Source organism: Amycolatopsis sp. NPDC004378 (assembly GCF_053602455.1).
The window spans coordinates 1-57,671 of the sequence record NZ_JBSGDR010000016.1 but is presented as its reverse complement, the minus strand read 5'-3'; the positions used below and the strand labels follow the sequence as shown (position 1 = coordinate 57,671).

The window sequence follows — 57,671 nt, the reverse complement described above, 5'->3', positions numbered from 1 at the left end:
GATCAAGCTGGGCAGCGACCAGGTCAAGAGCTACTTCGGCATGCGCTCCACCGGCATCACGAACGTCAACGGCGTCCCCAAGCTGACGCTCAACGGCAAGCCGTTCTTCTCCCTCATGCAGCTGGACCAGGGCTTCTACCCGGACGGCCTCAACACCGCGCCGAGCGACGACGCCCTCGTCTTCGATCTGAAGGCGCAGAAGGACCTCGGCTTCAACGCCGTCCGCAAGCACATCAAGGTCGAGCCGGCCCGCTGGTACTACCACGCAGACCAGCTGGGCCTGCTGGTGTGGCAGGACTTCGTGTCCGTCGACGACGGCACCAACCCCGCGGCGCAGCAGGCGTGGCTCAGCCAGGGCCTCGAAGAGATGCACCAGCTGCAGAACAACCCGTCCGTCTACGCCTGGATCGTGTTCAACGAGGGCTGGGGCGAGTGGGACAGGGCCGCCACCGGCCGGATCACCGACCAGGTCAAGGCCGCGGACCCGAGCCGGATCGTCAACGCCCACAGCGGGGTGAACTGCTGCGCGTCCAAGGGTGACTCGGGCGCGGGCGACGTCATCGACCACCACGACTACAACAACACCGACCCCGCCCACTCCGACGGCAAGCGCGTCGCGATGGACGGCGAGCACGGCGGCTTCACGCTCCGCACGCCGGGTCACCAGTGGCCGGGTGCGCCGATCGCGATCTACAGCGGCGTGGCGGACAAGGCGGCGCTGACGGCGAAGTACGTCGACAACACCCGCACGTTCTACCTCGGGCAGGCCAGGGCCGAGCTGTCCGCGTCGGTCTACACGCAGGTCACCGACCTGGAAGGCGAGCTCAACGGGCTCTGGACGTACGACCGCAAGCGCATCAAGGTCGATCCCGGCCCGGTCCGCGAGATCAACCGGCGCGTGATCGAGGCCGGCGCCGACGCGGGCAAGCCCTACCCGTACGCGGGCAAGGGCGACTGGACCCTCGACGAGCGCGGGGGAACGACCGCGAAGGACTCGAGCGGCGGCAACAACCCGCTGACGCTCACCCCGGCCGGCGCGACCTTCAAGGACGGCGCGCTGCAGTTCTCCGGTGGCTCGGCCGACACCTACGGCCCGGTCGTCGACACCACCGGCGACTACACGGTGTCCGCGAAGGTGCGGCTCGACCAGCTGCCCGGCAACTACGCGACCGCGGTGAGCCAGGACGGCCGCGCCCAGGAAAGCCCGTTCTACCTGCAGTACGGGCAGGGCGCGTTCGCGTTCAGCACCCCGGGCGGCAACCGGGCCCGCTACGAGGTCGTGCCGGAGATCGGCCGCTGGTACCGGCTGACGGGTGTCCGAGCGGGCAACGAAATCCGGCTCTACGTGGACGGCGTGAAGGTCGCGACGGCCCCGGCCGGCCCGGCGCTGATCAGCACGGGCGCGTTCACGGTCGGCCGCGCCAAGTACGACGGCCGCAACGTCGACTTCTGGAGCGGCGCGATCGACGACGTCCACGTCGCCGGGAAGGCCCTGACGGACGCGGAGGTGGCCCAGCTTCCTTGATCCCGGCGACGGCGGCGGGGCGTGGATGCTCTCCACGCCCCGCCGCCGGGCTATTCGGCGAGCGCCCGATAGACCGGCCGCAGCACCTCGGCGACGTCGTCGCCGCCCACCGTGATCGCGAACGGCGGGGCCTGGTCCAGCACCGAGTCGACCGGCGTTCCCGGGCTGTGCAACGGTGGCGCGCCACCCAGACCGGGGGCCGCACCGGAATCGAAGAAGGTGTCCATCACGTCGGCCAGGGCCGCGGACCCGTCGTCGGCGTCGAGCGGCTCGGCGGAGATGAGCCGGTTCTTCAGCTCCTCGAGCAACGCTTCCCGGCTCCGGCCGCGCAATGCGAGGACGGTGAACGGGTCCTCGGCGACCCGCGCCACGAGCGCGGAGAACACGGCGTTCAGGTGCCCGCACGGCACCTCGGCGTCCGGGCACGTGCAGTCCAGCGACACCTCCCGCGCCGACGACGGGAACAAGGGCAGCCGGACCGCTTTGCAGGTCTGTTCCACGTCGCGGGGCAACTCTCCCCCGAGCAGCTGCACCGTCAGCGACGCCTTCGCGGCGAGGGCGTGCGTGATCACGGCCCAGTCCGTCTTCCCGAACGCCGTCAGCCCGATCCGCACCTCGTGCGGCCGGCCGTCCCGCACCACGGCGTCGACACGCCCGGCGCCGACCGCCAGGGACTCGACGCGCCCTCGGCCTTGCGCGGGCAGCAGGACGCCGATCGCCGTCGACGCCCGGATGAACCGGGTCGCCCACCAAGGGAGTGGCTCAGTCATCGATCGCGTCCTCCCCCAGCGTGAAGACGCCGCGCAGCGCGTCCGTGGACAGTTCGGTGAGCCAGCTTTCGCCTTCGCCCACCACCATGCCCGCGAGCGCGCGTTTCCTGGTGATCAGGGTGTCGATGCGGTCCTCGATGGTGCCCGGGCACCGGAACTTCCGGACCTGGACGGTGCGGCCCTGCCCGATCCGGAACGCCCGGTCGGTGGCCTGGTTCTCCACGGCCGGGTTCCACCAGCGGTCCAGGTGCAGGACGTGGCCGGCGGCGGTCAGCGTGAGCCCCGAACCGCCGGCTTTGAGCGACAGCACCAGAATCCGCGGCCCGGCACCGGACTGGAAGCGCTCCACGAGGGCGTCTCGTGCCCCCTTCGCCAGTCCACCGTGCAGGAACGCGACTTCGGCACCGAGCCGGTCCGACAGGTGGGGTACGAGCAGGTGCCCGAATTCGGTGTACTGCGTGAAGCACAGCGCCCGATCGCCCGAGGCCAGGATTTCCGCCAGGATCTCTTCGAGGCGGCTGACCTTGCCGGAGCGGCGCCCGATCGGGGACCCGTCGTGCAGCAGGTGCGCGGGGTGGTTGCAGACCTGCTTGAGCTTCGTGATGGCGGCGAGGATGTGGCCGCGGCGCTTGATGCCCTGGCTGTCCTCGATCTTCTTCATCATCTCGTCGACGATCGCGCTGTAGAGCGTGCCCTGTTCGCGGGTGAGCCGGTACTCCTGCGTGATTTCGAGCTTTTCCGGGAGCTCGGGGACGATCGCGGGGTCCGTCTTGACGCGCCGCAGCAGGTACGGCTGCGTGAGCCGGCGCAGCGCGGCGGCCGTGGCGGTGTCGCCGCCGCGCTCGATCGGGGCCGCGAACCGGTGCCGGAACTCGTACCGGCTGCCGAGCAGCCCGGGGTTGAGCACGTCCAGCACCGACCACAGGTCCGCCAGCCGGTTCTCGACCGGGGTGCCGGTCAGCGCGAGCCGGTGCCCGGCCGGGAACCGGCGCACCGCCTTGGCCGTCGCGGTGTCGGCGTTCTTGATCGCGTGCGCTTCGTCGAGCACGAGGCGTCGCCACGCGAACTTCTCGAGTTCGTCGGCGTCGCGGGTGGCGGTGGCGTAGGTCGTGACGACGAGGTCGGCCGCGGCGACCCGCTCGGCGAGCGCGTCCCCGTGCGCGCGGGCGCCGCCGTGGTGGGCGTGGACACGCAGGCCGGGCGCGAAGTTCGCCGCCTCCCGCTGCCACATGCCGACCAGGGACATCGGGCACAGCACCAACGTCGGACGGCGTTCACCGCCGGCCCGCTCGACGGCCTCGAGCGCCAGCGTCTGGACGGTCTTGCCGAGTCCCATGTCGTCGGCCAGGCACGCACCCAGCCCCAGCGCCGACATGAACGCCAGCCACGCGACACCCCGCTGCTGGTAGGGCCGCAGCGTGGCCCGGAACGACGGCGGCAGCTCGACCCGTTGCAGCGTCTGCTGGACGCGCCCGGCCAGGACGTCGCCGACCCAGCCGTCGGCGCTGACGTCGGTGACGGGAAGCGGTGTCTCCTGCCCACCGCGGACGAGTTCCAGCAGCTCGGCCGCCGTCGGCCGGCGGTTCCGCCGGTGCGGGTCGCGGCGCAGGAACTCGAGTCCGGCGCGGAGGCGGTCGGCGTCGACGCTGACCCACCTCCCCCGCAGCCGCACCAGCGGTGACTTCGCGGCGACGAGCCTGGCCAGCTCCTCCTCGCCGATCTCGGCGTCGCCCACGGCGATCGACCAGCGGAAGGCGGCCAGCTCGTCCCGGCCCACCCGGCTGCGGGCCACGACCTGCTCGGACGGCGTGCTGCGGACGGAAAGCCGCAGCGCGAGCCGTCGCCTGCCGTCCCAGGTGGCCGGGAGCTGCACTTCGAACCCGGCCTCGACCAGCCGGGTCGCGCCCTCCGTGAGAAACCGCTCGGCTTCCTCGACGGTCAGGTCGTACTCGGACGGCCGGGTCCGCCGCAACGCCGGCGCCAGCATCGGTTCCACGAGCGCCGCCCGCCCCAGCTCGGCGACGAGCAGCCCCTTCGGGTCCCGGACCAGCCCGTGCGCCTCGCCCGCCCAGATCTGCCCGGCGTCCAGCAGCAGGCTCGGATCGGCCGTCGAGCGCAGGAGGAACCGCAGCTGCCACTTGGTGCCGTCGCCGGTCTGGTCGTCGGGATCGTCCTCGTCGGCCCCGCGCAGCGTGGCGGTTTCGGCCAGCCGGAAACACGCTCGGCCGTCGACGACGTCGGTATCGGCGACCTCGTCCCACTTCGCGACGGCGTCAGCCACCACGCGAAGCTCGTCCAGCGGCAGCTCGACCCGGGCCGCACCACCCTGCAACGCGGCCAGCCACACCCCCGCCGCCCCCTGCCCCCGACCCAGGTCGACGGGCGGCTCCGCCCGCGCCAGCCGGTCCCGGACGGCCGCGTCGACCAGGACGTGGAGGGCATCGGTGACGAGCGCGCGCGACGAGGCCCCGGCGACCTGCTCAGCCCGCCCCACCGGCGGCATGGCCGCCACCAGCGCGTCGAAGGCGACGAAGTCCACGCCCTGGAGCACCGGACGCCACCGGGCCTCCGCGACGTCTCCCCGCCGGACCAGGGTCGGCAGCACCCGCCCCCGCCGCACCAGATCCGCGGCCAACCGGCTGACGGCCCGCAGGTAGGCGACGGAGGCCCCGTACGAGGCCGCGTCGTCGAGGTCCTCCAGCTCGGCGGCGTCCACCACCAAGGCGGGCACCGACCACGCCCGCAGGGACGGCGCCGAGCCACGCCGCCGGGCACCCGCCGTCGCCTCGGCGGAAGCAAGCGGCCGGTTCGCACGCGACGGCAGCAGCAAGGTCACGGATGTGGGCTTGCCGGGATGCAGCGCGGTCAGCTCGGCACTGGAAACGGCGAACGGATGCGACAACGCGACCATCGCCGACCGGCTCGAGGTACCCACCGGCCGGCGATCGCGCTCCGCCCAAAGCACCACTCCCCGCCCCGGCGACCACAACGCGTGCACCAAGGGCAAGGTCCAAGGCTCCTTCGTCGGATCGGGGTTCCCCCAGATCGTCGCACGGCGGCGGACGCCGTCGCCGAGGGAACCCACCGCGCGCCGGCTACGCCGTTATACGGTGCCCGAGAGGTATCAGGCCGTGGCCCGCTTGCTCTGCGGGAGGTGTTCACGGAAATCCTGCCGGTCCTCGGCGAGCAGCGCCGCGATGGCCGGCGACGTGCGGACCCTGGCCAGGCACCGGGCCCTCGTCGGCCCGATCGAGCCGACCGGGATACCGAGCGTCGCGCTGATTTCCTGGTAGGACTTCGGCGGGTCGCCGAACAGCAGCGCGAGCAGCCGCCGGTCCCGCCGCGGCAGCAGGGCGCACGCCCGGCGCGCGGCGACCAGGCGCTCGGCTCCGATCACCACCGCGTCGGGCGCGGGATCGGCCGACTCGGCGAACAGCCCGGCGTCGGCCGGGACGAGCCGGTTCCGGTGCCGCAGCAACCGCAGGCACTCGTGCCGGGTGGTCGTCTGCAGCCACCCGGGCAGCGCCTCCGGTTCGCGGATCCGCGCCAGGTTCGACACGAGGTGCAGCCACACCGCACCGCTGATGTCTTCGGTGTCCGCGTCGCCGATCCGGAACTGCCGGCACACCGAGTGGATCAGCGAAGAATAGCGCGCGACCAGGTCGCGCCAGGCCCATTCGGCACCCCGCGCGGCATTTTCCAGCAATGGTGCGATCGAGTCGTCCTGCATGGTCCCTCCCCGGACTCCCGTGTTCTCGGGTTCACGATTCCGCCACGCCCTGATCGCCGACCTTGCAGAGACCTTGCGGTGCGGGCAGCATCGACGAAGCCGGTTCGGACGGGTCGAGCACGAGGAGTCCGCCGCATGGAGGTTCTGCTGTCCGGGGAGGTGCAGATCCGCGTCGCGGATCAGCCCCTGGACGCCGGAACCCCACGTCAGCAGGCGATTCTCGCGGCGTTGGCCGTCGACGCCGGGCGCCCGGTTCCGGTCGGGACGCTCATCGACCGCGTTTGGGGTGACGAACCGCCCGGGGAAGCGCGCAATGTGGTGTATTCCCACCTGAGCCGAATACGGCGGCTCCTCGAGCGGGTCACCGAGCTCGATGGCACCACGGCCGGCGTCATCCGGAAAAGCGCGGGTTACGTGCTGGAAATCGATCCCGGCTCGGTCGATCTGCACCGGTTCGCACAATTGGTCGAAGCCGGGAACGACCTCCGCGCCGCCGACGCCGACCGCGCCGTGGCGCTCGACGAGGCCCTGCGCGCCTGGCGGGGTGTGCCGCTGGCCGGCATCCCCGGCGACTGGGCCGAACGGGTCCGCACCGCGTGGCACCGGCGCCGCCTCGACGCGGCCGTGCGCTGGGGCCAGCTGGAACTGCGGCTCGGCAGGGCCGGCTCAGTCATCGCCGCGATGCCCGAGCTGGCCGCGGAGTACCCGCTCGCGGAACCCCTCGAAGCGCTGCTCATGCGCGCGCTGCACGCCGCCGGACGCGACGCGGAGGCCGTCGACCGCTACGCCGCGGTCCGGCAGCGGCTGGCCGACGCGCTCGGCACCGATCCGGGCCCCGAGCTGCGGGCGCTGCACGGCGCGCTCCTGCGGGGCGAGCTGCCGTCCACGCCGGACCCGCCGCCGCCCGCCGCCCCGGCCCAGCTGCCGCCCGACACCCCGGGTTTCGCCGGCCGCGAGAGCGCGCTGCGCCGCCTCGGCGAAATCAGGGGCGAGCCCTCGCGCGCCGCGCGGATCGTCGTGCTGTCGGGCACGGCCGGGGTGGGCAAGACCGCGCTCGCCGTCCACTGGGCCCACGCGGTCGCCGGCGAGTTCCCCGGCGGCCAGCTGTACGTGAACCTGCGCGGCTTCGATCCGACCGGTTCGCCCATGCCCCCGGCCGAGGCGGTCCGCGGCTTCCTCGAGGCGCTCGATGTCCCGGGGGACCGGATTCCCCGTGCCCTGGAAGCGCAGGTCGGCCTGTACCGGACCCTGCTGGCGAACCGGCGCGTCCTGGTCGTGCTGGACAACGCCCGCGACGCCGAACAGGCGCGGCCGCTGCTGCCCGGGGCGCCGGGCAGCGTGGTGCTCGTGACCAGCCGTGACCAGCTCGCCGGCCTGGTCACGGCCGGGGCGCACCCCATCGCCGTCGACCTCCTCGCCACCGCCGAGGCGCGCACGCTGCTCCGCCGCCGGATCGGCACGGACCGGATGGCCGCCGAACCCGCCGCGGCCGACGAGATCATCGGCCTGTGCGCGCGTCTCCCGCTGGCGCTGGCCGTGGTGGCGGCCCGCGCGGCGATCCACCCCGGGTTCGACCTGGCCTCGCTGGCCGGGCAGCTGCGGGACGCGCGGGGCCTGGACGAGTTCGCGGCCGCCGACCCGGCGACCGACCCCCGGGCCGTGTTCTCCTGGTCGTACCTCCGGCTGGACCCCGCGGCGGCCCGGCTGTTCCGGCTCTTCGGCCTGCACCCGGGCCCGGACGTCGGCACCCGCGCCGCGGCGAGCCTGGCCGGCCTGCCCGCCGGGCGCACGCGCGCGCTCCTGACCGAGCTCGCCCGCGCGCACCTGATCGCCGAGCACTCCCCCGGCCGCTACACGTTGCACGACCTGCTGCGCGCCTACGCCGCCGAACTGGCCGGCGAGGCGGAGTCCCCCGCCGAGCGGACCGCCGCCGTCCACCGCATGCTCGGCCACTACGCCCACAGCGCCTACCACGCCGACGGCTTCATCGACCCCCGGCTCGAGGTGCCGCCCACGCTGACCCCGTTGCCCGCGGGCGCCGAACCGGAACGGATCGTCGACGCCCGGCAGGCACTGGCGTGGTTCGAGGCCGAGCACCGGGTGCTGCTGCGGGCCGTCCACACCGGCGCCGAGTACGACGCGAGGGTCTGGGAACTCGCCTGGTCGATGCAGCGGTTCCTGGCGATGCGCGGGCAGTGGCACGACGAGAGCGAAGTGCTCACGGCGGCCCTGGCCGCCGCGCACCGCCTCGGTGACCAGCGCAAGCAAGCCTTCGCGCACCTCCACCTGGGCGGCACGCACGTCCGCTTCGGCAGGCACACCGAAGCCGCCGCCGATTACGAAGCCGCGCTCGCCTTGTCCAGGGCGAGCGCCGACGTCGTCGGCCAGGCTTACGCGCACCGCCAGTTCGCCTGGCTGCTCGACCGGCAGGGCGCCGTCGCGGACGCGCTCGCCCACGCCGAACAGGCCCTGGACCTGTTCCGCGCGGCCGGGCACCAGGCAGGCCAGGCGACGGCGCTCAACGCCGTGGGCTGGTTCCACACCCTGCTCGGCGAGCACGACCTCGCCATCGAGTACTGCCGGCAGGCCCTCGACCTCCAGACCGCGCTCGGCGATCACCTGGGCGCCACCCAGAGCTGGCACAGCATCGGCCACGCCCACCAGCAGCTCGGCAACCACGCACGGGCGATCGTCTGCTACGAGAAGGCACTGGAACTCGTGCACCGCAACGGGAACCCGGTGATCGAGGCGCGGATGCTCATCGATCTCGCGAACCTCCGCCGCGACCTGGGCGACGTCGAGTCCGCCCGCGCCGGGTGGCAGCAGGCCTCCGACCTGCTCGCGCACCTCGCCCACCCGGAAGCCGACGAGGTGCGGACCAGGCTGGCCAAAGTACACAGTGGATAGTCACCGAACAGGAGGGGTTCCATGTCCGACGGCAAAGCTGCGGAGTTCGTCCACCTCTGGCAGAAGGTCAAGGCAGCCGAGATCGGCCTGACCGAGAAAGAAAAAGGCCTGGTGCTGGCCTGCCTCAAGAACGCCTGGGCCTCCATCGTGGAAGAGGAAGACCTCGAGAAGGGCTTTCAGGGGTCGTTCACGCCGGAACAGGCGGACCTGATCCTGCACTACGCTTCCGCGAGTGCATCGATCCGCTCGCTGACGCACCTCTACCCCGCCCACTCCATCCGGTCGTTCCACGCGAACTCCATCAGGTCGTGACCGCCGTTCTGGTGTCCATGCCGTTCCTGGAATCCGACCGGCCGTCCATCCAGCTCGGGCTGCTCAAGGCGATCGCGGACCAGCACGGGCTGCCGGTGCGGACGCTGCACCTGAACCTCGACTTCGCCGTGCGGATCGGCATGGACCGCTATCGGGCGCTCGCCGGGCACCGCGGACGGCAGCTGGGCGACTGGCTGTTCTCCGTCGAGGCGTTCCGGGACGCGGCGCCGGACCCGGACGGGAAGCTGCTCGCGGAACTCGGCACCGAACTGTCCTATTTGGATGACTCGATGCCGGCGCGGGACTGGCTGACGACCGTGCGGGAGCGGGACGTTCCCGCGTTCCTCGACACCGTGGCCGAGGAACTCGCCGGCACCCGCGTGGTCTGCTTCAGCTCGACGTTCCAGCAGAACACGGCGTCGTTCGCGCTCGCCCGCCTGCTCAAGGAGCGCGACGCGAACGTCGTCACCGTGTTCGGCGGGGCCAACTTCGAGGGCGAGATGGGCCTGGAGCTGGTCCGGTCGGTCGCGTGCGTCGACTTCGCCGTGCTGGGCGAGGGTGACGTCGCCTTCCCCCGCCTGCTGGCCGCGCTGGCGAACGGCGGCAACCCGGGAGCGATCCCCGGCGTCGCCCGGCGGGTCGGCGGCGAGGTCGTCGCGACGCCGTCGGAAGCGCCGCACGACCGGCTCGACGACCTCCCGGTCCCGGACTACGACGAGTACTTCGAGCGGGCGGCGGGGCTCGGGCTGCCGACCGGGCACGTCGCGCTCCCCTTCGAGTCGGCGCGCGGGTGCTGGTGGGGCGCCAAGCACCACTGCACGTTCTGCGGGCTCAACGGAACCACCATGCGGTTCCGCGCGAAGTCGCCGTCCCGGGTGCTCGGCGAGCTGGACCACCAGGCGCGGCGGTACCGCACCTTCCGCTTCGACGCCGTCGACAACATCCTGGAGCCGGGCTACCTCAAGACGCTGGTGCCGGCGCTGGCCGAGGCCGGCCGGGAGTACCGGATCTTCTACGAGGTCAAGGCGAACCTGACCCGCGCCCAGCTGAGGCTCCTGGCCCAGGCGGGCGTCACCCAGCTGCAGCCGGGTCTGGAGTCGCTCAGCTCCGAGGTGCTCCGGCTGATGGACAAGGGGGTCCGGGCCGCGCAGAACGTCAACTTCCTGCGCTGGGCGCGTTACTACGGGATCGCGGTCGCCTGGAACATCCTGTTCGGTTTTCCCGGTGAGCCGGCCGGGGAGTACGCCGCGCAGGCGACCGTCATCCCGCACCTGGTCCACCTCCAGCCGCCGTCCGGCGCGAACCGGCTGTGGCTGGAGCGGTTCAGCCCGCTGTTCACCCAGCCCGGCCGGTTCCCGCTGCACAGCAGGAGTCCCGAGCCAAGCTACCGGCACGTCTATCCCGCCACAGTGGACATCGACCGCATGGCCTACTTCTTCGGCTACGAGCCGGAAGGAGAACTGCCCCCGGCGGTCTACGCCCCGCTGGAGGACGCGGTTTCGGCGTGGTCGGCCGCCTGGGAGGCCGAGCCGCCCGTGCTGGTGTACCGCAGCGCCCCGGGATTCCTGCAGATCTACGACGGCAGGCACGCCGAGACCCGCGGCACCCACACGTTCCACGACACCCTCGCCGAGATCTACCTGGCCTGTGCGGACCGTCCCCGCACGGCCGCGGCGGTGCACCGCGAACTCGGCCTCACAGTCGGAGTTCCGGCGGTCGAAGGCGCGTTCCGGCGGTTCGGCGAACGCGGGCTGATGTTCCTCGACGGCACCCTGGCCCTCTCCCTCGCCCTGCCCGCGACTCCCGGCCGGTGACCCGTATCAAGCCGGTCTTCCGCACCCTCTGTTCGTCAGGAAGAGCGGAAGGGCGCGGGACATGGACCCGTCGGTCATCGTGCAGGCGCCGAGCGCCTCGGCGGAGCGGCTCACCGGCTGGACGCCGTGGAAGTTCACCTGGGGGACGATCCGGAAGGGCGGCTGCACGATGCTGGCGGGCGCCCGGTGGACCCTGTTCCCGGACGGAACGGCGACCTTCGACGGAACCGTGACCAGCCACGAGGACGACGACGTCTGGGTGCTGCGGCACGTCGACCTGCACGGCGCCACGGGCGCGATCCTGGGCTCGCTCACCGCCGAGCACCCGGTCGACGGGGACTGGCGCAAGTTCGTGCTGCCCCTGCCGAGCAGGGCGGAACCCTACCGGTTCCGTGCTCGGGCGACGTTCGACGTCGCTCTGTGGGGGCGGATCGCGCACCTGAAGATGTATTCGAGCTGCTGAGCGCAGGGACCGGACGAGCCTCTTCTCGCAAGCGCCCCGTGTCCGGTTTTGGCCACTGACCGGAGCCCTGAACCGGCAACCCGGCTTCCAGCAGACTGTTACGTTGCCGACGGGGCCTGTCACTCGGGCGGCGAAGAGGGAGTTCCGGTGGGTTTCGAGGTCGACGTCGCGGACATCAACGCCGCGGCGGCCAAGCTCAGCGCGGGAACGTCGCCGACGTTGTCCATCGGCGGATCGCCGAACGTCGGGAGCACGGCGCGCGCAGCCGCCTTCGCCGGGGACTACGACGTCTGGCTGGCGACGCGCACCGACGACTTGGAAGCCGCGCAGCAGCAGGTCGACAACCTGGTCGAAAGCATCCAGACGGCCGCGAAGAGCTATCACAGCAACGATTCCGGGGCCCGCGAAGCCTTCCTGAAAGCGCTGGACAGCAGCTTCGAAAGGATCGATCGGTGACGTCGGTGTTCGACAAGATCCACGCGCTGGCCGACCAGGTGGAGAAGGGCAGCACCACCGAGCTGGACGACCGCGCCCGGGCCTGCCGGGCCACCAAGGAAACCATCGCCGACACCAAGGCCCTGCTGGAGAGCGTGCGCGTCCAGCTGAGCGAGGCCTGGCAAGGCGGGGCCGGCGAAGCAGCGCTCGCGTCGCTGGAAGCGTTCAAGAAGAACCGCGACGACCAGGCCGAAGACCTCGAAGAGTCGGCCAAGTCGTTCGAGACGATCCGAGACGCGCTGGCGAAGGCCCAGCAGGAGGCCCGGAACAAGCGCGCGGACGCCCAGAGCCTCCAGAAGAAGCTCGATGACGGCTGGCACGGCTTCGGGATCCGCCAGGTGGACCTCGCCGTCGCGTGGGCGCAGGACAAGGCCGTGAAGGCCCAGGCCCTCGTCCTGCTGGCCGATCTGAAGCGGGTGACCACCACCTACGACGCGACCCTGCTCGTCGAGGGCCGGAAACTCCGGTTCAAGACGGGTCAGGTGTGGGAGCTGGCCGGCTCCGAGAAACGGAATCTCGCCGAGATCGGCGCGCTCCTGCTCCGTGAGATACCCGGACTCCTCGCGCTGCTGAAGAAGTACCCCGAACTACGGGAGGCCCTGCTCCACCAGGACTGGAACAAGATCATGCAGAATCCCGAGGTCGCGCAGAAGATCTACGACTACCTCGGCTTCCGGTACGACGAGGAAGGCGGCTTCTACACCACCGGCGAGCATTCGGTGCAGAGCTACCTGGGCTGGAAAGACCTCTACGACAAGGTCGGAGAGGCTTTCGGGATGAGGCTCGACGAAACCGGCGACGACGGCGACAACATGGAGTTCACCGACCCCGAGACCGGGAAGACGTACCGGCTGGAGTTGTGGAAGGGCAAGTACGCGAACCACGCGTTCGGCGGAGAAGTCGGGTTCTACACCAGCGACTCGCCGAACAACGGGCACTTCGACGCCGCCCAGGGTGACGACCAGATCAAGGTGACCCAGACGATCTATGACAAGGACACCGGCCAGGTCTACTTCACCAACGACGGCCAGGGCGCCGACGGCACGGACAAGAAGCACTTCTGGAACCTGGCGATCCGCACCGACCCGGACGTGAAAGCCGGCGAGCTGCACCTGGCCCAGCGCGCCACGATCGAGGTGCGGGACGTCGGCATGCGCGACCGCATGTACGACGAGATGGTCCGGTACGCCGCCGCGCACCCCAAGGACCAGCTCACCGTCACGAAGGGAACCGACCAGCCGCCCACACTGAGCTACGACTGGCGGAAGTAACCCCTACAACGACCCCACCGGCTTGAACTCGTACGGCTCGTCATCGTCCGCCCGACGAGCGGCGACCGGCTCGTTCAGGCCGGCGAACACACCGTCCACATCGACCAGTCCGGCGACCTCGTCGGCGACGTGCTGGCCGTACCGGTCTTCGACGTCTTCCAGCCCCTTGCGCAGCGCCAGCGTGGCGGCGCTCCTGGCCTGGTCCCGCACCGCGATCGCCAATTCCTCCGGCGTCTCACCGGAACCCCGCCCCGAGTCGGTCATACCCCCAGTTTAGGTGGCCGGGCTCGAAGACGAGGGCACTACCGTCCTATCGGCACTCACGGAATACGCGGACCCGACTCCGGCCTTTCGATTCCGCAATGTCCGTTTCCTGTCACTGGAACACCTTTGCCACGCATCACCCGGAATGCGCGTCCGCATCCCTTCGACGACCCCGATAAGCGGCGAATGTCCGAGTCCCATGTTAAGTCGCCCTTAAGTATCGAATCGTTGCCACCACAGCGGTTTGGTTCGGCGCACGCGTGCGCCATAGTGCTCCGGAACGCCACCGGAGGATTTCCCGGATTTCGCAGACAGGAGTGTGCATGGCTACCTCGCGAACCGTCGTGACCTCGAACGACGGCAGCGGTCAGCTGAAACGAGCGGTCGGCTTCTACGGGTTGACGTTCATCTCCCTCGGCTCGATCATCGGCTCGGGCTGGCTGCTCGGTGCGCTCAAGGCGGCCAAGGTCGCCGGCCCGGCGTCGATCATCTCGTGGCTGCTCGCCGCCGCGATGCTCGCCGTGCTGGCGCTGATCCACGCCGAACTCGGTGCGGCCTACCCGGTCGCCGGCGGCACGGCGCGGTTCCCGCTGTTCGCCTACGGCACGGTCACCGGGTTCGTCGCCGGCTGGTCCGCGTGGCTGCAGGCCGTGGCCATCGCGCCGATCGAGGTCGAAGCGAGTCTGGAGTACCTGAACAACATCGCGTGGGTCAAGGACAACCTGAACCTCCTGCACCCCGACGACGGCACGCTCACCGCGAGCGGGTTCGGCTGGGCCAGCCTCCTGATGGTGGTCTTCACCCTGATCAACATCGTCGGGGTGAAGCTGATGTCGGAGAGCAACTCCTACGCGGTGTTGTGGAAGACCGCGGTCCCGCTGGTCACCGTGTTCGTGCTGATCCCGACGAGCTTCCACGCCGGCAACTTCACGGCGGGCGGCGGTTTCGCGCCGTACGGGGCGCACGGAATCTTCGCGGCGTTGCCGGTCGGTGTCGTGTTCGCCCTGCAGGGCTTCGAACAAGCCATCCAGCTCGGCGGCGAGGCGCGGAACCCGAAACGCGACCTCTCCCGCGCGGTGCTGACCGCGATGGCGGTCGGCGCGCTGGTCTACATCCTGCTGGAAATCGCTTTCATCGGCAGCATCGACCCGCACAACCTGATCCAGGGCTGGGCCAACCCGATCGAAAAGGGCGACTTCGGTCCGTACGCGACGCTCGCCTTCGCCGCCGGCGCCGGCTGGCTCGCCTACGTCCTGTACGCCGACGCGTTCGTCTCCCCCGCCGGCACCGGCCTGGTCTACGTGGCGACGTCGGCCCGCCTGACCTACGCGCTCGGCCGCGACCGGCTGCTGCCCGGCATCCTCGGCAAGGTCAACGTCCGCGGCATCCCCCTGTGGTCGATCATCCTCGCCTTCGTCGTCGGCGAGTTTTCCTTCCTGCCCTTCCCGAGCTGGCAGGAACTGGTCAACGTGGTCACCTCGGCGACGGCGGTGATGTACGCGTTCGCCCCGGTCTCCCTGGCCGCGCTCCGCAAGCGCGACCTCGGCCGCCCGCGCCCCTACCGCACGCCCTACGCGAAGGTGCTGGCCCCGATCGGGTTCGTCAGCGCCAACCTGATCATCTACTGGGGCGGCTACGACACGACGTGGAAGATCCTCGCCGCCATCGTCGTCGGCCTCCTGATCTTCGCGATCAGCTACGCCACCGCCCCGGCCGAGAAGCGGCGCCCGCTGGAGCTCAAGGCCGCCGTCTGGGTCATCCCCTGGCTCGTCGGTTCCGGGATCATCGGCTTCCTGGGGCGGTACGCGCAGAACGTGACCCCGCGCAACATCCTCCCGGAATGGTGGGACCTCGCCACGGTCGTCGTCTTCGCGCTCGTCATCTTCTACTGGGCGGTCAATTCGGCGCTCGCCCCGGAGAAGGTGCAGGCCACGGTCGCCGCAGAGGAAGCGGAGCTCCTGACGGCGGAGATCGAAGGGACCGCACCGGCAGTCTGAAGCCGGCCAAGGCCTGGCCGCCACCGGCGATCCGGTGCCCGCACACTCAGCCGACAGGGTTCGGTCAGGGTGCGCAGAGGGACGAACGATCGACGGATCGCCTCGTGCAGGCCGAGGTTCTCCGTGCCGTCCACCCAGCGCTGGAACGCGACCTGGCCGCCGAGCCGACCTCGGCGGCCAGGTCGCCCTCGTCGTCACGGACACCTCGTGCCGCCGCCTGGCGTGGTTCGAGAGGTCACGTCGGCCCGGTCAGTGATGTCAGTCGATGACATTGCCGTGGTACGGTGATGTCATCGACTGACATCAGAACCACGTCGTCACCGCCGCTCGCTCCTCGACGAAGGGAAGGCCATGTCACCAGCCCCGAACCCGCCCGCGCCGCAGACGTTCATGGTGGTCGCGTTCCTCCGCGACGACACCGACCTCGAGGAATTCGCCGCGTTGAGAGAGGCCGAGCACGAGCAGCTCGAAGTGCTGCGCTCGGCCGGGAAGGTCGGCGCCCACTACGTTTCCCCCGCCCGGCGGGCCACGTTCGTCGAGGTCGTCGCCGACAACGAGGACCAAGTCGCGGAAACGCTGGCCACGCTGCCGTTCGCCCGGTTCTTCGAAGCCGACGTCTACCCGACCCTTCCCCCGGACGCGGCAGAAGCCGCCCACCGCACCCGCCTGGCGGCCGCCCTTCCCTGACGCCATCCCCAGTTCCGCTGGTCTGGCCATGGCCGCGCGACTGATGCCGTCACAGACACCGCAAGTCCCCGAATCCACTCTTTCCGGCGAAACCGGGCGAAAGATACCCAACTTCCCGTATGATCTTCGCGACGGTGTAGCCAGCCATGGCCGCAAGGGGAGTCCCGGGCTTTGTATTCGTTGAGTCGCGTGTCCGCGAGAGCAACTTCGACCGGGGCAGTGAGAATCGTGGTCGGCGCTCGACGCCGGTTGCCCGACATCACCAGCCGGCTCAGGTGGACAGCTCGGCCGTGAACGCACCACTCCCCCAGGGTTTCTCCCGGCATCACGGCGGAGGTCGGCCACCGAAACGACGCCTCGCGACCGGCTGGATCATGGCGCTCGTGGCCGTCGGCATCGTGGTCGTGGTCGGAGTCGCCGTCGGCGTGTTCGCCGCGCTACGCGGCGGCAGCAGGTACGACGAGGTCGCCGGCAAGTACGGGACCACACGGTTGGCGAGCTGCGACGACGTCGCCGGGCGGGCGGGAAACCTGCCGCCGAAGACCTCCGACACGCGGCTGCAAGGCAGCGCGGGCTGGCTGTGCACGTTCACGAATCCGGCGGACGCGGCGACGGTTCACCTCGACCTCGAGGTGAACAACGTGCGGCGGCAGCGCACCGGGTTCGACGTCTACACCTCCTCCGGCGGCTACGTGCTCGACCCGACGGTGCACTTGGGCGAGCGCGCGGCATGGGGACCCGCCCCGCGGGGCACGATGTGCGACCTGGTCGTCCTGGACAGCAATGCGACGTTCAAGATCGGCGTCTCCGACGGGAAACTGCCCGCGGACGACAGGCAAGCCTGCAAGGACAAAGCGAAGACCATCGCCCAGGCGTTCTACGACGTCACGCAGCCGCACTGATCCCGTTCTGCGCGACGGCCTTCGACGAGCACCGTGGCGCGACAGGCAGCCGCCCTGCTCGGCATCCGTACGGGACGGTACCGCGAACCGATCCGGCTCTACGGGACTATTCGGGCAACACCGTGGATCGGGCCCGCGCCGGCGACCCCCGCTGCTAGCGTGCCGACGTGAGCAACCCCTTGATCGCGCAGACCCAGGACTCGACGAAGGCCTACTCCGGCATCTCGCTCCTGGAATCCGCCAACGACCTCTCGACCGCCATCAAGAGCGGCGACTGGGCCTCGGTGGCGATGGGCGCGGTCGGCACGGCCCTCGATGCCCTGTCGGTGGCCATGGACCCGTTCGGTGCCATCCTCGCCGCCGGTGTCAGCTGGTTGATGGAGCACGTCGGCCCGCTCAAGGACGCGCTCAACGCCCTCACCGGCAACGCCGACGAGATCCAGGCCCAGTCCGAGACCTGGGCCAACGTCGCCAAGGAACTCGGCAGCGTCTCCTCGGACCTGACCGACGCCATCAAAGCCGACCTCCAGTCGTGGTCCGGACCGGCCTCGGACACCTACCGCCAGCGCGGACAGGACGTGTCCACCACCCTGCAAGCGGCGCAGAAGGGCTGCGAAGGTGCCTCCAGCGGTGTCAAGACCGCCGGTGAGGTCGTGGCCGCGGTCCGCACGCTGGTGCGCGACATCATCTCCGAACTCGTCGGCCACCTGATCAGCTGGGCGCTGCAGGTCCTGTTCACCCTCGGCATCGGCCTCACCTGGGTCGTCCCCCAGGTCGTCGCCGCCGTCGCGAAAACCGCCTCGAAGATCACCGACCTGGTCACCAAGCTCGTCAAGGCGCTCAAGGCCCTGGTGCCACTGCTGAAGCGGGCAGGAACGCTTTTCGAGGACGCGGGCAAGGCGCTCAAGAACCTCAAGGCCGGCAAGGCCGCCCCGCCGCCCAAGGTCGGCGACATCGGCGGCACCCCCAAGGCGCCACCGGTGAAAACCCCCGGTGGCGGACACGAGGGCGCCCCGCCCCCGGGCAAGCCGGGCGGCAACGACAGCACGTCGACGTCGGGGTACCAAGGCCCGCCGAAGGACACCACTCCGCCGCCCGGCAAGACCGGGGGTGGCGACTCCGCGACCCCCTCGGGCGACCACAGCACCCCGCCACCCGCCCACGGCGGATCGCCGGGCAACGGCTCGCCCGGCGGTGGCGGTACCAGGGGACCGGCGCCCTCGCCCAAGCCGGACAACCCGCGCGACACCGCGGTCGGCAAGGACAACCTGGTCTGCAAGTCCGACCCGGTCGACGTGGTGCGCGGCGCCGTCGTGCTGGAGCAGGAGGACCTGCGCCTGCCCGACCCGCTCGTGCTGGAGCGGCTGCACCTCTCGACCTACCGCGCGGGGCGGTGGTTCGGTCCTACTTGGACGTCCACTGTGGACCAACGGCTCGAACTCGACGCGCGCAACGCGACCTTCTACTGCGCCGACGGCACGATCCTCGTCTACCCGCTCCCCGCGGCCGGTTCCCCGGTACAGCCGGCGGAGGGTCCGCGCCGGCCGCTGAGCGTCGGCGAGGACGGCACGTACTCGATCACGGACCCCCTGCGGGGCACGGAGTTGCTGTTCAGGCCGCTGCCAGGCCGGGGCGGCGAGCACCTTCCGGTGTCGGCGCTGATCGGCGCCGGACGCGACCGGGTCGACGTCGAGTACGACCGGTTCGGCGCGCCGAAGCTCCTGAGGCACACGAGTGGCTACCTGGTCGAGCTCGACTCGGCCGCCGGGCGGATCACGGCGATCCGCGTGGTCGACCCGAAGAAGAACCTCACCGTGCTCGCCCGCACCTTCGGCTACGACGAGCTCGGCCGCTTGACCCGGGTGATCAACTCCTCGGGCCTGGCCGAGACCTACGACTACGACGTGGACGGCCGGATCACCGGCTGGCAGGACCGCAACGGCGTCTGGTACCGCTACGTCTACGACGCCGAAGGCCGCTGCGTGCGGACCGTCGGCGACCGCGGGTTCTACGACGGCCAGTTCGCCTACGACCGCGGAAACCGCGTCACCACCTACACCGACTCGCTCGGCCACCGCACCGAATTCCACGTCAACGAGGCCGACCAGGTCGTGCGCGAGGTCGGGCCGCTCGGCGGGACGACGGTGTCCACTTGGGACCGCTACGACCGCCTCCTGTCCCGCACCGACCCGCTGGGCCGCACCACGGCGTTCGAGTACACCGCGGAAGGTCTGCTCACGGCGATCGTGCGCCCGGACGGAACGCGCGCCGACGTGGAGTCCGGAGTGGACGGTTCACTGACGCTCACGGTCGCCGACGGCGCCCGGACCTACCGGCGGGTGTACCCGGCCGGGACCGCACCCGGTCTGCTCGCGGTGCGCTCCGCGGCGGACGTCGAGTTCCGGCAGGACCGGCAGTGGGGCGCGGAGGTCGCGCCAGCCCCGGTCGCGGACCCGGTGGAGCGGGACCTGTTCGGCCGTCCGCGCGTGGTCACTGACGCCTCCGGGGCCCGGACCCGGCTCGACTGGACCGTCGAGGGCCGCCGCGCCCTCCGGATCGGGCCGACGGGCCGCCAGGACAGGTGGCGCTACGACCCCGAGGGCAACGTCGTCGAGCACGGCGGCGACCGCTACGAGTACGGTCCGTTCGACCTCACCGTCGCGACGATCGACGCCACCGGAGCCCGGACCGCCTACGAGTACGACACCGAGCTGCGCCTGACGCGCGTGACGAACCCCGCGGGCCTGAGCTGGTCCTACACCTACGACGCCGCCGGGCGCACGGTCTCCGAGACCGACTTCGACGGCCGCGTCCTGCACTTCGAATACGACAGCGCCGGCCAGCTCGTGAAGTCGGTCGACGGCCTCGGCGCGGCCACGACGTTCACCTACGACGTCCTCGGCAACGTGGTCGAGCGCCACACCGGCGCGGGCGTGACCACTTACACCTACGATCCGGTCGGTTTTCTCGTGCGCGCCTCCGAAGGCGACAGCGTGGCGGAGATCGAGCGTGACGAGTTCGGCCGCGTCGTGCGGGAAACCGTCGACGGCCGGGAGATCGCCTACTCCTACGACGGGACGAGCGTCCGGCGCCGCACTCCGTCCGGAGTGGACAGTGCGTGGACCTGCGACGCCGGCGGAACACCGGTGTCGTTGCTCGTCGCCGGGCAGGTGGTCTCGTTCCGCCACGACGAAGCCGGCCGGGAGATCGAGCGCACCACCGCCGGCGCCACGCTGACCCAGGCGTTCGACGCCGGGCACCAGCTGACCCAGCAGGCCGTGACCACGCGCGACACCGCCCGCGTGACCCAGCAGCGCGGCTACCTCTACCAGTCCGACGGCCGCCTCGCCGGCGTCGACGACGCCCTCTCCGGGCCGGCTCGGTTCCGGCTCGACCCGGCCGGTCGCGTCACCGACGTCGCCGCGCGCAGCGGTACCGAGAGCTACCGCTACGACGCGGCCGGAAACATCGTCGACGCGCAGGAGCTCGGACCGCGCCACTACACCGGCAACACGCTGGTCGCCGCGGGCGCGGTCCGGTTCGGCTACGACGCGCAGGGCCGCCTGACCACCCGCAGCGACCCGGGCGGCACCTGGACGTACCGCTGGGGTCCGCTCGACCGCCTCGTCGGCGTCCGGACGCCCCAGGGCGCCGAGTGGCGCTACCGCTACGACCCGCTCGGCCGTCGCACCGCGAAGCAGCGCCTGGCACCGGACGGCGGCGTGGCCGAGGAAGTCACGTTCGCCTGGAGCGGCCAGCTGCTCGTGGAGCAGGTGCACCGCGACGCCCACGGCCGCGAGCTCGTGCTCACCTGGGACCACTACCCCGCCAGCACGCGCCCGGTCACGCAGACCGAGCACCTCGGCACCGGGGTGCGGTTCTTTTCGTTCGTCACCGACCAGATCGGCACGCCGGTCGACCTGATCGACGCCCACGGGGTCGTGGCCTGGCACGCCACCACGTCGCTGTGGGGCCGCGTGACGCCCGGCCGCCCGGGCAGCGTGTCGACGCCGTTGCGGTTCCCCGGCCAGTACGCCGACGACGAGACCGGCCTGCACTACAACGTCTTCCGCTACTACGACCCGGGTACCGGCCGCTACCTCAGCCAGGACCCGCTGGGGCTCACGCCGGCGCCGAACCCGATCACCTACGTGCCCAACCCGTTGCTCGAGGCCGACCCGCTCGGCCTCGGCTGCACCAGCAGCAAGCTGGCCGACGACACCGACACGCCCGCGCCGCAACCGCACCCGGCGCCACCGGCCCGGGCCAACGCCGGCAACGACGCCACCCACGTCCAAAGCTCCAACCCGTCCTCGCAGCCCGCACCGCCGCCGCCTCCCCCGCCGCCCCCAGGGCACGGCCAAACCAGCGCACCGCCGCCACCGCCTCCCCCACCGGGCCACGGCACCACCGGCGCACCACCTCCACCGCCGCCCCCGCCGGGCCACAGCGCACCGCCGCCACCGCCTCCGCCCCCGGGCCACAGCGCGCCACCGCCACCGCCTCCCCCGCCGGGCCACGGCACGGGTACGCCCGGCGGCGCCCACACCGGCTCCGGCGGCGGTCAATCGCACGCCGGCGGCAGCCGGAACGACCACACGCCCATCGACTACCAGCCCGCAGGCCCCGACCACCCCGGGCACAACCGGCCGCCGAACGACAGCCGGCCGTTCGACCAGAAGTACGACGGCTACAAGAACGAGCTGGGTATCGACGGGCCGCAGAAGACCCTGAAGATCCCGGACGACCCGAACGTCAAGCTGAACACCAAGATCGAAGACCTGCCGCCCGGCGTGGCCCACGGCTTCGGCCCGGCCGACCACGGCAAGACGGTCGGCCACTACATGGGCTACGACGCGGACACCGTCGCCGGGGAGTTCGGGCACAACAAGGCCCACGACGCTCTCGACCTCCAGGGCGGCGGCGGGTACAACCACCACTCCGGCACGATCAACCTCGGTGCCGGCCAGCCCGACAAGACGCTGTACCACGAGATGGGCCACATCAAGCAGGACCAGCTCGGCTACAACGGGTCCAACACCAACCAGTCGGTCATCGAGTACCACAACGTGCTGCACCACGAAAACAAGTTCAACCTCAACGATCCGCCGCGGACCTCGTACACCCTCGACGACATCCCCGGCAGGGCGAACAAGACGAAGCACACCTGGGAGGACTTCCAGAACGACCTCGACAACCTGCCGCCCGAAAAGAAAACGCAGACCCAGAACGCGGTCAAGGACATCGAGAACGTCCTGAACACCGACCCGCGTTACGCCGGGCTCTCCGACCAGATCAAGAAGAACCTGGCCAACGAGTACTTCTGGGGCAAGAAGCAAGGGCGGTTCTGAGCGGCACGGCAGCCGAACGCGCCGGGCCCCGTTCCTCGGGCCCGGTGCACCATCCCGATCGAGTTCGACAGACTACCCGGTGATCCGGACGATGACCTGCTCGTTGGCGTAGGAGTATCCCTCGTAGGCGACGGACACGCCGGTCCGCTCGGCGTACTCCCGCAACGCCCGGTACTCGTGCTCTTGCCAGCCCGGGAAGTTGAAGAACTCGTCGAACACCAGCACGGCGCCCGGCCGCAGCCGGGGGCCGACCAGGTCCAGCACAGTCTTCGCGGAGCTGTACAGATCCGCGTCGATGTGGACGAAGTCGACCGGTTCCGGATGGCGGGCGAGGAAGCCGGGCAGGGTGTCGGCGAACCAGCCGACGACCAGCTCGGCTCCGGCGACCTCGGGCCGGCCGTCGACGCTGAACCTGCCCGCGGGGAAGTCGATGCGCCAGTCTTCGGGCAGGCCCTGAAAAGAGTCGAAGCCGTAGACGCCACCGAGGGGCCGCGCCGCGGCGATGATCTTCAACGTCGTGCCGGTGTAGACCCCGAATTCGAGCGCCATGCCACCCGTGGGGGCGAGCGAGAGCGCGTGTTCGAGAGTCCGGTGCGGATCGTCGAAGCGCGGCGCCGCGGGCATGTGGTCGCGGACGAATTCGGCCGATTCGAGGGTGGCTTGCCGATCGGCGGCGTAGACGATGTCGCGGCGCGTCCGGATTTCGAACTCGATGAGCCGATCGTAGATCCGCTTGTTCTCCGCCCGCAGTTCGGCGAGCTGCTGCTCCTGCCGCGCCAGCAGCGGAGCGACGGCGTCCGTCACCGTGTTGGCCAGCCGGACCTGGATCGGTCGGAGCAGCCGGTTCCGCCAGGACGCGCGCATCGCGGGTGGTTCCTCTCTTCATGGAGGGAGGCAGTGTAAACCGTGCCTCGGGCCGCACGGCCGTGATCGGCCAACGAGATTCTCGTTCGCTCTCAGGCTCCTCTCAGGACAGACAATTCCCCCATGACGGGCCCATTCCCGGCTCGGCGACCGCCTTCGCCGGGCATCAGTATTCTGTTCGCAAACGGAGGGAAGGAACCGGCAAGCATGGTCTGGGCTCGCGTGTCGGCGATGTTCGCGTTGCTCGCCACGGTTTCCTTCACTGCCACGGCGTCGGTGGCCTGCAACGAGACAGAGGACGCGGTCGCGGTGGCGCCGCTGACTCCCGGATACGACCGGCCGAGCCCCAGGACTTCCGCTCCGGCCCCGGAACGAGTCGCCACGGCGATCCTGACCTCGCCGCCGGCCACCACCGGGCCTCCCCCGTCGTCGCCGGCCGACACACCCCGTCGCTCCGAGGCACCGGCCCCGTCGGCCGACACCGGAGGCGCCCGCGCGCACGCGGTGGACGCCGGCAGCCGGCTCGCCGTAGGTGCGTTGTTCTCCGGCGACGGTCACTACTGTTCGGCCAGTGTCGTGGACAGCCCGCGCGGGAACCTCGTCTTGACCGCGGCGCACTGCGTCCACGAAGGCGCAGGGGGCGGGCCCTACCCGAACGTGCTGTTCGAACCCGGATACCACGACGGGATCGCGCCGTTCGGCGCGTGGGCCGTCACGGACATCTTCGTCGCTCCCGGCTGGGAAGCCACGTCCGACCCCGACCTCGACTTCGCCTTTCTCTTCGTTCACCAGGACGGCAACCCCGCCACGCTGCAAAGCCTCACCGGAGCCGACCGGCTGGGCACCGATCGTGGCTACGCCACCACGGTCGAGCTCACGGGATACCCCGACTCCGCCGAGCAACCGGTGACCTGCCAGAACGTCACGACCCGGCAAGGCGCGCACCAGATGCAGATCTCCTGCCCCGGATTTCCGCAAGGAACCAGCGGCGCCCCGTGGGTTCTCGACCCCGACCCGGCGACGAACCTCGGCACGGTCATCGGAGTCATCGGCGGTTTCGAGTCCGGCGGAGACGATGACGTGTCCTACAGCAGCTATTTCGACTCCGACATCGAGACTCTTTACCGGACCAGCGTCTCGGGCTAGGGCATCGGGGCGCGTCTCGTCGAAACGGGCGCGTCGCCGGGGGTTGACCCTGACCGTGCGTCAGGGTTGGAACCTGGTGGCATGACGAACAGCACCGTCCTCGTTCCGCCGGTCGGCGAGTTCCGGAAGATTCGCGGGCGCCGCGTTTTCGTGCACCGGTCGGGTGAGGGCGGGCCGGCCGTCGTCGTCCTGGCGGGCGCCGGCATGGTCGGCCTGGACTACTTCCTCGTCCAGCGGCAAGTAGCGCGGTTCACCGCCGCCGTGGTGTACGACCGGGGCGGGACCGGCTACAGCGACCCGGTGCCGCTGCCGCGTACCGCCGCCGCGGTCGCCGCGGAACTGCACGAGGTGCTGCACGGCCAGGGCATCGACGGCCCGTATGTTTTGGTCGCGCACTCCCTCGGCGGCGCCTATGCGCATCGGTTCGCACAGCTGTACCCGCCGGAAGTGGCCGGCCTGGTGTGGCTGGACGCCTTCCACCGGGACTGGGACGAGTTCATGCCCGCGGAGGCGGGCCTGCCCGCGGGCGAGCGGATGGCACCCGACCTGGCGCACGTCCGGCGCCCGGACCTCCGCCGGATGTACGCCGAACTCCTGGTCCAGTACCCGGAACACGTGCGGCAGTCGCTGATCGACGCCCATGTGAGCGATCACGGGCTCCGGAGCGGCTTCGCCGAGCGAAGCAACCTGGTCGCTCTCGCCGACGAGTTGCGGGCCGGGCCGGATCTTCCCGACGTCCCGCTGATCGCCCTCACCACGGAGGGGGTCGACCCGGCCCAGCAGGCGCTGACGTCGGAGCAGGCGCAGCAGGGCATCTCGGAGCGGACTCTACGCGCGATCGCGGAAGGCCGGAGGAAGATGGTCGCGGCGGTGGTGAGCGCGGTCTCGCACGGGGAGCGGCGGGTCGTACCCGGCGTCGGCCACAGCCAGCTGTGCTTCGAGCGGCCCGACGTCGTGGTCGAAGCGATCCGCGCCGTCGTGGAGCGGGTGGGTCGCACCTAGACTCGACGCGGCCACGCCTTTCCGAGGAGCGGAGGTAGCCGGTGCTCACGATCGGCCAGCTCGCGGCGACCGCCGGCGTGACCGTGCGCACCGTCCGCCACTACCACCACGTCGGCCTGTTGCCCGAGCCCGAACGCGACGCCTCCGGCTACCGCCGCTACCGCGCCCAGGCGGCGGTCGACCTGATCCGGATCCGGGCCCTCGCCGACGCCGGGGTGCCGCTGGCCCGCATCGACGCGGTGCTGCACGCCCAGCCGGCCGAGTTCGCGGCGGCCATCGCCGAGATCGACGCCGAACTGCGGCGCAAGGTCGACCAGCTCACCGAGCACCGGCGCCGGATCGCCGCGCTGGCCGGCGGCGAAGGGCTGGTGCTGCCGCCGGAGGTGGTCGCGATCCTGGACCGGATGCGCGCGCTCGGGGTCAGCGAGCGGACGGTACGCCTCGAGCGCGACACGTGGATCCTGATGCAGGCACTGGACCCGTGCGCCATGCCGCAGTGGATCGAGGACCGGAACGCCAGGTTCGACGACCCGGCGAAGACGCACCAGTACCTCCTCTGCGACCAGTCGATCGACTGGGACCCGCGCGATCCGCGCGTGGACCGGCTCATCGACGAGCTGGATGCCTGGCAGATCGAGCAGGAAGGCGAGGGCGACGGGCCGGGGAGCATGACGCTGGTGTCCGTCCGGGTCGCCGAGGCGTCCCCGGCGTGGCGGCGGATCCTCGACGTGCTCACCGACCGGGCCCGGCAGCGCGCCCACCCGCCGAAACGGGCCGGCCGGACGTCCCGGGTCCGGCCGGCCTGATGCTCCGGCCGAAGATCGTGCTCACCGAGGGGAAGGTCAGGCCCGGGACGCTCCCAGGAACCGCAGCACTGCCAGGACGCGGCGGTGGTCCGCGTCGACCACGGGCAGGTCAAGCTTGGCGAAGATGTTGTTGATGTGCTTCGCCACGGCGCTCTCGCTGACGACCAGCGCCTGCGCGATGCCGGCATTGGAGCGCCCTTCGGCCATCAGGCCGAGCACCTCCCGTTCGCGAGGGGTCAGCCGCGCGAGCGGGTCGCTGTCGCGCCGCAGCAGCAACTGGGCGACGACCTGCGGGTCCAGGGCCGTACCCCCGTCCGCCACCCGCCGGACCGCGGCCACGAAGTCGGCGACGTCGGCAACCCGCTGCTTGAGCAGGTAGCCCACACCGCTGGTGTTCGCCGAGAGCAGGTCAGCCGCGTACCGCTCCTCCACGTACTGCGAAAGCAGCACCACCGGCGTCCCCGGCCAGCGCCGGCGGATCTCCATCGCCGCCCGCACCCCCTCGTCGGTGAAGCCGGGCGGCATCCGGACGTCGATCAAGGCGAGTTCGGGCCGGTGCTCCGCCACGGCCGCCAACAGCCCCTCCGCGTCGCCGGCTTCCGCGGCGACCTGGAACCCGCCCGTCTCCAGCACCTTGGTCAGGCCGACCCGCAACAAGACCGAATCCTCGGCGATCACCGCGCGCACGGCAGCTCCGCGGTGATGGTGGTGGGCCCGCCGGCGGGGCTGCTGACGTGGAAGGCCCCGTCGAGGGAGCCGACCCGCTTGGCCAGCCCGGTCAGCCCGGTGCCGGCGGCGGCGTCGGCACCGCCCAGCCCGTTGTCGGTCACGCGCACGCGCAGCACTTGGCCGACCTGGCGGACGATCACCTCTGCACGCATCGCGTTGGCGTGCTTCGTGGCATTGGTCAGCGCCTCGGAGATCACGAAGTACGCGACCGACTCCACGGTGGGCGCCACCCGCTCTTCCAGATCGACCCGCAGCCGCACCGGCAGGGGTGTGCGGGCAGCCAGCCCGGACAACGCCGCGTCCAGACCTCGGTCTTCGAGCACGGCCGGGTGCAGCCCCCGCACCAGGTCGTCGAGTTCGGCGATCGCCTCCTTCGCCTCCGAGTGCGCTTTCGCGATCACCTCGCGGGCAGCACCCGGCAGGTCCGGGCGGGTGGCCATGGCCAGCCCCAGGTTGACCGCGAGGGACACCAGCCGCTGCTGGGTTCCGTCGTGCAGGTCGCGCTCGATCCGGCGGCGCTCCGCGTCGACGGCCTCGATCAAGTCGGTCCGGCTCACGGCCAGCTGATCGACCCGCTCCTGAAGTCGCTGTGCCCGGCTGGGCCCGAGCAGGCCCGACGCCAGCCGCGCCTCGGCCGAGGCCACCGCCCGCGCGGTCCAGGGCAGGGCGCACAGGAGGAGGAGTCCAGCCGCGGTGTAGACCGGCAGCTGGGTCAGGGAGCCGAACCAGTCCTGGCGGATGCCGGCCGGCAGCGCCCATGACCAGGCGTAGGCGGTGACGCCCGCCAGGCATGCCGCCGCCACCGCGAGCACCAGCAGCTCCAGCAGCGCGAGCGGCGGGCCCAGCAGGAGGTGGTAGCCGATCTTGCGCCAAGGCCGCGTCGCCGCGACCCTCCGGGCGGTCGAGGCCCACGTCCCTCGTTCCGGCGCGGCGCGGGTGAGCCGGGGGACGTCCACACCGATGAGCACGCGGTAGCGAGCCCGCTGAACGGCCGTCAGCACCGGGGTGCCGAGCAGGACCAGCGCGGCCGACACGGAAACCGTGAGGAGCCAGTCCCCCGTCCGGGCTGTGGTCGCCGCGGCCCAGGCCCACACGGGCACCAGCCCCAGGTGCGGCAGCACACCGGCGGCGAGGAAGCCGGTGTCCCGCCGTACCCGGAGGACCGTGCGTCTCAGTCCGGCTGGAATCGTCATGACACGACGCTAGGGCACGGCACGAGGGCCGTGCCATGAAGCCTGTACCCGCCCTCGTGGTGAACCTGGTACCAGCTCTGCCTCCGCGCCTACGGGTGATCGACAGGCCCTTCCGCGTTGCGCAGGGCAAGCCACGTACACAGCCCGGCCAAGGCCAGCTCCGGGACGGCACAGGCAAGGGCCTGGGCAAATTCCGCACCGGCCTGGGCGGTGAGGACGTCGAACCAGGCGTCCATCACCATGAGCGCCGCGACCGCCGACGCCGACAACCGGGCGCGGTCGTCGCCGCGGTGGAACAGGCGCGCGGTGGTCGCGCAGCCGAGCGCCGCGGCCAGGTCGAGCCCGATCCACACGGCCGGCCAGTGCCGCACCTGCGTGGTCGCGGGCAGGGACCGCCCCAGCACGAACACCCACGGCACCAGCCCCGCGGCGACCGCGCCGAGCACCCTGGGCGCCCAGCTGCCCCGGGGCCGTGCCCGGACCCCCGGCGACCTGGCCGTGCGTGGCGCCCAGGGCATCGTCCGAACGGTCATGGGATTCCTCCACCGAAGTCGTGGTGATGCCGCCGGCCGCGGCCCTCCGGCGCAACCTTGCCGCCGCGGGCCGCCGAGATCAGTAGCCCGGGGTTCCGGCTTCGTGGTGGTGCCTGCTACCGCACGGACCGCGGACGTTCGCCGTCAGTCGTCCACGCCCTCCACGATGAAGTCCACCTCGTGCCCGGCGGTCCGGTAAAAACGCGATAGCCGGGACGCAGCCACTTCTCGGCCGCGGCGTCCCTTCAGCGCCGTGCGGTGGCGAACGGCCGTTTCACCGCCATCCGAGCTCGGCCAGCTGTTTCGCGGCTTTGCCCGTGGGCCAGAAGGTCACCTTGTCCAACCGGCCCGAATCGGTCCGGAACTTGAAGCCGCGACTGAACGGGCCACGCACCCGACGTACGCCGGTCACCTCGGCGCGGGCGATCCGGATCGGCACAAGAGCCCGAACGCGCAGTTCGATCTGGTTTCGGCTGACCAGCAATTCCGCGAACGGCCATGTCACGTTGACGCCGTTCACCCAGGCTCCGCCCCGCAGGACGAGGTCGTAGTCCTCGTCCCGCAGCGCGGCAATCTGGCGCGCGTGCTCAGGAACCGGCGGCGGGACCTGGCCGAGACCTCCGGTCTTCTCCCGCCGCCGATACACGACGAACACCGTCGTCACCAAAAGAACGCAGATCGCCAGCCAGACGATCCCCATCCCGGCTCCAGCGCTCATCGACGTTTCTTCCGCATCACGGGCGAAGGATCTCGGTCGAACGGATTCGTCAGCCCGACGCCCGTCGCGTGTATTCGGCCAGCAGCGCTTCGAGCTGTTCGGTCATGAACACGTAGTAGTCGCGCATCTGCCGCAGCCGGCCGCGCTGCTCGGGCGGGAGGTGCTTTCCCTGGTCCTGCGCGGTTTCGGCCAGTTCCAGCAGCTCGCGGTTCATCGTCACCTGGTGCTGCAGGCAGCCGATCCACGCGTCGTCGCGCCAGCGGTGGACGAAGTGGCGGCTGCCGGGCTCCTTGTACCGCTCGACGACGCCGTTGACCATGAGCAGCCGCGTCATCTCCGACACCGACCCCTTGCTCGCGCCGAGGGCGTCCTGGAGTTCGTCCAGCGTAAGGGGTTTCTCGCTGAGCATCAGCACGCCGCTGGTGCGCCCGGCCATCGGCGGCCACCCCATGGCACGGCCGATGCGCAGGCCGAAGTCCTCGATGAGCGTGCGCTCGCCGCCCGCGGACAAGGTCATCGACACCTCTCACTATAGCTCAGGAAAAACTGAATATTCACTCTTGACTGAACATACGGCTGGGGCACATTCTAGCCACGACGGCGACCCGGCGAAGGAGCAGGCAGATGACGAACAGCGGCTGGGACCTCATCGTGGTCGGCGCGGGATCCTCCGGCTCGGCGCTCGCGGTGCGGTCGGCGGAACGGGGCAAGCGCGTCCTGTTGCTGGAGGCCGGCCGCGACTACCGCTCGGCCGAGATGCCCGAGGCGTGGCGCTCGCCCAACCCGATCGTCGCGCTGCTGCACCCGACGGCGGCCGAAGGCATGGTGTGGCCCGGCCTGGATTCGACGCGGACCGAGAAGCAGCCGCCGGCGCCGTACTGGCGCGGCCGCGGGGTCGGCGGCAGCTCGTCGATCAACGGGCAGATCGCGATCCGCCCGCCGATGGCCGACTTCGAAGACTGGGCCCTGCCCGGCTGGGCAACCGAAGACGTGCTCCCGTACTTCGCGAAGCTCGAGGACGACGAGGTGTTCGGCGACGCCCCCTACCACGGCCGCGGCGGCCCGACGCCGATCCACCGGACGCCGCAGGAGGAATGGGGCGCCGTCGACGCCGCACTGCACCGCGCGGCCCTCGCGGCCGGCTACGGCTGGGCACCCGACGTGAACGCCCCGGGCGCGACCGGCGTCTCGCCGTACCCGATCAACTCCCGGGGCGGCCGGCGGGTGTCGGTCAACGACGCCTACCTCGAACCCGGCCGCGAGCTGGCGAACCTGACGATCCGCGGCGACGCGCTGGTGGACCGGGTGCTCTTCGAGGCCGGCCGGGCGGTCGGCGTCCGCGTCGTCACCGGCGGGACGGCGACGACCGAGCTCGCCGGCACCGTGGTGCTGAGCGCCGGCGCGATCCACTCGCCGGCGATCCTGCTGCGCTCCGGCATCGGCCCGGCCGGGCACCTGCGTTCGCTCGGCATCGACGTGCGCGCCGACCTCCCGGTCGGGCTCGGCCTGCAGGACCACCCGATCGCGATGATCCAGCTGCCGCTGACCGCGGCGGCCGCGATCAAGACGCCGGACGACCGGCACACCAACGTCTGCGTCCGCTTCACCAGCGGGCCCGGCGCGCCCGAGGGCGACCTGATGTTCGTCTCGATGAACCAGAGCGTGCTCGCCATGGCCTTCGCCAACACCGGTGCCGGTGCCGGCGCGTACGGGGTTTGGCTCAACCACGCGCATTCCCGCGGCGAAGTCGGCCTGACCTCGCCCGACCCGGACGTCCAGCCGCTGGTGCACCAGCGGATGCTGTCCGACGAACGCGACCTCCCGCGGCTGCGGGCCGGCGTGCGGGCGCTGGCCGAGCTCGCCCGCGCCGAGGAGACCGCCCCGATCCTGGGTGGCTCCGTCGAGAGCGCGAACGAAGCGCTCTTCGCCGTGCTGGACAACGACAGTGAGCTCGACGACCACCTGCTGGCCACGGTCGGCGACTCGCAGCACGCCACCAGCACGTGCCGGATGGGCGACCCCGGGCTGGCGAGCACGGTGGTCGACCCCGCCTGCCGCGTGCTCGGCGTCGAGGGCCTGCGCGTGGTCGACGCGTCGATCTTCCCCTTCGTCCCCCGCGCCAACACCAACCTCGCCGCGATCATGGCCGGCGAGCTCATGGCCGACCGGCTCGACTGAAAGCTGAGGAATCCGTTGAGGACACTGCAGAACCTGATCGGCGGCCGGTGGACGGACTCCCGCGGCGAGGACTTCCTGGACCTGGTGAACCCGGCGACCGAGGAGGTCATCGCCCGGCACCCCGCGGGCTCGGCCGAGGACGTCGAGCGCGCGGTGACCGCGGCGGCCGAGGCGCAGCCGGCTTGGGCCGCGACCCCGGTCGCCGAGCGCGTCGCGCGGATCTCCGCGTGGGCCGACGCCGTCGCCGCCCACGCCGACGAGCTCGTCCAGCTGGAATGCCGCGAGATGGGCAAGCCGCTGGGGATCGGGCGGACCTTCCTCGCGGGTGCGGTGGCCGGGCTGCGCGCCGCCGCCGATGAAGCGCTTTCCTACGACTTCGAACAGCTCGTCGAGCACCCCGACGGCAGCCGGACGCGGATCCTGCGCCACCCGCTCGGCGTGACCGCCCTGATCACGCCGTGGAACTTCCCGGTGACCGCGGTGCTCGCGGGCATCGGCCCGCTGCTGGCGGCGGGGAACACGGTGGTCGTCAAGCCGTCGGAACGCGGGCCGCTGTCGGTGGCGCGGCTGGTCGAGCTGGCCGGGCTGCCGCCGGGCGTGGTGAACCTCGTGCTCGGGGACGCCAGGGCCGGGGTCCCGCTCGCCGGGCACGAGGGGATCGGGCTGGTGCACTTCACCGGCTCGGTCGCCACCGGCAAGCGCGTCGGCGCGGCTGCCGGGGAGCGGCTGTGCCGCGCGGTGCTCGAACCGGGCGGCAAGGACCCGGTGGTGGTCGACGCCGGGGTCGACCCGGTCGCGACCGCCGGCGCCGTCGCGTTCGGCGCGTTCGTCAACACCGGCCAGATCTGCACGTCGATGGAGCGGATCTACGTCCACCGCGACGTCGCCGAGCCGTTCGTCGAGGCGCTGGTCGCCGCGGCCGAAGCCTTCCCGGTCGGCAACGGCCTCGACGACGGGGTCGTGCTCGGCCCGCTGGTCGACCGGCGGCAGCGGGACGTCGTCGCGCGGCACGTCGAAGACGCCGTGGCGAAGGGCGCGAAGGTCCGCACCGGCGGTGTCGTCCCGGACGGGAAGGGCTTCTTCTACCCGCCGACCGTGCTCACCGGCGTCGACGATTCGATGCTGGTCATGACCGAGGAGACGTTCGGCCCGGTCGCCCCGGTCGTCGTCGTGGACTCGTTCGAGGAAGGGCTGGAGCGGGCTTCGCGGTCGCGGTACGGCCTCGCGGCGACCGTCTACACCGCCGACCCGGGCCACGCCGAGGCCGCCGCCCGGATCCCGGCCGGCGTCACCTGGGTCAACCAGTGGCAGGGCGGTGGTCCCGAGCGGCTGTACGAGCCCGCCGGCGAAAGCGGCATGGGCGCCACCGGGGCACGGGCGGCCTTCGACGCCGCGACGCGGCCGGCGTCGGTGCACATCGCGGCGGCCGGCTCGTGAAGGACGTGATCGAGCGGCGGGTGCGGGCGGCGGGCGACGGCCTCGTCGGCCTGTCGCACCGGATCCACGCGCACCCCGAGCTCGCGTTCGAGGAAGTGCGGGCCAGCGCGTGGGTGGCCGAGGCGCTGGGCGACGCGGGGTTCGCCGTCGAGCACGGCTGCTACGACCTGCCGACCGCGGTCCGCGCGACAGTGGGCTCGGGACCGGTGCACGTCGTGCTCTGCGCCGAGTACGACGCCCTGCCGGACATCGGGCACGCGTGCGGGCACAACGTGATCGCCGCGGCCGCGGTCGGCGCCGGGCTCGGCCTGGCGCGCGTGGCCGACGCCCTCGGGCTGACCGTCACCGTGCTCGGCACACCGGCCGAGGAAGGCGGCGGGGGCAAGGTGCTGCTGCTCGACCGCGGCGCGTTCGACGGCGTCACCGCGGCCATGATGGTGCACCCGGCCGCGGTCGAAATGGCGGCGATGCCGGGCTCGGCCGTCGCGCAGTTCGAAGTGGCCTACCGCGGAAAACCGGCCCACGCGGGCGCCTACCCGCAGCTCGGGGTCAACGCCGCCGACGCGATGACCGTCGCGCAGGTGGCCGTCGGCCTGCTGCGCCAGCAGACCGCGGCCGGCGACCGGATCCAGGGCATCGTCACCGAGGCCGGCTCCGCGGCCAACGTCATCCCGGACGCCAGCCGGGGCAGCTGGATCGTCCGGACCGAAAACCTGGACGAGCTCGCCGCGCTGAAGGAGCGCGTGACGCGGTGCTTCGAGGCCGGCGCGCTGGCGACCGGCTGCACCGTGTCGATCACCCCGGTTTCCCCCGACTACGCGGACTTGCGGCCCGACGCCGCATTGCTGGCGGCGTACCGGGCCAACGCCGAGGCACTGGACCGGGTCTTCCCCGACCTGCCGCGCGGGGTGACCGGTGCCGCGACCGACATGGGCAACGTCTCGCACGTCGTCCGCACGATCCACCCCATGCTGGGCCTCGGCTGCGCGCCCGCGGTCAACCACCAGCCGGAGTTCGCGGCCGCCTGCGTCACCCCGGCCGCCGACCGCGCGGTGCTCGACGGCGCGATCGCCCTGGCCTGGACCGCGGCCGACCTCGCCACGGGAACGGCTTGAGAGCGACACCCCGCGCGCGGGCATTGCGGCCCGTCGCAAGCCCGAATCAACCGGCTCGTCGTCTGATCTCGGGACAACGGTGTGTTCGTCTCAAGTGGCGCCAACGCTGCGCGACCTCGTCGTCGGGTTCTTCGCGGGCAACGACGCCGAGTACGAACTCCGCGGCCAGCTGTGCACCGACCTCGACACGATGCCCGTCGAGAACGCGTCCGCGGTGGCCGGACGATCTGTCACCGCACCGGGTCGTCGCGACGCCACGCCGACGACGTCCCGTCGTTCGACCCGTGGCACGCCGTGGCGAGCAGCACAAGCGGGCGACCATCGCCGAACGGCCCGCCTGACCGGTGTCGTGCCGGTCGTCAGCCCTGGTCGACGGGCGGCAGCGGCGCCGTCGCGATCTCGCGCGCTTCCTCGGGCGGGACGCCGAGCATCCGCAGCAGCTGCTCGGCCGCCTCGTCGCACGTCGCGTCGGTGACGCCGTCCGGATTCACCAGCGACACGTGCACCACGGCCAGCAGCGCGCCGGCGGTGGTCGCCAGGGCGATCCGGGGGTCACCGACGCGGAACCGGCGCGACGCCGCACCGGCCTCGATGTCGCGCAGGGCACGCGGAGCGAGACCTTCGTCGGCGTCGATGTAGGCCATCCCGTGCCGCACCAGCACCTGGGCCATCTCCGGCCGCGCCACCGCCAGGCGCACGGTCAACCGCACCGACTGCGCGAACGCCATCGCCGGATCGCCGACCCTGCCGGCCAGCTCGTCCAGCAGCAGGCCGAGTTCCTCCAGGACCTCCGGCACGGCCGTCTGGAACAACTCCGTCTTGCTGGAGAAGTGGTTGTAGAGGGACCCGAAACCCACGTCCGCGGCGTCGATCAGCTTCTGCCGCGTGTGCGCCTTGCGCCGTTCCGCGCGAGTGCCGGGCCCGGTGTGGCCGGATCGAGCTGCTGCGAATCAATCAGCAGGTGCGGTGAGCCGCGGCAGGATCCGGGAAAGGTTGCCGGCCGCGCTCAGCACCGTGCCGTCCGGGCGAACGAGAGCGGCTCCGGCGCGACCGTCCCGGAGCCAGCGGTGCAGCTCGCCGCACGGCCGGGCGGTGAGGAGGACCGCACCGCAGTCCTGGACGACCGCGCGTTCGGCCTCCGACGGACGGTTCGCGGTGACGACCGAGAACCGGCCGCCGGCCACGTCGTCGAAGCGGCTGCCGTCGCCGAGCACGGCGTTGGGGCACAGCCGTCCCGCCAAGGTGCGCCGCAGGCGGGGCCGCACGAGCAGGTTCGACCGGCGCAGCGCGGGCGTCTCGCTGTCGAGGACGTGCCGGGCGACGGTGGGGACGACGGCCAGGCGCGGCGCGACCACCCGGCGGATCAGGTCGCCGAACCGGCCGCCCTCGGTCATGGCCTTGCCGATCAGCACGGCTCGCCGGACCATGGCGCGGGCGTGCGGCTTGCGTTCCGCCTCGTAGGAGTCGAGCGCGCCCACGGGCAGCGTCCCGTCGAGGACGCCCGCGAGTTTCCAGGCGAGGTTGACCGCGTCGCGCAGCCCCGCTCCCATGCCCTGGCCGATGAACGGCGGGGTCAGGTGGGCGGCGTCGCCGAGCAGGAACACCCTCTCCTCGCGCCACCGGTCCGCGACCTGCGCACGAAACGTGTATTCGGCGACGCGGACGATCTCCAGTTCGTCGGCGGGGATGTCCTTGGTCCACGGCGCGATCAGCGGGTGCAGCCGGTCCGGGTGGTGGAAGCCGTCGCCGGTTTCCCCGGGCAGCAGCCGGAATTCCCAGCGGTAGCGGGTTTTTCCGATGCGCATGTAGGTCGCGGCGCGGGCCGGGTCGCAGACCTGGTGCACGCCCTCCCATTCGCCGAGGTCGGCGGTGGTGGCGATGTCGACCACGAGCCAGCGCTGGTCGAACCGGAAGTCGGTCATCCGGGCACCGATCGAGGCCCGGGCGAGACTGTTGGCGCCGTCGCAGCCCAGGACGTAGTCCGCGTGGATCGTCTCGTGCTCGCCGCTGACGCGGTCGGTCACCTCGACCCGCGCGCCGGCTCCGTCCTGCACGATGCCGGTGACGTCGACGTTGCCGCGCAGGGTGACGTGGCCGAACCCGTCCAGGCCGGTGCGGAGCAGCTGTTCCAGCTCGGGCTGGTCGAACATGTTCGCCTCCGGGTAACCGTGGCGGCCGGCGCCCGGGGACCGGCGGAACTCCGCCAGCACCCGCCGGTCCGGGCCGAGCAGCCGCAGCCCGTGACCGGGCCGGGAGATGGCGGCGAACTCCCCGGCCAGCCCGAGGGAACCGAGGATGCGGTGCACCTCGTCGTCGAGGTGCACGGCACGGGGCCGGGGGTAGACCGAGTCCCATCGCTCCAGCACGAGGCATTCGACGCCGTACCGGCCGAGCAGCGCCGCCGCGGTCAGCCCGGTCGGGCCCGCCCCGACGATGACGACCGGCACGGTCAGCCCGATCGGGGCGGTCATGAGGTTCCCCGGAACGTCAGACGGCTGGGAACGGTGTAGCGGGCGAGCGTTGCGGCCACCTTCGGTTCGTCCACTTCGGACGGAAGGGTGACGGCGGCGATCACGGTGCCGTCCTCGATCACCGCTTCGACGGTCACTTCGTCGAACGCCACCAGTGCTTCGGTGATCGCGCGGCGGGTGGCGTCGGCGCGCAGGGCGAGTTTGTCCGGCTTGCCTACGTCGGTCACGGGCAGGGTGTCGAGCACGGTGACGGCCTTCGGCGTGGCGGCGCGCTCGGGCACGCGGCCGGTCGCCCAGGCCAGCAGGCCGTCCTCGGTGACGGTGGCGCCGGGCGTGAGGGTCACGTAGGCGACGGGCACTTCCCCGGCGTGGTCGTCGGGACGGCCGACCGCGCCGGCCGCGGTGACGTCGGGGTGGCTCAGGAGGGCGTCCTCGATCATCGCGGGGTCGATGTTGTGGCCGCCGCGGATGATGAGGTCCTTGGCCCGCCCGGTCAGGTGCACGAACCCGTCGCCGTCGAGCCGGGCCAGGTCGCCGGTGTCCAGCCAGCCGTCACGCAGTTTGCCCAGCCCGTCCAGCAGGTACCCGCTCTCGTCCCGGCCGACGACGTAACCGGGGAACACGGTCGGGCCGCTGATGGCCAGCACCCCGGTTTCCCCGTGGCGCAGTTCCTCCCCCGTGCCCGGGTCGGTGACCTTCATCTGCTGGTAGGGCAGGCGTTGGCCGACAGTGCCGGGGCGCGCGGTGCCGGGGAAGCTGCGGGCGCTGGCACAGGTGGCTTCGGTCAGCCCGTAGCCTTCGACCAGGGTGACGCCGGTGTGGGCCTGGAAGCCCGCACGCACGGCGGCGGGCAGCGGTGACGCGCCGACCATGGCGTAGCGGAGGCTGGCGATGTCGGCGTCGACCGGGCACTGCGCGAGCACCGCGTACACGGTCGGTACCGCGCTCATCGCCGCGATCCGGTGGTGTTCGACGATCTTCCAGAACTGCCCGTACAGCGCGGGTTCCCGGTAACCCAGCGGGCCTGCCCACACCGCGTGCTGGCCCTTGAACAGCGGCGCGAGGACCGTGACCAGCAGCGCGTTGACGTGGAACAGCGGCAAGGCGGCGAAGATGACCGAGCCGGTGTCGAGCAGTGAGTTGGCGGCGATCATCCACGCGTCGGCGACCTCGTTGGCCTGGGTGTGCGCGGCCAGCTTCGGCGCTCCCGTGGTGCCGCCGGTGTGGAAGAACGCGGCGAGGTCGGCCGCCGAGGGCGGTTCACCGTCGAAACCGGACGCGTCGAACCCGGCCGCGAGGTCGGCGAGATAGCCCACGCGCACGCCGTCGATGGCCGGCAGCGGGGCGGGTTCGCCGGCCGCGCCGGTCGGGCGCAGCACGAGGATCGCGTCCAGCTCCGGCGCGAGCGTCCGTGCGGTGCTCCAGGATTCCGGCGCGAGCTCGGGGCCGGCCGTGATCAGCACGCGGGCGCCGGACAGGCGGAGCAGTTCGGTGAGGTGGGTGCGGGCCAGGCCGCCGTTGAGCGGCGCGGCGATCCCGGCGAGCTGGGCGGCCAGGACCGCCGGGATGAGGTCGGCGCAGTTGGGGGCCATCAGGGCCACCGCGTCCTCGCGCCGGACACCGAGTGCCCGCAGCAGGTTCGCGTAGCGGTGGACGTCGGCGAGCAGCTCGGCGAAACCGCGCCGGACCGGTTCGCGCCACCGGGCGGCTTCGGGCAGCACGGTGGTCGCCGGTCGATCCGGCCACCGCCGAGCGGCCCGCAGGAGCAGCGCGTAGGTCGACTCCGGCAGACCTCGTTCGGCGAGCGGGACGGCCTCGATCGCGGCCAGGTCGGCGGGCTCGGCGTAGCGGGGCCACCAGGGGGCGGTGGTGGTCATCGCTTGTCCCTCACGATCGTGCGCTGGGTGCCGAGGTCGATCGTGCCGTCGTCGGTGGCGACCGTCGCCTCGACGACGTCGCCGTCGGCCAGGTACTTCGGATTTTTCGCCTGGCCGGTGAAGAACAGCTTCCACTTGAGCGCCGGCGGCAGCAGCGCGGCGATCTTCTCCACGACCTTCGGCGGCGCGGACAGTGCGGTTCCGGCGGGGGTGCCGGTCAGCACCAGATCGCCCGGATCGAGCCGCTGGAACCGGGTCAACGCCCGGAGGGCTTCGAGCGGCGGGTAGATCATGTCGCCGCCGACGAGCGCGTCCTGGCGGCGCACACCGTTGACCCACAGGGTCAATCGCAGGTCGGGGAACCGCTCCAGTTCGCCCGCCTCCAGCAGCACCAGCGCGGGCCCGACGGGGGTGAAGGTCGGGTAGGACTTGGCCTCGTAGAACTGGGTCTTGGGGAGCTGGATGTCGCGGGCGGAGACGTCATCGGTGACCACGAGGCCCGCGACGTACTCGTGCAGGGTGTCGGCGCTGATCTCGCTGCCGACCGGGATCTCGCGGCCGATGACCAGCCCGATCTCGACTTCGTGGTCGAGCAGGTTCACGTGCGCCGGTTTCACGACGTCGTCGAACGGGCCGCTGATCGATCCGGACGTCTTGCGGAAGAACGTCAGGGGCACGGTTTCCGGGTCCATTCCGGCGTCCGTGACGTGGGAGGCGAAGTTGGTCATCTGGGCGACGACGCGGCAGGGCGCGGTGACCGGCGAGACCAGGACGAGGTCCTCGACCCGGTCCGTGGCCGGGCCCGCGGCGGCGGCCGTGACCGCCGCCCGGTCGGCGAGCAGTTCGCCGGTGGTCGTGGCGCGGGTGCCGACCTTCGTGGCGTCAGCGCCGTCGGCGACGTACCAGGCGTCGGCGGTGCGCAGGATGGCTGTGCTCACAGGGTTCTCCGTGGGAGGCGTGGTGGGCTGGGTTGTCGTCCGCTCAGGAGCGGGCGACCTTGAGCAGGCCGAGGAAGCGCCGGGCGTCGAATTCGTTGTCTTCGCGCAGCGCCGAGAACACCGCGCGCAGTTCACGCAGCGATTCCTTGCCGGGCTTGACGCCGAGGAAGTCGGCCGTGGCGGGCGGCCCCCACTGGGCCAGGCCGGAGGCGGTCATCGGAGCCCACCCGGGTTCGAGGGTGCTGTCGAACAGGTCGCCGTCGCTGTAGTGCTCGACCATGAAGCCGTCCGGGTCGCGCCAGTAGTCGAAGAGCTGGCTGCCCTGGATGTGCCGTCCGATGCCCCACGAGTGGTGGTAGCCGTGGTCGCGCAGGTATTCCCCGCCGGCGGCCAGCGCGTCGAGGTCGGCGACCTGGTAGGCGGAATGCACGTAGCGGTTCGCCGGGCCGAGGGTGAGCGCCAGTGTGTGGTGGTCGGCCGGGGTGGCGCCGCGGTCGCAGCGGATGAAACTCATCACCGGCCCGCGCCCGCGACGGCCCGGGTGGTACAGGAAGTCGCTGACGATCATCCCCAGGTGCCGCAGGTACCAGTCCAGCGTCTGCCGGTACTTCGTCGTCTGCAGCACGACGTGCCCCAGCCGCTGCACCCGCGCCGGCGCCGAGGGCGGCCGCTGCGTGGCGTTGACCCGCCGGACCTCGTGCCCGAAGTTGAGCACGTGCGGCTCCTGCGGCGAAAGCGCGGGCAGCTCGTGCGTGTCCGAGACGATCCGGACGCGCAGGCCGTTCGGATCGTCGAGGTCGACGGCGATCCCGCCCAGCGTGTCCGGCAGCGGGGTGACCGGCCGGCCGGTGGATCCGGCGAGCCTCGGCAGGTCGCTGCCGGCGGCAGCGCGGAACGCCGGCCCGACGAACCGCGACCGGGCGCCCTTGCGGACGAGCACGCAGGGCGCACCGGGGTCGGTGCCCCGCAGGTGCAGCTCCTGGGCGCTGCTGAGCGTCGGAACGAACCCGAAGGCGCGGGCGAACACCTCCGCGCGCTCGAGGTTCGGCTTTTCGAACTCCAGCCACGCCACGTCGTGCACCTTGATCACCGGGTTGCGCGCCCGGCCGGGGTGCTCGCCCGCCAGCGCACCGTGCTCGCTGTGCAGACCGGCGTGCGGGTCGTCCAGATCCGGCACGGCTGCTCCCTCCACCTCAGTTGATGACGACATCGTCAGCTACGAGGATCTCATCAGTCAAGAGTTTCTGATGATTTCATCATTTTTGACGAGGCGAGGTACGATGCGATGCCACCGCCAGCGGAAGACAGGAACCCGGATGCCCGACCACGCCCCGAGCCGGCTGGAGCGACGCAAGGCCCGCACCCGTGCGGCCCTCGTCCGGGCTGCCCAAGCCCTCATCGCCGACGGCAGGACCACCGTGTCGGTATTGGAGATCACCCAAGCCGCGGACGTGGGGCTGGGGTCGTTCTACAACCACTTCGAGACCAAGGAACAGCTGTACCGAGCGGCCGTCGAAGCCGCACTCGAAGCCCACGGCGCCCTGCTCGACGAGCTGACCACGGACCTGGCCGATCCGGCCCGGGTGTTCGCGCAGAGCTTCCGGCTCACCGGACGCCTGCACCGTCGCCACCCCGAACTCAGCAAGGTGCTCCTGCACCACGGGCTCGAACTGGCCACGGCGGACCACGGACTCGCCCCCCGCGCGCGCCGCGACATCGAAGCCGCCGCGCAAGCCGGCCGCTTCACGGTCCGCGACCCCGAACTGACCATGCTGACGGTGGCCGGCGCGGCTCTCGGCCTCGGCCGCCTGCTCCACCACCAGCCCGGCCGCGACGACGCCGAGGCCACCGATCAGGTGACCGAGGACGTGCTGCGGATGCTGGGACTCCCGGCTGCCGAAGCCCGCGAAATGTGCGAACTGCCCCTCCCCGACCTCGACGCATTCGCCGGTTCTCGCACTGCGAGCTGAGCGCGACTCCTCCGCGTTCCGGCCGGCGCGGTAGCGACCCCGGCGTCCGCGCTCGGGCGTGACCGGGCTCGTCAGTCCGGCTCGGAGTGATCCAGCCTTCACGATGGCTGCCGGTGCTCGCGCAGGAACCGGTTCAGCTCCGGCGTCACCTTCCCGGCCGCGGTGCACGGCCAGAAAATCTATGCTGACTGGAGTAGACATTCGACGGCAGGTGCGTGTAATCTTCTGGTCGTAGCGAGAGAGACAAAGTCAAGCAGGCGCGGGAGAGGACGTAACTACCCGCGAGATCAGCAGTGTTGGTAGTTGTTTTCGCAAGTGCAGTAGGCAGGACCGGTCAGGTGGCCGGAGCCGATCAGTGAACGGGGCTCCGGGCAGTGACCAGCGGCGTCATCGTGCTGGGACCGATCAGGAGAAGGGTTCCCGCAGTGGCGTTCGCGGCAAGTGAAGTAGCAGTACCCAGTAAGAGAAAACCGGAAAGAAGGGAAAGGGCACATCATTGGATCGCCCGCAGCGGCCAGGTAGCGCCGCGCGGGTGCCGCAGTCCCATCGAGTTCGGAGGTGGTGCTCGGTCACGAATGAGCGATCCCCGCACGGTCCGGTTTCACGCCGGGCGCGGGTGCAGTACACCGGCGGTCGCGCCGGTGGACAATGGTGAAAATTCCCTACCCTTGAGGACCCCGGGTGCCGTGCGCGGCACCCGGGGTCCTTCGTGCTGCGGAGGCCACATGATCCCTGACCAAGAAGGACCGGCCACGCCCAGCGCGGCCGACAAGTTCGACGACGAGCACTACCCCGCCTACACCATGGGCCGGGCCGCCGACCTGCTCGGCGCCACGCAAGGATTTCTGCGCAGCCTCGACGAAGCCGGGCTGATCACCCCGCAACGGTCCGCCGGCGGGCACCGCCGCTACTCCCGCCACCAGCTGCGCATCGCGGCGCGAGTACGGGAACTGGTCGACCAAGGCACCGCCATCGACGCCGCGTGCCGCATCATTTCCCTCGAAGACCAGCTGCACGAAGCCCGGCAACAGAATTCCCGTCCCCACCACGCAGACTGACACCCGTGGGTGTACCGCTCTCACCGGCGGTACACCCATGAACGGCGTCGACGTCCACCGGCTCGGCTACGGCGCCGGCTCCCGTGGGCTCGGAGGCGGTGTCGCCGCGACAACTGGGCGCCTGCCTGGAGGAGGTCGTCGTTCGTGGAACGGCATGCCGACGTAGCGCGTGTCGCGGCTGACCGCCTGGTTCGGCCCAGCGTCGGCCCAGGCATCAGGCCGCCGGCGCGCCGATGAGCTGGCCGATGCCGAAGGTCACAGCGACCGCCAGCCCGCCGAGCACGAGCTGGCGAAGCCCGGACCGCAGGAGCGGCCGGCCGGTGAGCTTGCCGACTGTCATCCCGCCGGCCAGCAACCCGGACGGCAGGTCGTGGGGATCGACGCCGAGCTCTTCGCGGGTGTGCAGGCGCAGGGCCTGTTCCGGGTCGCGGGCGACCGCTTCGGCCATGGTCGAAGCGGTCTGCCGGTCAGCACGATCGTGTGCGACGCAACCCCGCCGCCGCCGACGCCGGCGATCAGGGAGGCGTTGGTGACCAGCCCGCCCCGGTCCCGGCATCGAGGAGCGTGAGGCTGGGTCACGTTGAGACATCACAGGCCGATTCTTGCCGAGGGCGCCGGGCGGGCCGCTCAGTTCGCCTGAGCGTCCCAGTGTCCACACCGGCCTTGGCCTGGCTGTAGACGACGAACAACAGGGGCACCGGCATCTGCGGGAGTGCGGTGAGCAGCGCCGGCGGCAGCGCGTCGCGCAACTCCTGCAGGAACGTGCGCCCGGCTTCTTCGTCGCTCGGCGTGTCTGCTGCTCCGGCGTCGTGCGGCTCGTGGGCCGAGGGCGGTCGCGACGGTGGTCGCCCGGACATGGCTCGGAAGGGGTGTTCGGCTCCCGTCAGCGGCCGGCCGCGCCGGCGGTTTCCGAGCTGACGGACGGGCGCTCACCGTCCTCGCAGCCGTCGGGTGTGCGGCGGAAGGGCGCTGCCAGCGTCGGCAGGATGTGGCGTCGATTGCGCAGCAGAGCGGCCAACGCGATCGCCGCGTAGACCGCGGACAGGACGTATCGGGCGGTTTGCCCGGGAAGCGCGAACTGCACCGCGAACAACCCGAGCAACGTCCACGCGGCCCAGCGGGGGAACCGCAGAGCCAGCAGCGCCGCGACGCCGAGCAGGGTTTGCGCAGCGGTGAGGAGGAACTCCTCGACCTGGCGCCCGTCCAGTTGCAGGGCGGCGCCTCCGCCGCCGGCCAGGTAGGCGATCGGGAGACTGCCGACGAGCAGGGTCCACTGGTTGACCTTGCTGGAGATCAGGGTGCCGATGGCGTCGTCGCCCTTGCCGCGGAGTGCGAACAGGATCGCCACGATGAACTCGGGTGCTTCCGAGGCCAGCGGAGCCAGCCACTGCACCAGCAGGAACCGGTCGATGCCCAGCTGGGTGTCGGCGGCGATCAGGTTGTGCGCGAACGGCTCGGCGCAGGCGAGGATGACCGCCGCGGCGAACACGAACAGTGTCACGACCAGGATCCGGCGGGACCGCTTGGGCAAGGCGCCGATCGTCGCGGCCGGGCCGACCAGGTGCGGCTCCTCCGCCTCGGCGCGGGAGACCTTCCACAGGTAGAACGCGAAGAACCCGAGTAGCGCGAAGCCCAGCAGCAGCGGGATCTGCCCGATCGCGGGAATCACGAAGGCGACAACCGAAGCGATGGCGAGGAAGCCGAGTTCGACGCGGTAGGGCGAGTCCAGGGTCAGCTCGCGCACCGTCCTGCCGGTGCGCTTCTTCGCGATCGCCAGGCCGACGAGCACCACCAGCGACCAACCCAGGCCGAGCAGCAACCGGTTGGAGCCGGTCATGTTGGCCGCGGCGTAGGCGACGTACTCGGGGTTCGACCCGGCGGTGTAAGCGAAGTACAGATCCACCGCGTACTCGGGCAGCACGGCGATGACGGCGAGGATCGCGATCGCCAGCCCGCCGGAGATGTCGACCTGCGCGGCCTCGGCGGCCCAGGCCAGGACGAACGACGCGGCCACCACGGCCATGCCGAACAGCAGCAACCCGAGCACCGGGCTCAGCTCGGCTCCGGTGACGCGGAGCGCGACAGCCGGGACGACGAGGGCAACGCAGAGCCCGATCGGGCGCAGCAACTTGGCGAGCACGGAGCGGTTCCTTCCTGGACGCGCGCACGCCCCGCCGCGACGTCCAGGAGCCCCGGCCAGGCATGATCAACCGGTCGAAGGTCTTGCCCACCCACGTGGAGTGGGTGCCACCGCCGGAGAGCCGGGCTCTCGGTGTGTCGACAGTGGACTCGCGGGCTACTCCCCTTCGGAACAACCACACCGTGACCGCCGAGATCGGGTTACCGCAACCGTTGATCAAGATCTTCGAATCCCGAATGTCCGTTTTCGGCGGGTCCACGGTGCGGTTTCGGCAGGGCGAACCGTCAACGCCCGCGAACCTCAATCCGGCACCCTGCCGGGCGAGTTCCCGGGCGGCGATCCACAGAATCGCTCCGATGCCGTGCTCGGACTACGGCGCGGGTAGTCGCCGCGGCCTTGCGTGGCTGTATGGCAGATCACTCGACTGGGTGCCGACGCTCGAAGCCGAAGCCGACTCCGCTGATCTCGCCCCAGGCACTACGCCCCCTGCCTTCGCATACCTACTAGACACAATCGCCGACGCGCTCCCCGCGCCCTGAGCAATCACTTGACCTGCCCTTATCGACCTGCCGGGTGACCGCGAAACGTTGAGACGGCCCGCTGGAGTCCCGTAGTGTGACCCGGCGACTACGGGGACGGAACATGGGATTCCGGACGGTGCCGGACGCGGTCGATTCCCGCGACTACGGCACCGGCGCCCGGATCCTTCTCAAGCGCGAACGGCTGGCCACTCGGGCCCACCGGAACTCCACGCACTCTGTGACGTCTCACCGTCCGGCCAGCTCGGCGACCACCGGCGCGAGAGCGCCGGCGACGTGCGCGCCGAACACGAAGTAGGAGAACCCGATCTCCTCGCGCCGTCGCAGGATCTCCTCGGCAGCGGCAGCAGGATCGCCGGGCAGGTAGGCCAGTGAGTCCGCGGCTCGGACCGCGGCGGGGTCGGTGTCGGGTCCGGCCATGAACGCGGCGACCGAGTCGCCGATCACGGGGACGTGCGACGCCAGTTCCGCACCGCGGGGGTTGTCGAAGCGCTGGACCCGTTGCGTCGTCGCGGCCCGCGTCTCGATCTGCGGCGTCACGAACGTCACCGTGTCGGCGACTTCGGCGGCCAGCGCCTGCGCCTTCGGGCCGGCCACGGCCATGACGACCGGCGTGTGCCGGTCCGGGCCGTCGAGCTCGCGCAGGGCCGTGACGACCTCGCGCACCTGGCTCGGCCGTCGGTCCGCCGGGGTGACCGGCAGGCCCAGTTCCCGGAGCTGGCCGGCGATCCCGGGCCGGCCGGTGCCGATGCCCATCTCGAACCGGCCGTCGGTCAGCACGGACAGCGAGTGCGCCTCCCACGCGGTGATCCACGCGGGCCGGACCGGGGACGCGTACACCCAGGTGCCCACCCGCAGGCCGGTGATCGTCGCCGCCACGGCGAGCGCCGGGCCCGGCGCCGGCTGCCACTGCGGCACATCGGGCAGCAAGATCGTCGAGTACCCACTGTCGGCCAGCCCACGCAACTGGTCGCGCCAGGCAGGCAGGTCGGCGGTGATCGGCGCGACGGCCCCGAACCGCAACGGCCTGTTCCGGCGTGTCGAGTTTCCCGTCATGGTGAGGCCCCTTCCCCGCGGCCCGGCCTGGCGCCGGGCTTCACATCATCTACGAACGGGCCGCGGGGGATCCGACAGACCACGACGAGCAATCCGGCGCGCTGTCTGCGCCCGCCGACGCCGGTGGACCGGGGTGCCGACCGGGCACGCCGTGAGAACGGCCGCCGGCGGTCAGCGTGAGTGGCAGGTCTTCAGGTAACTCAGGAACGAGGCCTGAAGCCCGGTCAGGTGTGTCTCGTGCATCATCGCGCTCGAGACGTCTCGCGACCGTCCTTTGCCGTGCAGGTGCTCCACGACCGCAAGTGCGTTGCGGGCCAGTTCGCGGTAGACCGGGACGGCTCCCAATAGTTCGGCTTCGTTCAGCGTGACGTGCAGCCGGCGCGCGGGTGAGTCTTCGCGGGGCGCCGGCAGGGTTTCGACCAGGCCGAAAACCTGGCTGTCCGCAACCACGACACCGGGACTCCCGGCACCGAAGGTCGCGAACGGAACCGCTTCGCGCAGCCATGCGTAGAGGGCGAAAAGACCGCCGTAGGAGTAGCCGAAGAGGCCGTGCCCGGACTCGCTGATCCGGAAGCGTGACCGAAGGTGCGGGTGCAGCTCGTCGGTCAGGAAGCCGAGGAAGGTGTCCGCGTGAGTGTCCGCCAGCTCGGCGAGGTAGGCGTCCATGTACTCCTGGGTCATCACGCCCGATTCGCGTGCCGCCGCGAGGGTCGCCACCATCTGGTCGCTGACCGGCTCCCCCGGCGGCACGAGATCGCGGTTGCGGAGCCGGGCCCAGTCGGCGGCCTCCTCACCGGCGTAGCCGACGCTCACCTGGATGTACGGGGCGATGCTCAGGTAGGGGTCCGCCTGGGTGACGATGAGGGGCGCGGTGAGGCCGACGGCCCAGTTGCCGTCCACCACGTAGATCAGCGGCAACGGGTCCGCGGAGTCCGCGTAGCCGGGGGGTGTGGTGACCCAGACGCCGTAGCGGTGTCCCGACCGCGCCGTGATTTCGAGGTACTCCGTGTCCGCGAAGCAGCCGTGCAGCATTCCGCTCATCGAGTTTTTCCTTTCACGATCCGGCCGTCCTTCACCACGAGGACGGCCATCTCCGGATCTGCGAACACCTTCGCGTCCCGCAGGGGATCCCGTTGCCACGCGACCAGATCGGCCCGCTTCCCGACGTCGATCGTCCCGGTGGTCTCGCCCAGACCGAGGATGTCGGCGTTGACACTGGTGGCCGACACCAGCGCTTGCATGGGTGACTCCAGTTCGGCGCGAAGGCGAAGCTCGTCACCTCGGCGCCGCTGGTCCGGCCCGATGAGGTCCGAGCCCAGGCCGATTCTCACCCCCGCGGCCCGGGCGAACCCGAGCGCCGAGGCCATGCGCTGCCGGACGCCGGCGACGCGGTTCCGCGTCGCCGGATCCAAGTCCATGCTCTCGGTGTCCATGAGCTGCTCGACCACGGCGAAGGTGGGCACCAGCGCCACGTCGTGCTCCCGCATCAACCGGGCCGTCGGCTCGTCGATCCCGGTGCCGTGCTCCACGCAGCGGACGCCGGCCAGCACCGCGTTGCGGATGCCCGCGTCGTTGTGCGCGTGCACCGTGACGTAGGTGCCGCGCGCCGCCGCTTCTTCCACCGCCACGGCGATCTCTTCGGGGGTGAACTGGGTGTCGGCGAGGCGGTCGTGTCCCCCGACGACACCGCCGGTGACGCACAGCTTCACGAACGTCGCGCCCCGGCGGAACGACTCGCGGACGTTGCGCCGCAGCTCGTCGGCGTTGCCCGACATCAGCGACAAGGCGCAAAGCCCGGGGATGTGGTGCGTGGTCCACAGCTCGGTCGGTTCCCACGCGGCGCCGTAGTAACCGTGGCCGCCGGTCTGGCACTGCACGGGTCCGCACGAAAGGACCCGCGGCCCCCGCACCTTGCCGTGCGCGATGACGTCGACGACTCCGGCGTCGATGCCGCCGGTGTCGCGCACCGTCGTGAAACCCGCGTCGAGCGCGTGGCCCGCGGTGGCGAAGATGTCGGCCGCGAGTTCGGCGGCCGAGAGCTGGAACCCGAACTGCGCTCGGATCGGGCTCGAGAGGCCCAGGTGGACGTGGGCGTCGATCAGTCCCGGGGTGAGGAGCATGCCGTCGAGGTCGACCGTCGTCGCCCCGGGCGGCGCCGGTCCGATCGCGGTGATGATGCCGTCCGTCACGCACACGTCGGCCGCGGCCGGGTCGCCACCCGATCCGTCCGCGACCACGCCGCCGGCGAACCAAATGTCGGTCAACAAGCCTCCCGCCGCGTCCTAAACACTGGTGAATTCGATGTGCGGTAACGTACTCAACAGTGGTGAACTCGTCAAGGGAGGCAGCGTGAGATCGCCGGTCGGAGAAGGACGAGAACGCCTGCTGCAGGCCTTGTTCGACGAATTCGGCGAGGGCGGCCCCGCCCCGAACCTGTCGATGCGCCAGGTCGCGGAGCGGCTCGGCGTGCACCACACGCTGCTGACCTACCACTTCGGATCACGGCCGGGGCTCCTGGGCGCCGTACTTTCGGAAGCCCGCCGCCGCGACAACCGCGTCATCGCCGCGGCCGATGACGAACCCGGGTTCGTACCCCTGTGCCGGATCATCTGGAACTTCTATGCGAACGCCGCACACGACGACCGAACCCGGGCCTTTTTCCGCCTGGCCGGACTCGCCGTCTACGAACCGGACGCGTTTCAGGAATTCATCGCCGACCTCGACGATCTGGCACGCCTCCTCGAAGCGGCGGCTCTGCGCGAGGGGGCCACGACGGCGGACGCGAAGCAGCGAAGCGTCATCGCCGTCGCAGGCATGCGAGGACTGCTGCTGCAGCGGTTGCTGACCCCGGCCGCCGAGGTCGACGCGGCGGCCGAACACTTCTTCACCTCCTTGGCTGCGCCTCCCGCGCGAGGCCGGTGACCGCTCGCCCCTCCGACGAAAGGAGTCCGCCATGGCCGCCGAGCCGTTCGAGGTCAGCGTCACCGAAGCGGAGATCGCGGACCTGCGCGACCGGTTGCGACGGACGCGGTGGCCCGAGCCCGAGCCGGTCGACGACTGGTCGCAGGGCATTCCGCTGGCCTACACGCAGGAGCTGTGCCGCAGCTGGGCCGAGGACTACGACTTCGGGTTCGCCGGCCGGCTGAACGCCTTCCCGCAGTACCGGGACGTGATCGACGGGCTGGGCATCCACTTCCTGCACGTCCGCTCGCCCGAGCCGGACGCGTTCCCGCTCGTGCTCACGCACGGGTGGCCGGGCTCGGTCCTCGAGTTCCTGGACGTCCTCGGCCCGCTGACCGACCCGCGCGCGCACGACGGGGACCCGGCGGACGCGTTCCACGTCGTCGCGCCGTCGTTGCCCGGGTACGGCTGGAGTGACAAGCCGTCGACGACCGGGTGGGGCCTCCGGCGCATCGCGCGGGCCTGGGACACGTTGATGGTCTCGCTGGGATACCACCGGTACGGCGCGCAGGGCGGCGACTGGGGTTCGGCCGTGTCCGGCACGCTGGGCGAGGTGGCGCCCGAGCGCGTCGCCGCCGTGCACCTGAACCTGGCGTCCGTGGCGGCGGGCACGTTCGACGACCCGACACCCGCGGAGCTGGCGAACCTCGAGGCCGAGAAGGAGATGCGACGCACCGGCCGGGGGTACTCGGCCATCCAGTCGAGCCGGCCGCAGACGCTCGGCTACGGCCTCACCGACTCCCCGGCGGGCCAGGCGGCCTGGATCGCCGAGAAGTTCTGGGCCTGGACCGACAACACCGGCCACCCCGAGGACGCGTTGACACGACAGAAGATCCTCGACGAGATCTCGGTCTACTGGTTCACCGCGTCGGCCACGTCATCGGCGCGCCTGTACTGGGAGAGCTTCGCGAACTTCCGGGACAAGGTCACCGCACCGGCCGGCCTGTCGATCTACCCCCGCGACATCACCCGCCCCTCGCGTCGCGAGGCCGAGCTGCGGTTCACCGACCTGCGCTGGTTCGAAGAAATGCCCCGGGGCGGCCATTTCGCCGCACTGGAGCAGCCGGATTCATTGGTGGAGCAGGTACGCGGGTTCTTCCGCCTCTTCCGCTGACCGCCCGCCACCACCGGGGAGCCGCGGACCGGTCAGGACCGGTCGCCCACGAGAGCGATTGCGCGTGCCTCGGGAACGCCCAGCATCAGCAGGGTCGTGATCGTCGCCGCCCGCGCACCGGGTGACACGTCGCTGTCCGCGATGGCGAACACGACGCCGTAGGCGATCTGGCTCAGCACGCTCGCCGGCAGGTGCCGCGCGAACACGCCGTCGTCCTGGCCGCGGTGCACGAGGTCGGCGAGGAGGTCATCGACCGGCCCGAGCAGGCCGTGGATCTCCTCGCCGTACTCGCCGCGCCGCAGCGCCAGCAGCACCCGGTACCGGTGCGCCACCGGCCAGACGCGGGCGATGAACTCGACCCACGCCGTGTCCGCGTCCGCGCCGGAGGCGGAGATCTCGGTGAGCACCGCGGTCATCTCGGCGACGGCCCGTTCCGTGAGGGTCCGGATCAGCTCGAGGCGTGCGGGGAAATGGCCGTAGACCGTGCGGCGGACGACCCCGGCGGCGACGGCGATGTCACCCATCCCGGCGTCGGGGTTCTCCCCCAGCACGTCGAGGGCGACGTCGAGGATGCGGTCGCGTGTCTCGTTCATCGAGCGCACGCGGGACGACTCGGCAGGCACCGCTTCATTGTTGCACACGGGTGTGCAACGACGTAGGCTGCACACCAGTGTGCAACGAAGGCGCGAAACCGGGGAAAGAGAGAAAGCCATGACCACACCGACCGACACCCTCGTCCGCCCGTTCACCGTCTCGATCCCGGACGCGGAGATCGACGACCTGAAGCAGCGGCTGGCCAGAACCCGGTGGCCGGACCCGGAAACGGTGGGCGACTGGTCGCAAGGGGTGCGCGTGGCGAACGCCCGAGCTCTCGTCGGCTACTGGGAGCGCGGCTACGACTGGCGGCGCTTCGAGTCCGAACTCAACCGCTTCCCCCAGTTCCTGACCGAGATCGACGGGCTGGACATCCACTTCCTGCACGTCAGGTCCGAGAACCCCGGCGCGATGCCGCTGCTGCTCACCCACGGCTGGCCCGGCTCGAACGCCGACTTCCTGAAGCTGGTCGGCCCGCTGACCGACCCCGTTCCGTTCGGGGGAGACGCCGCCGACTCGTTCGACGTCGTCGTCCCGTCGCTGCCCGGGTTCGGGTTCTCCGACAAGCCCGCGAAAACCGGCTGGGACGTATCGCGCATCGCGAGCGCGTGGGTGGAGCTGATGACGCGTCTCGGCTACCCGAGCTGGGCCGCCCAGGGCGGCGACTGGGGTGCCGTCGTCACCACCGCCCTCGGTGCCATGCGCCCCGAGGGCCTTCTCGGAATCCACCTGAACACCCAGTACGCCTTTCCCGCGCAGATACCCGACACGGTGTCACCCGAACAGCGCCACGCCGTGGAGACCCTCGCCCGCTACACCGGCGATCTCGGTGGGTCGAACCACCTTCAGGGCACGAAGCCGGAGACTGTCGGATTCGCCTTGGCGGACTCCCCCGCCGGTCAGGCGGCCTGGATCTACGAGAAGTTCCAGTCCAAGACCGACAACCGCGGGCTCGCCGAGGACGCCCTCGCCGTGGACGACATGCTCGACGTGATATCCCTCTTCTGGTTCACCAACAGCGCGGCGTCGTCCGGCCGCATCTACTGGGAGAACAAAGGGGCCACGTTCGCCGGCCCGAAGCTGACGCTTCCGGTCGCGGTGACCACCTTCCCGCGGGACATCCCCCGCCTGCCCCGAAGCTGGATCGAAGACACCTACAGCACGCTCATCCACTTCGGCGAAGCCGACGAAGGCGGGCACTTCGCGGCCCTGGAACAGCCCGAGATCCTGGTCCGCGAAATCCGCACCGGCCTGCGCCCCCTCCGGCGCCGCGCGGCCGGGTGACGGATTTCTCGACCCCCTATACGTGGTTTCCCCGACGCGGGATCGCCGACGCCGTCGCTATACCTGGGTCCTCCCGTGCTCGGCGGGAGATTCCCGAGAGGACATTCGCGATGACGCGGAAACCACGATGGGCACCACTGATCGCCGGCGCCCTGACCGCTGTTCTCCTCGCCGCTTCGGGCCCGAGCCCGGCGTCGGCGGCTTTCACCGGAGACAACCCGTACGCGCGAGGACCGGCCCCGACCCGGGCCTCCGTCGAAGCCGAGCGCGGCCCCTTCGCGATCAGCACGGAAAAGGTCGGCGCCGGCCAGGGGTTCGGTGGCGGCACGATCTCCTACCCGACCGACACCGGCTAGGGCACGTTCGGTGCCGTGGCGGTCGCGCCGGGGTTCCTCGAGTCCGAAGCCGCGGTCGCCTGGTACGGCCCGCGGCTCGCCTCGCAGGGCTTCGTCGTCATCACGATCGCCACCACCAGCGTGTGGGACACGCCGGACGCGCGCTCCGAAGAACTGCTCGCGGCCCTGCGCTACGTCACGGATTCGAGCCAGGTCAAGGACCGGGTCGACCGCACCCGGCTGGCCGTGATGGGCCATTCGATGGGCGGCGGCGGAACCCTGATCGCCGCCCGGAAAGCGCCCACCCTCAAGGCCGCGATCCCGCTGGCCGGCTGGAGCCCGAACACGACGTTCTCCGACCTGAGCGTGCCGACGTTCGTCGTGAGCGCCCAGAACGACCTCATCGCCCCGGACGGGACGTTCTCGCGGCCGTTCTACCAAAGCCTGCCGTCCTCTTTGGACAAAGAGTACCTGCTGCTCGCCGGCGTCGGGCACCTGGCGCCGACCAAGCCGAACCCGACGATCGCGGAGTACAGCATCTCCTGGCTGAAGCGGTTCGTCGACGAGGACACCCGGTACGAGCAGTTCCTCTGCCCGCTGCCCACGGGCGACCCGGCCATCGCGGCCTACCGGGGCACCTGCCCGCTGGGCTGATCACCGCCGGCCGGATCCGGGTCCCGTCCGGGCGACGAGCTGCTCGTTGACCCAGACGGCGACCTGGGTCCGGTTCCCCAGGTCCAGCTTGGTGAGGATGTGCTGGAGGTGGGTTTCCGCGGTCCGCTGGGCGATGACCAGGCGGACGGCGATCTCCCGGTTGCTCAGCCCGGTCGCGACCAGCCGGGCGATCTCCGACTCGCGCCGGGTCAGCGGCGGCAGCACCGCGCAGCCGGTGGCTTCCGCGGGCTCCGCCGCTCCCGGGGCCGCCGCGGGGGCCAGGATGTCGTGCGGGTTCCACCGCCGTCCCTCGGTGAACGCGTGCTCGAACCGCGCTTCGCCGAGCGCGCCGCGGGTGGCCGCGAGCAGCTGCCGGTGCGCCAGCGACACGGCGATGTCCGGCTCCGCGCCGCACCGGTCCCACAACGTCGCCGCCGCGCCGAACAACCTCGCCGCGGCCGCCCAGTCTTCCCTCCGGGCCGACGCCCACGCCAGCCCGTCCACCCGGTACGCCGCCGACAGCACGTCGGGGCCCCGCAGGTCGATCTCCAGCGCGTCGCGCATCGCCCGTTCGCCGGCGTCGAGGTCACCGCCGAAGAAGATCTCGACCGTGCCCAGCCCGAACAGGGCCATGGACCGGTAGGACTCGTCCGTCGCCAACGCACACCGCCGCAACATCTCCTCGAGCAGGTGCCGGGCGCCGGGCAGATCGCCGCGGTAGGCCGTGGCCACCGCCTGGATGAACATCGGGTGCAGGGTCTGCCGGAGCGCACCGCGCTCGTCGAAGATCCGCACGGCTTCGGCGGCGTTCTCCAGCGCGTGCGGCTCGACCGCGAGCAACGCCACGAACGCCCGTGCGTGGCGGATGTAGGGCACGGCGTGCTCGTCGCCGGCGGCTTCGGCGAGCTCCAGCCGCTGCCTGGCTCCGTCCAGATCCGCGTGCAGGGCGGCACACAGGGCCGCCCGGGCCTGCGCCGTCGCCCGCCCCGGGGCGTCCTCGGCGGCGACGGCGAGCGCGCGGTCGAGCCACTCCCGGACCTCCCACGCCGCTCCGCGGGCCAGCCAGTACTCGATCACGCCGCCCGCCATCCGCAGCGCCACCGCGGCCTCGCCGGGGTCGCGCAGCGACCACGACAGCGCCGCCCGGACGTCCGCGTGCCGTTCGGACAGCCGGGCGAACCAGTCGTCGCGCCGGGGACCGAACCAGTCGGCGTCGGCTTGCTCGAGCAGCCGTGCGTGGTGGTCGCGATGCCTCCGGGCGACGGCCTCGGCGGTCCCGGTGGCGGCCAGCCGCTCCTGACCGAATTCGCGCAGCGCCTCCAGCATCCGGTAGCGGACACCGGCCTGCCCTTCGACGCGCAGCAGCACGGACTTGTCGACCAGGCCGTCCACCGCGTCCAGCACCGCGAAGCCGCCGAGCCCCGGGATCGCGCAGACCTCCTCCGCGGCAGGCAGGTCGAAGGCGCCCGCGAACACCGAACAGCAGTCCCAGACCGCACGCTCGGCGTCCGTGCACAGCGCGTGGCTCCACTCGATCGTGGCCCGCAAGCTGCGGTGGCGCTCCGGCAGCGACCTCGCCCCGGTGGTCAGCAGCGCCAGGCTGCGGCTCGTCCGGTCGGCGATCTGCCCGGGTGAGAGCGCGCGGATGCGGGCGGCGGCCAGCTCCACGGCCAGCGGCAGGCCGTCCAGCTGCCGGCACAACCCCACCACGGCCGCCACGTCGTCCTCGGCGAACCGGAACGACGGCAGCACTTCCGCCGCCCGGTCGACGAAGAGCCGCACCGCGTCGTAGCCGATCGCGTCTTCGACGGTCCGGACGTTCTCCGGCGGGACGGCCAAGGGCGCGACCGGCGTGATCCGCTCCCCCGCCACCCCCAGCGAGCACCGGCTGGTCGCCAGGACCACCAGGTCCGGGCACTGCCGGAGCAGGGCGTCGGCCAGCTCGGCGCAGTCGGCGACGAGGTGTTCGCAGTTGTCCAGCACCAGGAGCACCCGCCGCTCGCGCAGGTGCGCCAGCAGGGTGTCCAGCGCGGTCCGGGCGGCCGTGTCGTGCAGCCCGAGGCAGTCGGCGAGGGTGCGGGTCAGCAGGCTGCCGTCGCGCAGCCCGGCCAGACCGGCCATGGCCACGCCGCCGGGGAAAGCCCTGGTCACCGAGCTGGCCACCCGGCCGGCGAGCCGGGTTTTGCCCACGCCGCCGGGTCCGGTCAGCGTGACCAGCCGGGCCTCGCCGAGCAGGCGCCGCACCCGGGCTTCGTCCTCGATGCGGCCCACGTAACTCGTCAGGTCCCGTCGCGTGGCCGCGCCGCCGTCATCCCTCACCTGCCGTGCCTCCGGCCCCATCTTGATCGGTCGCGGCGCCGGTGTCCACGTGGCCCAGCGCCGGTGCGCCGACCGGACGGCGGCTACGTAGCCCGGATACGTCTTTTCATCGACGCGGACTGCGGACCCGGCCGACCAGACTCGACGCGCCAGCGATGCCCGCCCGCTCCGGAGGTCGACGATGACCGTCCCCCAGCCCCTCGCCGACGGCGCCGCGGCCGTGATCGCCCGCGCGGTCGTCGCCGGTGTCCGGCACGCGGTTCCCGAGCACGCCGCGTTCTTCGACGCGAGCGCCACGGATTTCGTGGCCGCGCTGCTGAGCGGCTGCCGGCCGGTCCCGCTCGGCGTCGCCGCGGGCGCGAACGCCTTCCGCCGCGCCGGCGTCGCGGAGCACGCGGCCGGCGGCGAACCCGACCGCCTCGCCCGCGCGTACCAGGCCGGCGGCCGGTGCGCGCTGCCGATCCTGGCCGAGCTGGGCCGCCGGGAGCAGCCCGGTGTCGTCGCCACCGGGGTGGACGCAGTGCTGCGGTGCGTCGAGGTCCTGATCCGCCTCTCCACCGAGGCGTTCCGGGCCGCGCACCCGTCGTCGGTCGCCGAGCTGCGCCGGGAGCTGCTGCACGAGCTGGTGGCCGGGCGGCCGTGGACCGGGCTGGCGACGCGCGCGAGGTGGCACCCACCGGATCGTGTGGTGGCCGTCGTCGTGGCGCCCGGCACCCGCGTCGCGCAGCCGGATTCCGCGGTGCTCGCCGACCTCGTCGCCGAGCAGCCGTACCTGCTGGTGCCGGAGAAGACCGACCTGGCGCGGCTGCTGGGCCGCGGTCCGGCCGCGACCGGACCGGCCGTCACCCCCGCCGAAGCGGCCACTTCACTGCATTGGGCCCGGCGAGCGTGGGACCTGCGCGGCGGCGGCCTGCTCCCCCGCGACGGCCTCATCCGCTGGTCCGATCACCTGGTCACCCACTGGCTGCTCGCCGACGAGCTGCTGACCGGCGTGCTCGCCGCGCGGAGTCTGGAGCCGCTGTCCACCGTGTCCGGCACCCAGCGCGGCAAGCTCGCCGAAACCCTCGACGCGGTGCTCGACGCCCGCGGCGGCGCCCCCGAAGTCGCGGCGCGGCTGGGCATCCACCCGCAGACCGCGCGCAATCGCCTCCACCGGCTGCGCGCCCTGTTCGGACCGCGCCTGGACGAGCCCGGAGAACGCCTCAACCTCCGCATCGCCTTGCGCGCCGAGCGGGTCATGGCCGGTCGTGGCGCGCGAACCCCTTGACCTGGGTTTCCCGGTTGGGACGCGGTTCAGGTCGGGTCCACGGTGTGGTGTGCGCCCAGCGGTCTCGGCCTCGACGGACCTTTGCCGATCAGTGCTGCCGGGTCAGCCGCGCCCGATTCCAGGCGCCTTCGAGGTAGCCGAGGTAGCGGGTGGCGGTCTCGGTGCCGGCCCAGTGGATCCGGACGACGGGCTCACGGGATGGCGTCGCCGCATCCGGTGACCACCCCGCAACGGGCGCACCTGCGGTGGTTCGCAGCGCGCAGGCTGACAGTCAGGCCCCCATCTTCGCCCAGCCGGCTGTTCATCCGAGCTCCGGTGACGCCGGTTGGCCGAGATCGTGCACCACCTCAGCCGGCCACTCGCGCCGGCGCGGGTCGACGCGCAGGACGGGACAGCGGATGCAGGCGTGTTCGTGTTCGGCATGGACCGGGCACGGGCCGAGGAGCCGTGGACCCGCCGCCGGCCATCGTGCCGCCGCGACGGAGTCACGACCGGGTGAACTCCGGCGCGCGTTCGAGGGACGACGCTGCTGGGCGTTGCGGATGCGTTGCCGGTCAACGGTAGAAGAGGCCGGTCGGTGCCCGGGGCGGCTCGGCAGGGTCGGGGGGCCGGAGTCCCGCCGACCTCCCGGGCACCGGCGTCACCCATCTCGGTGATCTGCGGTCCGGGCCGTCATTTCGAGCGCGGCCCCACCTCTTGTCCATGTGCTGAGGTGATTGGTCCGGCACGCCCCCCGACCGTCCTGATCACGGCAGCGTGGCTAGGCGGCAGAACGCCCCCCGTTTGCCGCCTAGCTGTATGAGGCCATGACGTTGGTGACACCAGCGTGGAGCCGGGTGACCGGTGGCCGGTTTCCGGCGGCAGTGTGTGGTCGATGGTAGTTGT

At 71.5% G+C, this 57,671-nt stretch carries 46 protein-coding genes and 1 pseudogene (1 of these 47 running past the window's edge); 24 read left to right on the top strand and 23 right to left on the bottom strand.

The window, feature by feature from the left end:
- Window positions 1–1,525: the 3' end of a LamG-like jellyroll fold domain-containing protein gene (locus tag ACWEN0_RS35260; RefSeq protein WP_451983629.1), read on the top strand. Its footprint begins 1,610 nt before the window's first position; only the last 1,525 of its 3,135 coding nucleotides appear in the window; its start codon lies off the left edge, out of view; the stop codon is at window positions 1,523–1,525.
- 50 nt (window positions 1,526–1,575) lie between these two features.
- Here the strand turns inward: ACWEN0_RS35260 and ACWEN0_RS35255 are convergent, their stop codons facing one another.
- The 3 genes from ACWEN0_RS35255 to ACWEN0_RS35245 form a co-directional block, all read right to left on the bottom strand.
- Window positions 1,576–2,295 carry an SWIM zinc finger family protein gene (locus tag ACWEN0_RS35255; RefSeq protein WP_451983627.1) on the bottom strand — a complete coding sequence of 240 codons (720 nt, stop codon included), beginning with the start codon at window positions 2,293–2,295 and terminating at the stop codon, window positions 1,576–1,578.
- Window positions 2,288–5,302, bottom strand: coding sequence for an SNF2-related protein (locus tag ACWEN0_RS35250; RefSeq protein ID WP_451983625.1), 3,015 nt, complete (start codon window positions 5,300–5,302; stop codon window positions 2,288–2,290). The genes ACWEN0_RS35255 and ACWEN0_RS35250 overlap by 8 nt, the downstream gene beginning before the upstream one ends.
- Window positions 5,303–5,419: 117 nt before the next feature.
- Window positions 5,420–6,025 carry an RNA polymerase sigma factor gene (locus ACWEN0_RS35245; RefSeq protein ID WP_451983623.1) on the bottom strand — a complete coding sequence of 202 codons (606 nt, stop codon included), beginning with the start codon at window positions 6,023–6,025 and terminating at the stop codon, window positions 5,420–5,422.
- Window positions 6,026–6,160: 135 nt separating this feature from the next.
- Between ACWEN0_RS35245 and ACWEN0_RS35240 the strand changes: the two genes are divergently transcribed.
- The 6 genes from ACWEN0_RS35240 to ACWEN0_RS35215 all read left to right on the top strand — a co-directional run bounded on the left by ACWEN0_RS35240 (window position 6,161) and on the right by ACWEN0_RS35215 (window position 13,287).
- Window positions 6,161–8,932, top strand: coding sequence for a BTAD domain-containing putative transcriptional regulator (locus ACWEN0_RS35240; RefSeq protein ID WP_451983622.1), 2,772 nt, complete (start codon window positions 6,161–6,163; stop codon window positions 8,930–8,932).
- Between the two features lie 21 nt (window positions 8,933–8,953).
- Window positions 8,954–9,244, top strand: a complete 291-nt coding sequence (locus ACWEN0_RS35235) for a hypothetical protein (RefSeq protein ID WP_451983620.1) — start codon at window positions 8,954–8,956, stop codon at window positions 9,242–9,244.
- Window positions 9,241–11,058: a RiPP maturation radical SAM C-methyltransferase gene (locus tag ACWEN0_RS35230; RefSeq protein ID WP_451983618.1), complete on the top strand. Its 1,818-nt coding sequence runs from the start codon at window positions 9,241–9,243 to the stop codon at window positions 11,056–11,058. The genes ACWEN0_RS35235 and ACWEN0_RS35230 overlap by 4 nt, the downstream gene beginning before the upstream one ends.
- Window positions 11,059–11,119: 61 nt before the next feature.
- Window positions 11,120–11,521 (top strand): DUF6294 family protein, encoded by a 402-nt coding sequence (locus tag ACWEN0_RS35225; protein ID WP_451983616.1) that lies wholly within the window; start codon window positions 11,120–11,122, stop codon window positions 11,519–11,521.
- A gap of 147 nt (window positions 11,522–11,668) precedes the next feature.
- Complete coding sequence (locus ACWEN0_RS35220) at window positions 11,669–11,977, top strand: hypothetical protein (RefSeq protein WP_451983614.1); 309 nt, start codon at window positions 11,669–11,671, stop codon at window positions 11,975–11,977.
- Window positions 11,974–13,287 carry a DUF4474 domain-containing protein gene (locus ACWEN0_RS35215; RefSeq protein WP_451983612.1) on the top strand — a complete coding sequence of 438 codons (1,314 nt, stop codon included), beginning with the start codon at window positions 11,974–11,976 and terminating at the stop codon, window positions 13,285–13,287. Before ACWEN0_RS35220 ends, ACWEN0_RS35215 begins: the two co-directional genes overlap by 4 nt.
- A 3-nt stretch (window positions 13,288–13,290) precedes the next feature.
- On the opposite strand, the gene ACWEN0_RS35210 is transcribed toward ACWEN0_RS35215, so the two are convergent.
- Entirely contained in the window at window positions 13,291–13,551 is a 261-nt protein-coding gene (locus ACWEN0_RS35210) for a hypothetical protein (RefSeq protein WP_451983610.1), read from the bottom strand.
- Window positions 13,552–13,874: 323 nt separating this feature from the next.
- On the opposite strand from ACWEN0_RS35210, the gene ACWEN0_RS35205 reads away from it, so the two are divergent.
- The 4 genes from ACWEN0_RS35205 (at window position 13,875) to ACWEN0_RS35190 (ending at window position 22,488) form a co-directional block, all read left to right on the top strand.
- On the top strand, window positions 13,875–15,548 hold the full coding sequence (locus ACWEN0_RS35205) for an APC family permease (RefSeq protein ID WP_451983608.1): 1,674 nt from the start codon (window positions 13,875–13,877) through the stop codon (window positions 15,546–15,548).
- A 351-nt stretch (window positions 15,549–15,899) separates the two neighbouring features.
- A complete protein-coding gene (locus ACWEN0_RS35200; RefSeq protein ID WP_451983606.1) occupies window positions 15,900–16,235 on the top strand; it encodes a muconolactone Delta-isomerase family protein in 336 nt (111 codons plus the stop codon).
- A 383-nt stretch (window positions 16,236–16,618) separates the two neighbouring features.
- Window positions 16,619–17,137 carry a hypothetical protein gene (locus ACWEN0_RS35195; protein WP_451983604.1) on the top strand — a complete coding sequence of 173 codons (519 nt, stop codon included), beginning with the start codon at window positions 16,619–16,621 and terminating at the stop codon, window positions 17,135–17,137.
- 167 nt (window positions 17,138–17,304) lie between these two features.
- Window positions 17,305–22,488 carry an RHS repeat-associated core domain-containing protein gene (locus tag ACWEN0_RS35190; RefSeq protein WP_451983602.1) on the top strand — a complete coding sequence of 1,728 codons (5,184 nt, stop codon included), beginning with the start codon at window positions 17,305–17,307 and terminating at the stop codon, window positions 22,486–22,488.
- A gap of 72 nt (window positions 22,489–22,560) precedes the next feature.
- On the opposite strand, the gene ACWEN0_RS35185 is transcribed toward ACWEN0_RS35190, so the two are convergent.
- The gene (locus ACWEN0_RS35185) at window positions 22,561–23,352 is read right to left on the bottom strand and encodes a class I SAM-dependent methyltransferase (RefSeq protein ID WP_451983600.1); all 792 of its coding nucleotides are present in this window, start codon (window positions 23,350–23,352) and stop codon (window positions 22,561–22,563) included.
- Between the two features lie 123 nt (window positions 23,353–23,475).
- Between ACWEN0_RS35185 and ACWEN0_RS35180 the strand changes: the two genes are divergently transcribed.
- The 3 genes from ACWEN0_RS35180 to ACWEN0_RS35170 all read left to right on the top strand — a co-directional run bounded on the left by ACWEN0_RS35180 (window position 23,476) and on the right by ACWEN0_RS35170 (window position 26,306).
- Window positions 23,476–24,498 carry a trypsin-like peptidase domain-containing protein gene (locus ACWEN0_RS35180; RefSeq protein WP_451983598.1) on the top strand — a complete coding sequence of 341 codons (1,023 nt, stop codon included), beginning with the start codon at window positions 23,476–23,478 and terminating at the stop codon, window positions 24,496–24,498.
- Window positions 24,499–24,579: 81 nt separating this feature from the next.
- Entirely contained in the window at window positions 24,580–25,500 is a 921-nt protein-coding gene (locus tag ACWEN0_RS35175) for an alpha/beta fold hydrolase (protein ID WP_451983596.1), read from the top strand.
- Window positions 25,501–25,541: 41 nt separating this feature from the next.
- Complete coding sequence (locus ACWEN0_RS35170; protein WP_451983594.1) at window positions 25,542–26,306, top strand: MerR family transcriptional regulator; 765 nt, start codon at window positions 25,542–25,544, stop codon at window positions 26,304–26,306.
- A gap of 36 nt (window positions 26,307–26,342) precedes the next feature.
- Here the strand turns inward: ACWEN0_RS35170 and ACWEN0_RS35165 are convergent, their stop codons facing one another.
- The 5 genes from ACWEN0_RS35165 to ACWEN0_RS35145 form a co-directional block, all read right to left on the bottom strand.
- On the bottom strand, window positions 26,343–26,993 hold the full coding sequence (locus ACWEN0_RS35165; protein WP_451983592.1) for a response regulator: 651 nt from the start codon (window positions 26,991–26,993) through the stop codon (window positions 26,343–26,345).
- Window positions 26,981–28,228, bottom strand: a complete 1,248-nt coding sequence (locus tag ACWEN0_RS35160; RefSeq protein ID WP_451983590.1) for a histidine kinase — start codon at window positions 28,226–28,228, stop codon at window positions 26,981–26,983. The genes ACWEN0_RS35165 and ACWEN0_RS35160 overlap by 13 nt, the downstream gene beginning before the upstream one ends.
- Before the next feature lie 89 nt (window positions 28,229–28,317).
- Entirely contained in the window at window positions 28,318–28,761 is a 444-nt protein-coding gene (locus tag ACWEN0_RS35155) for a hypothetical protein (RefSeq protein ID WP_451983588.1), read from the bottom strand.
- 274 nt (window positions 28,762–29,035) lie between these two features.
- Window positions 29,036–29,461 carry a hypothetical protein gene (locus ACWEN0_RS35150; RefSeq protein WP_451983586.1) on the bottom strand — a complete coding sequence of 142 codons (426 nt, stop codon included), beginning with the start codon at window positions 29,459–29,461 and terminating at the stop codon, window positions 29,036–29,038.
- 67 nt (window positions 29,462–29,528) lie between these two features.
- The gene (locus tag ACWEN0_RS35145) at window positions 29,529–29,996 is read right to left on the bottom strand and encodes a GbsR/MarR family transcriptional regulator (RefSeq protein WP_451983584.1); all 468 of its coding nucleotides are present in this window, start codon (window positions 29,994–29,996) and stop codon (window positions 29,529–29,531) included.
- A gap of 107 nt (window positions 29,997–30,103) precedes the next feature.
- Here ACWEN0_RS35145 and ACWEN0_RS35140 point away from each other — a divergent pair, with 107 nt between their 5' ends.
- The 3 genes from ACWEN0_RS35140 to ACWEN0_RS35130 are packed head-to-tail and all read left to right on the top strand — an operon-like array spanning window position 30,104 to window position 34,209.
- Window positions 30,104–31,657, top strand: coding sequence for a GMC family oxidoreductase (locus tag ACWEN0_RS35140; RefSeq protein WP_451983582.1), 1,554 nt, complete (start codon window positions 30,104–30,106; stop codon window positions 31,655–31,657).
- Between the two features lie 15 nt (window positions 31,658–31,672).
- The gene (locus ACWEN0_RS35135; RefSeq protein ID WP_451983580.1) at window positions 31,673–33,094 is read left to right on the top strand and encodes an aldehyde dehydrogenase family protein; all 1,422 of its coding nucleotides are present in this window, start codon (window positions 31,673–31,675) and stop codon (window positions 33,092–33,094) included.
- Window positions 33,091–34,209, top strand: coding sequence for a M20 family metallopeptidase (locus ACWEN0_RS35130; protein ID WP_451983578.1), 1,119 nt, complete (start codon window positions 33,091–33,093; stop codon window positions 34,207–34,209). The genes ACWEN0_RS35135 and ACWEN0_RS35130 overlap by 4 nt, the downstream gene beginning before the upstream one ends.
- A 359-nt stretch (window positions 34,210–34,568) precedes the next feature.
- Here ACWEN0_RS35130 and ACWEN0_RS35125 read toward each other — a convergent pair whose 3' ends face one another.
- The 5 genes from ACWEN0_RS35125 to ACWEN0_RS35105 all read right to left on the bottom strand — a co-directional run bounded on the left by ACWEN0_RS35125 (window position 34,569) and on the right by ACWEN0_RS35105 (window position 40,672).
- Window positions 34,569–35,066: a TetR/AcrR family transcriptional regulator gene (locus ACWEN0_RS35125; RefSeq protein ID WP_451983576.1), complete on the bottom strand. Its 498-nt coding sequence runs from the start codon at window positions 35,064–35,066 to the stop codon at window positions 34,569–34,571.
- 93 nt (window positions 35,067–35,159) lie between these two features.
- Window positions 35,160–36,680 carry a bifunctional 3-(3-hydroxy-phenyl)propionate/3-hydroxycinnamic acid hydroxylase MhpA gene (mhpA, locus tag ACWEN0_RS35120; protein ID WP_451983574.1) on the bottom strand — a complete coding sequence of 507 codons (1,521 nt, stop codon included), beginning with the start codon at window positions 36,678–36,680 and terminating at the stop codon, window positions 35,160–35,162.
- Window positions 36,677–38,557 carry an acyl-CoA synthetase gene (locus ACWEN0_RS35115; protein WP_451983572.1) on the bottom strand — a complete coding sequence of 627 codons (1,881 nt, stop codon included), beginning with the start codon at window positions 38,555–38,557 and terminating at the stop codon, window positions 36,677–36,679. Before ACWEN0_RS35115 ends, mhpA begins: the two co-directional genes overlap by 4 nt.
- A complete protein-coding gene (locus ACWEN0_RS35110; RefSeq protein WP_451983570.1) occupies window positions 38,554–39,495 on the bottom strand; it encodes a fumarylacetoacetate hydrolase family protein in 942 nt (313 codons plus the stop codon). The genes ACWEN0_RS35115 and ACWEN0_RS35110 overlap by 4 nt, the downstream gene beginning before the upstream one ends.
- Before the next feature lie 43 nt (window positions 39,496–39,538).
- A complete protein-coding gene (locus ACWEN0_RS35105) occupies window positions 39,539–40,672 on the bottom strand; it encodes a VOC family protein (protein WP_451983568.1) in 1,134 nt (377 codons plus the stop codon).
- Between the two features lie 139 nt (window positions 40,673–40,811).
- Here ACWEN0_RS35105 and ACWEN0_RS35100 point away from each other — a divergent pair, with 139 nt between their 5' ends.
- Both ACWEN0_RS35100 and ACWEN0_RS35095 read left to right on the top strand, forming a co-directional pair.
- A complete protein-coding gene (locus ACWEN0_RS35100; protein WP_451983566.1) occupies window positions 40,812–41,465 on the top strand; it encodes a TetR/AcrR family transcriptional regulator in 654 nt (217 codons plus the stop codon).
- A gap of 725 nt (window positions 41,466–42,190) precedes the next feature.
- The gene (locus ACWEN0_RS35095; RefSeq protein ID WP_451983564.1) at window positions 42,191–42,523 is read left to right on the top strand and encodes a helix-turn-helix domain-containing protein; all 333 of its coding nucleotides are present in this window, start codon (window positions 42,191–42,193) and stop codon (window positions 42,521–42,523) included.
- 214 nt (window positions 42,524–42,737) lie between these two features.
- Here the strand turns inward: ACWEN0_RS35095 and ACWEN0_RS35090 are convergent, their stop codons facing one another.
- From ACWEN0_RS35090 to ACWEN0_RS35065, 6 genes are all read right to left on the bottom strand, one after another.
- Window positions 42,738–42,971 (bottom strand): hypothetical protein, encoded by a 234-nt coding sequence (locus ACWEN0_RS35090; RefSeq protein WP_451983562.1) that lies wholly within the window; start codon window positions 42,969–42,971, stop codon window positions 42,738–42,740.
- A gap of 127 nt (window positions 42,972–43,098) precedes the next feature.
- Window positions 43,099–43,380 carry a hypothetical protein gene (locus tag ACWEN0_RS35085; protein ID WP_451983560.1) on the bottom strand — a complete coding sequence of 94 codons (282 nt, stop codon included), beginning with the start codon at window positions 43,378–43,380 and terminating at the stop codon, window positions 43,099–43,101.
- Between the two features lie 26 nt (window positions 43,381–43,406).
- On the bottom strand, window positions 43,407–44,663 hold the full coding sequence (locus ACWEN0_RS35080) for a sodium:proton exchanger (protein ID WP_451983558.1): 1,257 nt from the start codon (window positions 44,661–44,663) through the stop codon (window positions 43,407–43,409).
- Between the two features lie 767 nt (window positions 44,664–45,430).
- The gene (locus ACWEN0_RS35075; RefSeq protein ID WP_451983556.1) at window positions 45,431–46,258 is read right to left on the bottom strand and encodes an LLM class flavin-dependent oxidoreductase; all 828 of its coding nucleotides are present in this window, start codon (window positions 46,256–46,258) and stop codon (window positions 45,431–45,433) included.
- Window positions 46,259–46,429: 171 nt separating this feature from the next.
- Window positions 46,430–47,299 carry an alpha/beta hydrolase gene (locus tag ACWEN0_RS35070; protein ID WP_451983554.1) on the bottom strand — a complete coding sequence of 290 codons (870 nt, stop codon included), beginning with the start codon at window positions 47,297–47,299 and terminating at the stop codon, window positions 46,430–46,432.
- Window positions 47,296–48,522, bottom strand: coding sequence for an amidohydrolase family protein (locus ACWEN0_RS35065; RefSeq protein ID WP_451983552.1), 1,227 nt, complete (start codon window positions 48,520–48,522; stop codon window positions 47,296–47,298). The genes ACWEN0_RS35070 and ACWEN0_RS35065 overlap by 4 nt, the downstream gene beginning before the upstream one ends.
- 85 nt (window positions 48,523–48,607) lie before the next feature.
- Between ACWEN0_RS35065 and ACWEN0_RS35060 the strand changes: the two genes are divergently transcribed.
- Both ACWEN0_RS35060 and ACWEN0_RS35055 read left to right on the top strand, forming a co-directional pair.
- Window positions 48,608–49,180, top strand: a complete 573-nt coding sequence (locus tag ACWEN0_RS35060; RefSeq protein ID WP_451983550.1) for a TetR/AcrR family transcriptional regulator — start codon at window positions 48,608–48,610, stop codon at window positions 49,178–49,180.
- Between the two features lie 31 nt (window positions 49,181–49,211).
- Entirely contained in the window at window positions 49,212–50,333 is a 1,122-nt protein-coding gene (locus ACWEN0_RS35055; RefSeq protein WP_451983548.1) for an epoxide hydrolase family protein, read from the top strand.
- Window positions 50,334–50,365: 32 nt separating this feature from the next.
- On the opposite strand, the gene ACWEN0_RS35050 is transcribed toward ACWEN0_RS35055, so the two are convergent.
- Window positions 50,366–50,926 (bottom strand): TetR/AcrR family transcriptional regulator, encoded by a 561-nt coding sequence (locus ACWEN0_RS35050; RefSeq protein ID WP_451983546.1) that lies wholly within the window; start codon window positions 50,924–50,926, stop codon window positions 50,366–50,368.
- Window positions 50,927–51,044: 118 nt separating this feature from the next.
- Between ACWEN0_RS35050 and ACWEN0_RS35045 the strand changes: the two genes are divergently transcribed.
- On the top strand, window positions 51,045–52,211 hold the full coding sequence (locus ACWEN0_RS35045) for an epoxide hydrolase family protein (protein ID WP_451983544.1): 1,167 nt from the start codon (window positions 51,045–51,047) through the stop codon (window positions 52,209–52,211).
- Between the two features lie 110 nt (window positions 52,212–52,321).
- Window positions 52,322–53,200, top strand: a pseudogene (locus ACWEN0_RS35040) (dienelactone hydrolase family protein).
- On the opposite strand, the gene ACWEN0_RS35035 reads toward ACWEN0_RS35040, so the two are convergent.
- Window positions 53,201–55,540, bottom strand: coding sequence for an ATP-binding protein (locus ACWEN0_RS35035; protein ID WP_451983542.1), 2,340 nt, complete (start codon window positions 55,538–55,540; stop codon window positions 53,201–53,203). It abuts the pseudogene before it with no gap.
- Between the two features lie 160 nt (window positions 55,541–55,700).
- Here ACWEN0_RS35035 and ACWEN0_RS35030 point away from each other — a divergent pair, with 160 nt between their 5' ends.
- A complete protein-coding gene (locus ACWEN0_RS35030) occupies window positions 55,701–56,786 on the top strand; it encodes a helix-turn-helix domain-containing protein (protein WP_451983540.1) in 1,086 nt (361 codons plus the stop codon).
- The last annotated feature ends 885 nt before the right edge of the window (window positions 56,787–57,671 follow it).

Excerpts from the sequence above, each read along its gene's own strand:
- ACWEN0_RS35115 (WP_451983572.1), bottom strand. The coding sequence starts at position 38,557 with ATGACCACCACCGCCCCCTGGTGGCCCCGCTACGCCGAGCCCGCCGAC.
- ACWEN0_RS35085 (WP_451983560.1), bottom strand. The coding sequence starts at position 43,380 with ATGTCCGGGCGACCACCGTCGCGACCGCCCTCGGCCCACGAGCCGCAC.
- ACWEN0_RS35145 (WP_451983584.1), bottom strand. The coding sequence starts at position 29,996 with ATGACCTTGTCCGCGGGCGGCGAGCGCACGCTCATCGAGGACTTCGGC.
- ACWEN0_RS35255 (WP_451983627.1), bottom strand. The coding sequence starts at position 2,295 with ATGACTGAGCCACTCCCTTGGTGGGCGACCCGGTTCATCCGGGCGTCG.
- ACWEN0_RS35180 (WP_451983598.1), top strand. The coding sequence starts at position 23,476 with ATGACGGGCCCATTCCCGGCTCGGCGACCGCCTTCGCCGGGCATCAGT.
- ACWEN0_RS35185 (WP_451983600.1), bottom strand. The coding sequence starts at position 23,352 with ATGCGCGCGTCCTGGCGGAACCGGCTGCTCCGACCGATCCAGGTCCGG.
- ACWEN0_RS35035 (WP_451983542.1), bottom strand. The coding sequence starts at position 55,540 with ATGGGGCCGGAGGCACGGCAGGTGAGGGATGACGGCGGCGCGGCCACG.
- ACWEN0_RS35150 (WP_451983586.1), bottom strand. The coding sequence starts at position 29,461 with ATGGGGATCGTCTGGCTGGCGATCTGCGTTCTTTTGGTGACGACGGTG.
- ACWEN0_RS35225 (WP_451983616.1), top strand. The coding sequence starts at position 11,120 with ATGGACCCGTCGGTCATCGTGCAGGCGCCGAGCGCCTCGGCGGAGCGG.
- ACWEN0_RS35050 (WP_451983546.1), bottom strand. The coding sequence starts at position 50,926 with ATGAACGAGACACGCGACCGCATCCTCGACGTCGCCCTCGACGTGCTG.
- ACWEN0_RS35070 (WP_451983554.1), bottom strand. The coding sequence starts at position 47,299 with ATGAGCGGAATGCTGCACGGCTGCTTCGCGGACACGGAGTACCTCGAA.
- ACWEN0_RS35100 (WP_451983566.1), top strand. The coding sequence starts at position 40,812 with ATGCCCGACCACGCCCCGAGCCGGCTGGAGCGACGCAAGGCCCGCACC.
- ACWEN0_RS35090 (WP_451983562.1), bottom strand. The coding sequence starts at position 42,971 with ATGGCCGAAGCGGTCGCCCGCGACCCGGAACAGGCCCTGCGCCTGCAC.
- ACWEN0_RS35055 (WP_451983548.1), top strand. The coding sequence starts at position 49,212 with ATGGCCGCCGAGCCGTTCGAGGTCAGCGTCACCGAAGCGGAGATCGCG.
- ACWEN0_RS35175 (WP_451983596.1), top strand. The coding sequence starts at position 24,580 with ATGACGAACAGCACCGTCCTCGTTCCGCCGGTCGGCGAGTTCCGGAAG.
- ACWEN0_RS35200 (WP_451983606.1), top strand. The coding sequence starts at position 15,900 with ATGTCACCAGCCCCGAACCCGCCCGCGCCGCAGACGTTCATGGTGGTC.
- ACWEN0_RS35075 (WP_451983556.1), bottom strand. The coding sequence starts at position 46,258 with ATGACGGGAAACTCGACACGCCGGAACAGGCCGTTGCGGTTCGGGGCC.
- ACWEN0_RS35140 (WP_451983582.1), top strand. The coding sequence starts at position 30,104 with ATGACGAACAGCGGCTGGGACCTCATCGTGGTCGGCGCGGGATCCTCC.
- ACWEN0_RS35240 (WP_451983622.1), top strand. The coding sequence starts at position 6,161 with ATGGAGGTTCTGCTGTCCGGGGAGGTGCAGATCCGCGTCGCGGATCAG.
- ACWEN0_RS35210 (WP_451983610.1), bottom strand. The coding sequence starts at position 13,551 with ATGACCGACTCGGGGCGGGGTTCCGGTGAGACGCCGGAGGAATTGGCG.
- ACWEN0_RS35095 (WP_451983564.1), top strand. The coding sequence starts at position 42,191 with ATGATCCCTGACCAAGAAGGACCGGCCACGCCCAGCGCGGCCGACAAG.
- ACWEN0_RS35235 (WP_451983620.1), top strand. The coding sequence starts at position 8,954 with ATGTCCGACGGCAAAGCTGCGGAGTTCGTCCACCTCTGGCAGAAGGTC.
- ACWEN0_RS35030 (WP_451983540.1), top strand. The coding sequence starts at position 55,701 with ATGACCGTCCCCCAGCCCCTCGCCGACGGCGCCGCGGCCGTGATCGCC.
- mhpA (WP_451983574.1), bottom strand. The coding sequence starts at position 36,680 with ATGACCGCCCCGATCGGGCTGACCGTGCCGGTCGTCATCGTCGGGGCG.
- ACWEN0_RS35155 (WP_451983588.1), bottom strand. The coding sequence starts at position 28,761 with ATGACCGTTCGGACGATGCCCTGGGCGCCACGCACGGCCAGGTCGCCG.
- ACWEN0_RS35245 (WP_451983623.1), bottom strand. The coding sequence starts at position 6,025 with ATGCAGGACGACTCGATCGCACCATTGCTGGAAAATGCCGCGCGGGGT.
- ACWEN0_RS35160 (WP_451983590.1), bottom strand. The coding sequence starts at position 28,228 with ATGACGATTCCAGCCGGACTGAGACGCACGGTCCTCCGGGTACGGCGG.
- ACWEN0_RS35205 (WP_451983608.1), top strand. The coding sequence starts at position 13,875 with ATGGCTACCTCGCGAACCGTCGTGACCTCGAACGACGGCAGCGGTCAG.
- ACWEN0_RS35045 (WP_451983544.1), top strand. The coding sequence starts at position 51,045 with ATGACCACACCGACCGACACCCTCGTCCGCCCGTTCACCGTCTCGATC.